The organism is Rhodococcus sp. 852002-51564_SCH6189132-a (assembly GCF_001665495.1).
Classification (GTDB): Bacteria; Actinomycetota; Actinomycetes; order Mycobacteriales; family Mycobacteriaceae; genus Rhodococcus; species Rhodococcus pyridinivorans.
This window is the reverse complement of the sequence record NZ_LZMJ01000040.1, coordinates 55731-98738: the sequence shown is the minus strand read 5'-3', so window position 1 is coordinate 98738 and position 43008 is coordinate 55731. Positions and strand designations below refer to the sequence as shown.

37 protein-coding genes, 2 pseudogenes and 1 riboswitch (1 of these 40 cut by a window edge) are annotated in these 43008 nt (G+C 69.4%); of the genes and pseudogenes, 17 read left to right on the top strand and 22 right to left on the bottom strand.

Annotated features, from left to right (window positions below; translation table 11 throughout):
- The first annotated feature begins 267 nt into the window (after positions 1-267).
- Positions 268-2352 carry a phosphate acetyltransferase gene (pta, locus tag A5767_RS10450; protein ID WP_039585489.1) on the top strand — a complete coding sequence of 695 codons (2085 nt, stop codon included), beginning with the start codon at positions 268-270 and terminating at the stop codon, positions 2350-2352.
- A complete protein-coding gene (locus A5767_RS10445) occupies positions 2349-3563 on the top strand; it encodes an acetate/propionate family kinase (protein ID WP_006553664.1) in 1215 nt (404 codons plus the stop codon). Before pta ends, A5767_RS10445 begins: the two co-directional genes overlap by 4 nt.
- Before the next feature lie 7 nt (positions 3564-3570).
- Here A5767_RS10445 and A5767_RS10440 read toward each other — a convergent pair whose 3' ends face one another.
- Genes A5767_RS10440 through A5767_RS10430 form a run of 3 tightly spaced genes read right to left on the bottom strand, consistent with a single transcriptional unit; the run spans position 3571 to position 8188 of the window.
- A complete protein-coding gene (locus tag A5767_RS10440; RefSeq protein WP_082937664.1) occupies positions 3571-5871 on the bottom strand; it encodes a serine/threonine-protein kinase in 2301 nt (766 codons plus the stop codon).
- A 5-nt stretch (positions 5872-5876) separates the two neighbouring features.
- Positions 5877-6839, bottom strand: coding sequence for a glutamate ABC transporter substrate-binding protein (locus A5767_RS10435; protein WP_082937662.1), 963 nt, complete (start codon positions 6837-6839; stop codon positions 5877-5879).
- Positions 6836-8188 carry a hypothetical protein gene (locus tag A5767_RS10430; protein WP_019291100.1) on the bottom strand — a complete coding sequence of 451 codons (1353 nt, stop codon included), beginning with the start codon at positions 8186-8188 and terminating at the stop codon, positions 6836-6838. Before A5767_RS10430 ends, A5767_RS10435 begins: the two co-directional genes overlap by 4 nt.
- 137 nt (positions 8189-8325) lie before the next feature.
- Between A5767_RS10430 and A5767_RS10425 the strand changes: the two genes are divergently transcribed.
- On the top strand, positions 8326-9180 hold the full coding sequence (locus A5767_RS10425; protein ID WP_006553659.1) for an NUDIX hydrolase: 855 nt from the start codon (positions 8326-8328) through the stop codon (positions 9178-9180).
- Positions 9181-9184: 4 nt separating this feature from the next.
- Here the strand turns inward: A5767_RS10425 and thiE are convergent, their stop codons facing one another.
- Positions 9185-9874, bottom strand: coding sequence for a thiamine phosphate synthase (gene thiE, locus A5767_RS10420; RefSeq protein WP_033096181.1), 690 nt, complete (start codon positions 9872-9874; stop codon positions 9185-9187).
- A gap of 26 nt (positions 9875-9900) precedes the next feature.
- A riboswitch (TPP riboswitch) is annotated at positions 9901-10013 on the top strand.
- Here thiE and thiO point away from each other — a divergent pair.
- The 7 genes from thiO (at position 10010) to A5767_RS10385 (ending at position 16049) form a co-directional block, all read left to right on the top strand.
- A complete protein-coding gene (gene thiO / locus A5767_RS10415; RefSeq protein WP_039585483.1) occupies positions 10010-11074 on the top strand; it encodes a glycine oxidase ThiO in 1065 nt (354 codons plus the stop codon). It overlaps the preceding riboswitch by 4 nt.
- Complete coding sequence (gene thiS / locus A5767_RS10410; RefSeq protein WP_006553656.1) at positions 11071-11283, top strand: sulfur carrier protein ThiS; 213 nt, start codon at positions 11071-11073, stop codon at positions 11281-11283. The genes thiO and thiS overlap by 4 nt, the downstream gene beginning before the upstream one ends.
- Positions 11276-12061, top strand: a complete 786-nt coding sequence (locus tag A5767_RS10405; protein WP_006553655.1) for a thiazole synthase — start codon at positions 11276-11278, stop codon at positions 12059-12061. Before thiS ends, A5767_RS10405 begins: the two co-directional genes overlap by 8 nt.
- Before the next feature lie 90 nt (positions 12062-12151).
- A complete protein-coding gene (locus A5767_RS10400) occupies positions 12152-12685 on the top strand; it encodes a hypothetical protein (protein ID WP_231913162.1) in 534 nt (177 codons plus the stop codon).
- A 68-nt stretch (positions 12686-12753) separates the two neighbouring features.
- The gene (locus A5767_RS10395; protein WP_039585666.1) at positions 12754-13683 is read left to right on the top strand and encodes an ATP-binding cassette domain-containing protein; all 930 of its coding nucleotides are present in this window, start codon (positions 12754-12756) and stop codon (positions 13681-13683) included.
- Entirely contained in the window at positions 13683-14462 is a 780-nt protein-coding gene (locus A5767_RS10390) for an ABC transporter permease (RefSeq protein WP_006553652.1), read from the top strand. The genes A5767_RS10395 and A5767_RS10390 overlap by 1 nt, the downstream gene beginning before the upstream one ends.
- A 114-nt stretch (positions 14463-14576) precedes the next feature.
- Entirely contained in the window at positions 14577-16049 is a 1473-nt protein-coding gene (locus A5767_RS10385) for a M20/M25/M40 family metallo-hydrolase (protein ID WP_231913161.1), read from the top strand.
- Between the two features lie 12 nt (positions 16050-16061).
- Here the strand turns inward: A5767_RS10385 and thiD are convergent, their stop codons facing one another.
- A complete protein-coding gene (gene thiD / locus A5767_RS10380; protein WP_006553650.1) occupies positions 16062-16907 on the bottom strand; it encodes a bifunctional hydroxymethylpyrimidine kinase/phosphomethylpyrimidine kinase in 846 nt (281 codons plus the stop codon).
- 158 nt (positions 16908-17065) lie between these two features.
- Between thiD and A5767_RS10375 the strand changes: the two genes are divergently transcribed.
- Positions 17066-17464: a GNAT family N-acetyltransferase gene (locus A5767_RS10375; protein WP_019291107.1), complete on the top strand. Its 399-nt coding sequence runs from the start codon at positions 17066-17068 to the stop codon at positions 17462-17464.
- A gap of 36 nt (positions 17465-17500) precedes the next feature.
- Here the strand turns inward: A5767_RS10375 and A5767_RS10370 are convergent, their stop codons facing one another.
- From A5767_RS10370 to A5767_RS10360, 3 genes are read right to left on the bottom strand one after another with little or no spacing between them, the layout of a single operon-like run.
- Entirely contained in the window at positions 17501-18304 is an 804-nt protein-coding gene (locus A5767_RS10370) for an exodeoxyribonuclease III (protein WP_006553648.1), read from the bottom strand.
- A gap of 18 nt (positions 18305-18322) precedes the next feature.
- Positions 18323-19288 carry an N-acetylglutamate synthase, CG3035 family gene (locus A5767_RS10365; RefSeq protein WP_064852235.1) on the bottom strand — a complete coding sequence of 322 codons (966 nt, stop codon included), beginning with the start codon at positions 19286-19288 and terminating at the stop codon, positions 18323-18325.
- Positions 19289-19310: 22 nt separating this feature from the next.
- The gene (locus tag A5767_RS10360; protein WP_024101813.1) at positions 19311-19907 is read right to left on the bottom strand and encodes a peptide deformylase; all 597 of its coding nucleotides are present in this window, start codon (positions 19905-19907) and stop codon (positions 19311-19313) included.
- Between the two features lie 132 nt (positions 19908-20039).
- On the opposite strand from A5767_RS10360, the gene A5767_RS10355 reads away from it, so the two are divergent.
- From A5767_RS10355 to A5767_RS10340, 4 genes are all read left to right on the top strand, one after another.
- Positions 20040-20390 (top strand): DUF3263 domain-containing protein, encoded by a 351-nt coding sequence (locus A5767_RS10355; RefSeq protein WP_006553645.1) that lies wholly within the window; start codon positions 20040-20042, stop codon positions 20388-20390.
- A 77-nt stretch (positions 20391-20467) separates the two neighbouring features.
- Positions 20468-21112, top strand: coding sequence for a LytR C-terminal domain-containing protein (locus A5767_RS10350; RefSeq protein WP_006553644.1), 645 nt, complete (start codon positions 20468-20470; stop codon positions 21110-21112).
- Positions 21113-21203: 91 nt separating this feature from the next.
- Positions 21204-21845: a superoxide dismutase family protein gene (locus A5767_RS10345; protein ID WP_019291110.1), complete on the top strand. Its 642-nt coding sequence runs from the start codon at positions 21204-21206 to the stop codon at positions 21843-21845.
- A gap of 99 nt (positions 21846-21944) precedes the next feature.
- The gene (locus tag A5767_RS10340; RefSeq protein ID WP_039585476.1) at positions 21945-23066 is read left to right on the top strand and encodes a glutamate--cysteine ligase; all 1122 of its coding nucleotides are present in this window, start codon (positions 21945-21947) and stop codon (positions 23064-23066) included.
- 40 nt (positions 23067-23106) lie between these two features.
- On the opposite strand, the gene mnhG is transcribed toward A5767_RS10340, so the two are convergent.
- The 13 genes and pseudogenes from mnhG to A5767_RS10275 all read right to left on the bottom strand — a co-directional run bounded on the left by mnhG (position 23107) and on the right by A5767_RS10275 (position 39464).
- Positions 23107-23436, bottom strand: coding sequence for a monovalent cation/H(+) antiporter subunit G (gene mnhG, locus A5767_RS10335; RefSeq protein ID WP_006553641.1), 330 nt, complete (start codon positions 23434-23436; stop codon positions 23107-23109).
- A complete protein-coding gene (locus A5767_RS10330; RefSeq protein WP_006553640.1) occupies positions 23433-23693 on the bottom strand; it encodes a monovalent cation/H+ antiporter complex subunit F in 261 nt (86 codons plus the stop codon). Before A5767_RS10330 ends, mnhG begins: the two co-directional genes overlap by 4 nt.
- On the bottom strand, positions 23690-24238 hold the full coding sequence (locus A5767_RS10325) for a Na+/H+ antiporter subunit E (protein ID WP_006553639.1): 549 nt from the start codon (positions 24236-24238) through the stop codon (positions 23690-23692). The genes A5767_RS10330 and A5767_RS10325 overlap by 4 nt, the downstream gene beginning before the upstream one ends.
- The gene (locus A5767_RS10320; RefSeq protein ID WP_006553638.1) at positions 24238-25827 is read right to left on the bottom strand and encodes a Na+/H+ antiporter subunit D; all 1590 of its coding nucleotides are present in this window, start codon (positions 25825-25827) and stop codon (positions 24238-24240) included. Before A5767_RS10320 ends, A5767_RS10325 begins: the two co-directional genes overlap by 1 nt.
- 191 nt (positions 25828-26018) lie before the next feature.
- Positions 26019-26561, bottom strand: a pseudogene (locus A5767_RS10315) (Na(+)/H(+) antiporter subunit C); the annotation flags it as partial.
- Entirely contained in the window at positions 26558-29395 is a 2838-nt protein-coding gene (locus A5767_RS10310; RefSeq protein ID WP_033096172.1) for a Na+/H+ antiporter subunit A, read from the bottom strand. The pseudogene A5767_RS10315 and the gene A5767_RS10310, both read right to left, overlap by 4 nt.
- Positions 29396-29596: 201 nt before the next feature.
- The gene (locus tag A5767_RS10305; protein ID WP_064852234.1) at positions 29597-30790 is read right to left on the bottom strand and encodes a hypothetical protein; all 1194 of its coding nucleotides are present in this window, start codon (positions 30788-30790) and stop codon (positions 29597-29599) included.
- A 1-nt stretch (position 30791) separates the two neighbouring features.
- Complete coding sequence (locus A5767_RS10300; RefSeq protein WP_064852233.1) at positions 30792-33008, bottom strand: AAA family ATPase; 2217 nt, start codon at positions 33006-33008, stop codon at positions 30792-30794.
- Between the two features lie 71 nt (positions 33009-33079).
- Positions 33080-33997, bottom strand: a complete 918-nt coding sequence (locus A5767_RS10295) for a CDP-alcohol phosphatidyltransferase family protein (RefSeq protein ID WP_006553633.1) — start codon at positions 33995-33997, stop codon at positions 33080-33082.
- Positions 33994-34716 (bottom strand): phosphatidylserine decarboxylase, encoded by a 723-nt coding sequence (locus tag A5767_RS10290; protein WP_064852232.1) that lies wholly within the window; start codon positions 34714-34716, stop codon positions 33994-33996. The genes A5767_RS10295 and A5767_RS10290 overlap by 4 nt, the downstream gene beginning before the upstream one ends.
- Positions 34717-34832: 116 nt before the next feature.
- Positions 34833-35297, bottom strand: a complete 465-nt coding sequence (locus A5767_RS10285; RefSeq protein WP_006553630.1) for an SRPBCC family protein — start codon at positions 35295-35297, stop codon at positions 34833-34835.
- Between the two features lie 110 nt (positions 35298-35407).
- Positions 35408-38908 (bottom strand): TM0106 family RecB-like putative nuclease, encoded by a 3501-nt coding sequence (locus tag A5767_RS10280; protein WP_064852231.1) that lies wholly within the window; start codon positions 38906-38908, stop codon positions 35408-35410.
- Between the two features lie 55 nt (positions 38909-38963).
- Positions 38964-39464, bottom strand: a complete 501-nt coding sequence (locus A5767_RS10275; protein ID WP_231913160.1) for a DUF1707 SHOCT-like domain-containing protein — start codon at positions 39462-39464, stop codon at positions 38964-38966.
- Here A5767_RS10275 and A5767_RS10270 point away from each other — a divergent pair.
- Positions 39454-39924 (top strand): annotated as a pseudogene (locus A5767_RS10270) (PadR family transcriptional regulator); the annotation flags it as partial. The gene A5767_RS10275 and the pseudogene A5767_RS10270 sit on opposite strands and share 11 nt — an antisense overlap.
- Here A5767_RS10270 and A5767_RS10265 read toward each other — a convergent pair.
- Complete coding sequence (locus tag A5767_RS10265; protein ID WP_033096167.1) at positions 39899-41149, bottom strand: NAD(P)/FAD-dependent oxidoreductase; 1251 nt, start codon at positions 41147-41149, stop codon at positions 39899-39901. The pseudogene A5767_RS10270 and the gene A5767_RS10265 overlap by 26 nt on opposite strands.
- A 122-nt stretch (positions 41150-41271) precedes the next feature.
- Here A5767_RS10265 and htpG point away from each other — a divergent pair, with 122 nt between their 5' ends.
- A protein-coding gene (gene htpG, locus A5767_RS10260; protein ID WP_033096166.1) for a molecular chaperone HtpG crosses the window boundary here: on the top strand, positions 41272-43008 show its 5' portion. Its footprint extends 189 nt past the window's final position; 1737 of the gene's 1926 nt are visible here — the first part of the coding sequence; the start codon lies at positions 41272-41274; the stop codon falls past the right edge of the window.

Sequence of the window (43008 nt, the reverse complement as noted above, 5' to 3'; positions counted from 1 at the left end):
TTCCATGCGCCGGGTCATGATCAGAAGCGGTTCCTGGAGTTGTTCGAGCGCGACCTCGCCCCGCGCCTGCGCGCACTCACCTGACGTCCGACCCGCAAGGTGCCGCTTCTCCGCTGAGTAGGAGCGGCACCGAGCAGCCCGACACCCCGCGCGTGCTGCAGACCCAGTCCTGACATCCCGCGACTCCCATGCCCGGCCGGACACCGCCGGCCGGGCGTGTGCGCGGGTACGCGGGACGGAGCAAAGTTTGCAGTTAGGGTGGAATCCATGAGTGCTGCTGCAGGGTCCGTCTCGAGCATCTACATCGCAGCTCCGGAAGGGGACACCGGGAAGTCGACGGTCGCCCTGGGCGTGCTGCAGACGCTGTGCGCGTCCACCGCCCGCGTCGGTGTCTTCCGTCCCATCGCGCGCTCCGACAGCGACATCGACTACATCCTCGAACTGTTGCTCGAACACACCACCGTCGACCTCGCCTACGAGGACTGCATCGGCGTCACCTACGACGACGTCCACGACGACCCGGACGCCGCGCTCAGCGACATCGTCGGCAAGTACCACGCGGTGGCGGACCGCTGCGACGCCGTCGTCATCGTCGGCAGCGACTACACCGAGATCGCCAACCCCAGCGAACTGTCGTACAACGCCCGCATCGCGGCGAACCTCGACGCCCCGGTACTGCTCGTCCTGCGCGGCTCCCGCCGCACGCCCTCGGAGATCGCCCAGCTCGCCGGTGTGTGTGCGAACGAGCTCGCGGGACAGCACGCGCATCTCGGCGCGGTGGTGGTGAACCGCTGCGACCCCCATGCACTCGACGAGATCGCCCGGGCTCTCGGCGACCGCACCGAACCGGTGTGGACGCTCCCGGAGGTGCCCGCACTGGTCGCGCCGACGATGGCCGAGCTGCAGACCGCGATCGGAGGCGAGCTCTACAGCGGTGACCCCGACCTGCTGCAGCGGGAAGCGCTGCGGATCATGGTCGGTGGCATGACCGCCGAACGGATTCTCGAGCGGCTCACCGACGGCGTCGTCGTCATCGCTCCCGCCGACCGCTCCGACGTCATCCTCGCGCTGGTCAATGCCAATGCCGCCGAAGGATTCCCGACGCTCGCCGGCATCATCATGAACGGGGGCCTGCTGCCGCACCCGATGATCGCGCAGCTCGTCACGGCCTTGAAGCCGTCGCTGCCGATACTCACCACCGAACTCGGCACCTTCGACACCGCCTCGGCTGCCGACCGCACCCGAGGCCGCATGGCCCTCGGCGCACAGCGCAAGATCGACACGGCACTCGCGCTCATGGAACGACACGTCGATTCCCGTTCTCTGCTCGACCGGTTGCGACTGCCGCGACCGTCCGTGACCACCCCGCAGATGTTCGAATACCAGCTCATCGACCGCGCGCGGGCCCAGCAGCGGCACATCGTGTTGCCCGAGGGCGAGGACGACCGCATCCTTCGAGCCGCCGGACGCGTGCTCCAGCGTGGCATCGCGAAGCTGACGATCCTCGGCGACGAGGCAGCCGTCCGCCAGCGGGCGTCGGAACTCGGGGTGGACCTGTCGCAGGCGCAGATCCTCGACCCGCGCACTTCCGAGCACGCCGACCGGTTCGCGGAGGAGTACGCGCGGCTGCGTGCCCACAAGGGCATGACCGTCGAACGTGCACGCGAGATCATGCGCGACATCTCATATTTCGGCACGATGATGGTGCACCTGGGACTGGCCGACGGCATGGTTTCGGGCGCGGCCCACACCACCGCCCACACGATCCGCCCCGCCCTCGAGATCATCAAGACCGAACCGGGCGTCTCCACGGTGTCGAGCATCTTCCTGATGTGCCTCGCCGACCGTGTCCTCGCGTACGGCGACTGCGCCGTCGTCCCCGACCCGACCGCCGACCAGCTCGCCGACATCGCGATTTCGTCCGCCGCGACCGCCGCCCGGTTCGGCATCGACCCGAGGGTCGCGATGCTGTCGTACTCCACCGGCGAATCCGGTTCGGGTGCCGACGTCGACAAGGTCCGCTCGGCCACGACGTTGGTGCGGGAGCGGCGACCCGACCTGCCGGTGGAAGGTCCGATCCAGTACGACGCGGCGATCGAACCGACGGTCGCGAGCGCGAAGCTGCCCGACTCCGACGTCGCCGGACGCGCCACGGTGTTCATCTTCCCGGACCTGAACACCGGCAACAACACCTACAAGGCCGTGCAGCGCAGCGCCGGTGCCGTCGCCGTCGGACCCGTCCTGCAAGGCCTGAACAAGCCGGTCAACGACCTCTCGCGGGGCGCCCTGATCCAGGACATCGTCAACACCATCGCCATCACCGCGATCCAGGCGCAGGAGGAAGACGCGTGAGCAGCCCGAACCCGGTCACCGCAGGCACCGTCCTGGTCCTCAACTCCGGATCGTCGTCGATCAAGTTCCAGCTGATCGAACCGGAGAGCGGAAAGTCGCTGGCGCACGGACTGATCGAGCGGATCGGGGAACCGGAGGGCCGGATCGTCTTCCACCACACGGCGGGGGCGGACGAACGCAACGACGCCATCGCCGACCACCGGACCGGACTGCGTGCGGTACTGGAGATGCTCGAAGGGCTGGGCCGTCCGCTGCACGAGGTGGGCATCGTCGCCGTCGGACACCGACTCGTGCACGGCGGCAAGGTCTTCTACGAACCGACCCTGATCGACGACGACGTGGTCCGCGCCGTCGACGAATTGTCGATCCTTGCGCCCCTCCACAATCCGGCGAACGTCGTGGGAATGGAGGTCGCGCGGGAGGAACTGCCCGACATCCCCCATGTGGGTGTCTTCGACACCGCCTTCTTCCACGGTCTTCCGCCGCACGCGGCGACCTATGCGATCGACCGCGACATCGCCCACAAGCACGACATCCGGCGGTACGGATTCCACGGTACTTCACACGAATACGTGTCGGGGCGTGCCGCGGAGTTCCTCGGACGCGACATCGCGGACCTGAATCTGGTTGTGCTCCATCTGGGTAACGGTGCGTCGGCGTCGGCGGTCGCAGGTGGGAGCCCGATCGACACCTCGATGGGACTGACCCCGCTCGAGGGTCTCGTCATGGGCACGCGCAGCGGCGACATCGATCCGGGTGTCGTCATGCACCTCAACCGGGCGGCCGGGTTGAAGGTCGACGCCATCGACGACCTGCTCAACCGGCATTCGGGCCTGAAGGGGCTGTCGGGTGTCAACGACTTCCGGGCTCTGCTGAAGCTCGTCGGCGAGGGCGACGAGGACGCGCGACTCGCGTACGAAGTCTACGTGCATCGCATCCGGAAGTACGTGGGCGCCTACACCTTCGAGCTCGGCGGCGTCGACGCAATCGTGTTCACCGGTGGGGTGGGGGAGAACAACGTCGACGTCCGGCGCGACAGCCTCTCCGGCCTCGACCGGCTCGGCATCGTCGTCGACGATGCGCGCAACACTGCCGACGACGACGGGGAACGCCGGATCTCGGCCGACTCGTCGCAGGTGGAGGTGCTCGTGATCCCCACGAACGAGGAACTCGCCATCGCCCGCGCGGCCGTGCAGTTCGCCCGGCGCTGACTTCTGATCAGGTCAAACTGCGCGGCCGGATCGCGTTCGCGAGGTCGACGAGGGTGTAGCGGTGTGTGCGGGAAGGGGCGTTGCGCGCCAATTGCCGCAGCGCCGCCTCGGTGCCCAGGCGGAGTCCCTTCTCGGTGAACGGTACGTCGAGGATGCGGTCGTACTCGCGACTCGATGCCCGTCCACTGCGCACCCATTCGAGCGCTGTCCCGAGGACCAGTGCGCGCATCTGCAGGGCGCGACCCTCGTCGGGAGGCAGCGACGCGATCCGGTGCGCGGCCTCGCGCAGATCCGCCTCGGAGATCTCCTCGACGCGACCGCCTCGTAACAGGATCAGCGCGGCGGTCATGGTCGCGGCACTGTGGTGCCGGGAGGTCGTGGGGACCTCGTCGAGCACGTCCACGGCGGCGCGGATCTCGTCGCGGGCGGTGAGCTGGCGTGCCAACCCGAAGGCCGCGCTGACGACGGCGTGATCGGTGCGCCACACGACCCGGTAGGACTGCTCGCAGAAGCGTCGCCACGCGTCGGGGTCGTCGCTCTCCCAATGCTGCAGCGTCAGTTCGGCGGTGGCCCCGAGTGCGATCTTCGGGGCGATCTCACCCGGAAGCGCGTGCAGCACCTTGTCGAACCGGGTGAACGCTGCCTCGTAGTCGTCCTGCAGCAGTTCGGCGATGCCGGCGTACCAGTCCATGCGCCAGTCGTCGCCGAACTCGCGCTCGAGGCGGGTGAGGATCTCCACCGCGCTGTCGACCTGCCCGAGATCGAGATGGGCGCGGACCTCGGCGAGGGTGATCTCCTTGGAGAACGACACGTCGGATGCTCCGACGACCCGCCCGACCCCGTTCTCGCGCGCGTGCCGGAGCGAGTCGAGGGTCTGCTGCGGTTCGCTGTGCACCGCGGCGGCGAGGAGCGCGGCACTCGGATCGTTGGGGTCGAGCAGGGGGACGGGCAGTGCCGCCGCGACATCCTGGCCCCGCAGTTTGGGGTCGCGCTCGATCCCGTCGGCGTACACGTCGGTGGGGACGAGTGCCTCGTCGGTGCCGAAGGTCGTGCGGGGCGGGCTGAACAGCCGGGACAGTCCGGGGTGTTCGGTGCCGAGTTTCTTCGACAGGATCTCGCGCAGCACACCGGTGAGCTGTCCGTGCAATTCGTCGGCGGACGAGAAGCGCTGCTGCGGATCGGGGTTCGTGGCCCGCAGGAGCAGGCGGTGGAAGGAGTCGAACTCGTCGAGCAGGGGAGCCTGCTCGGGGGTGGGCAGACCGTCGCGGTAACGGCCTTTGTCCGAGGGCATGTCGAGGGTGAGCACCGCGAGTGTGCGTCCGACCGTGTAGATGTCGCTCGCGACCGTCGGCCCGGTCCGGACGATCTCGGGTGCTTGATATCCCGGCGTCCCGTACAGATAGCCGTATCCCTCGATCGCGGAGACGGCGCCGAGGTCGATGAGTTCGATCTGCTCGTCGGTGACCATGATGTTCTCGGGCTTGAGGTCGTTGTAGACCAGTCCGATGTCGTGCAGATACTGCAGTGCCGGTAGCACTTCGAGCATGTATGCGATGGCCTGCTCGACGGGGATGCGGTTCGGTGGGGGATAGTTGTCGAGCACGGTACGCAGGGTGTGACCACCCAGGTACTCCATGACGATGTATCCCATCGGGGTGCCGTCGGGTGAGGGGTGCTCGACGAAGTTGTAGATCTGCACGATGCTCGGATGGCTGACCTCGGCCAGGAACTGGCGTTCGGCCACCGCGACCGCCTGGGCCTCGGCGTCGCCACTCTGCAGCAGGCCCTTCAGCACTACCCAGCGGTCGCTCACGTTGCGGTCGATCGCGAGGTAGATCCATCCCAGTCCGCCGTGGGCGAGACAACCCTGCACCTCGTACTGCCCGGCGACGAGGTCCCCGCGGTGCAGGGCCGGAGTGAACTGGAAATGTGTTCCGCACTGGGGGCAATCACCTTCTGTGGGACCCGGCCCCGACGGGGTGCTGCGTCCCACCGGTTGTCCGCACTTCGCGCAGAACCTCTTGCCTTCGGAGACGTGAGGATCGCGGAGGACAGCGTCGACCGGATCCTTCGTGGTGGGGACCGGCACGTCGACGAGGCCGGCGATGCGGCGACGCTGGGTTCCGCGCGGCCGGATGCGGCGGTTCGACGAACGTTGGGAGGACGAACGCTGGGAGGACGAGCCGGACCAGATCGACGAGCGCTGGGTGGAGTCGGGCCGCGTGGCGGGGACGGGGCCGGGGCCGCGTTCGGTGGCGGGGCCGGAATCGGCCGACGGGGTATCGGCCGGTTCGGGTTCGTCGGACATGGCCGTCACTTCCGGTAGTTCGGTGTCGGGGGTGACGGAGTGGGACCGAGCACCCGCAGGTACTTCTCGTACAGCGCCGTCCACGTCCCGTCGGAGCGGATCCGTTCGAGGGTGGCGTTGACGAAGCGTACGAGCTCGTCGCTGCCCAGCCGGATTCCGATTCCGTACGGCTCCGATCCCAGGGAGGGGCCGACGAGTTCGAGATAGGGGTCCTGTGAGGCGAGTCCGGCGAGGATCGTGTCGTCGGTGCTCACGGCGTCGACCTGCTGTTGCTGGAGGACGACGAGGCAGTCGGCCCACGACGGCACGGTGAGGATCGACGCCGACGGCTGCACTTCTCGCATCCGGAGCAGCGAGGTGGTGCCCTCGACGATGCACACGCGCCGGCCGGCGAGATCGGCGGCGGAGCGGATGCCGGATCCCCGGACGACGAGCACGCGCTGCTGGGCTCGGAAGTACTCGGTGGAGAAGTCGACCTTCTCGCGTCGGGCGCACGTGATGCTCATGGTCTTCGCGACGATGTCGACGGTGGAGTCCTGCAGCGCCTTCTCGCGCTCGGCCGACGACAGGATGCGGTAGTCGACGAGGTCGGGATCGCCCAGGAGGTCGCGGGCGAGCTCACGTGCGATGTCGACGTCGAAACCGGTGATGCGCCCGGTCGCGGTGTCGCGGTAGCTCATGAGGTTGCTGCCGGTGTCGAGGCCGACGATCAGCCGGCCGCGCGTGCGGATCCGATCGATCGCAGGTCCGGTGGCGTTCGGGTCCGGGGGAAGCGAGGCGGTGGGATCGCCGCAGTCGGGGGCGGGCGGTGTGGCCACCGACGACTCGAGCATCCGCGCGTTCTCGGGAAGCGGGAGAGAGGTCGTCGTCCCTTGGAGGCCGGGGGCGCGCGGTGGGGGGTCGGTCGCGCACCCGCCGGCGAGTGCGGAGACGACGCACAGGCCCGCGACGAGAACGCGCTCTCTCACTGGTACTCCTTCAACCGGGGCCGGAGACCGACCCACACGCCGACCAGCGCCACCGTCAGCAGCACCACCGACATCGGTGCGAGGCCGGCGAGGGTGCGGGAGGCGCGGAACTCGTTGTCGCGCAGTTCGGTGCGGGTGTCGTCGATTCCTTCCGTCAGGGCCGCATCGAGAGCGACGAACCGGGCGGTGGACTCGCCGGGACCTGCACCGACCGCGAGGACCGAGGCCGCTGCGTAGTCGCCGCGGACGAGGGCGTCGACCATGCGTGCATGCGAGTTGATCCATGCGTCGTGCGCCGACCGGGCGGTCTCCACTGCCTCGGCGCCCGCCTCGAGGGCGGAATCGCGACCGTACTCGTCGAGGATGTCGCCGAGCCGCGCCATGTTGGTCTCGAAGGTGTCGTCGTACGCGCCGGTCGTGTCGCGCCGGGCGATCAGCAGGGTCTCGGCGGTACGCGACTGCTGGGCGAGGATCCGGCCCTCGGTGAGATCGGCGAGCGGTGCCGCACCGCGCTCGATGGCGCGTTCGGTGGCACTCGACGAGGCCAGGCCCGCGACGAGCAACCAGCACAGCAGCGCGCCGGTCGCGCCGATCGCGACGAGGATTCCGGGATTGAGGGTGCGACGACTGCGGCGGCTCACGACGGCGTGTGCCACGCACAGGGCAGCGACCGTGACGAGGAGCAATCCGATCGCGAGCCAGGGCGGTCGCACCGCGTCGCGCTGGGTGTCCTCGACCGCGGCGACGCCGCGCGTGTGCAGTTCCTGCGCGGCGGGGAGCAGTTCGGTCTGCATCAGGTGCGAGGCCTCGCCGAGATATGCGGCGCCGACCGGATGCCCGGTGCGGTTGTTGGTGCGAGCCGTCTCGATGAGACCCGTGTAGACGGGCAGCAGCCGCCCGATCTCCGTCAGGTTGTGCGCGGTCTCGCGGTCGGCATCGGTCAGGCCGGTCGCCGCGATGACGAGATATTCCGCGGCCTCGTTGGTCGCCCGGATGTAGCGACTGCGCACCGCCTCCGGTTCGAGTCCGCCCGAGATGAAGCCCGTCACGGCGGCGGCGTCGGCCACCGACAGCGCGCTGTAGAGATTCTGGGCCGCGCTGGCGAGCGGCTCGATGGACGCGAGGAGACGATCGTGGGTGGCCTGCCTGCCGGACACCATCGTTGCGGAGACCGCTGCCGAGGCGACGAGCAGCACGGTGAGCACCACCCCGAGGACCACCAACCGGACCGGCGTGGACCGGAGCAGGGCACGAGCGTCGTCGAACCGGGCGTCCGGAGTGTCCGTATCGGCGTCGTCGCGGATGTGGCTCTCGACAGGAGCGAAGGGAGGGGTGATCCGTACGTCCACCGGGCACTCCCTTCCTCGTGTCGAGCGGTCTGAGGGGAGCATATAAGCAGCCCGGCGGTATTGTTGCCGTCCACGGACGGCGGGGATCCGGTACCGGGTACAGGTCCGGGCGAGGGCGGGTCGGAGAGGCGGACGCAATGCGTGGAGACGGTGACGGCTGGGCGGTCGGACCGGACGGCGAGAAGCGCTGGGGACGGCACGGCGCCGCAGGTCTGCTGCTGCGCGCTCCGCTCGCGGACGGTCGCCCCGCGGTTCTCCTGCAGCATCGGGCGGCATGGTCGCACCAGGGCGGGACGTGGGCACTTCCCGGTGGAGCGCGCGACTCGCACGAGAGCACCGTCGACGCCGCCGTGCGGGAGGCCCACGAGGAGGCCGGCATCGATCTCGCGGCCGTGACGGTACGCGCCGAGCGCGTCACCTCCGGTCTCGCGGGCGGATGGACCTACACCACCGTCGTCGCCGACGCCACCGAAACTCTCGTGACCAGTCTCAACCAGGAGAGCACCGAACTGCGCTGGGTGCCCGAACCGGAGGTCGAGGCGATGCCGCTGCACAGCGGCTTCGCCGAGGCGTGGCCGTCGCTGCGCACCTCACCGGTACGCATGCTGCTCGACACCGCGAACGTGCTCGGAGCGAGCGGCCCCACCGGATGGTGGCGCGACCGCCCCGGCGCGACGAGCGCCCTGCTCGCCGACCTCGCCGCGGTCCTGCCCCGCACCGTCGAAATTCCCGACGGGACGTTCGGCTGGGTCCCCCGCGTCGAAGCGGTCCTCGAAGGGCATGCCCGCGACGCGACGATCGACGACGTCCGGATCCCGGTGCACAGCGCGGACGGCAGCGGCGACGACGAACTGACCCGGCTGGCCTCCACCACGACGGCCGTGGTCGACCCCGGGGTGACGGTCGTGGTCACCGCGGATCGCGGCCTGCGCGCGCGGTTGCCCAGGGGCACGATCGCGATGTCGCCCTCGGCCGTGCTGGGCTGGCTGTAACGCCTCAGGTCGGGAGTGCGGCCTTCAGCGCCGCCGCGGCTGCCCGCGGATCGGATGCCTTCGTGATCGCCCGGACCACCGCGACCCGCGTGGCACCGGCGTCGAGCACCTCGGGGAGTCGCTCGAGATCGATGCCGCCGATCGCGAACCACGGCCGTGCCGGCTGCGACTGCGTGACCTCGCGCGTCACCTCCAGCCCCGCTGCGGTCCGTCCCGGCTTGGTCGGTGTGTCCCACACCGGCCCGGATGCGAAGTAGTCGACGCCCTCCTCGATGTCGGCGAGCGCAGCCTGCGCGCGGCTCGACGTCGAGCGGCCGATGACGATCTCGTCGCCGAGGATCTGCCGCGCGTGCCGCACCGGCAGGTCGCCCTGACCGAGATGCAGGATGTCGGCGCCCGACGCGAGCGCGATGTCGGCGCGGTCGTTCACGGCCAGGAGCGCACCGTGGCGTGCACACGCCTCGCCGATGATCTCGAGGGCGGCGAGTTCCTCGCGTGCCTCGAGGCGTCCGAACTTCTTCTCGCCGGCCGAGTCCTTGTCGCGCAACTGGACGATGTCGACCCCACCGGCGAGGGCCTCCTCGACGAACCGTGCGAGGTCGCCGGTGTCCCGGCGAGCGTCGGTGCACAGATACAACCGGGCGGTCGCGAGGCGGCCGCGCGGGTCGGGATGGTTGCCGCGATAGGTGGTCACGACCAAGACGGTAGCCTCTAAGCAGAAAGTGACGACACGGGAGTCCCGAGGTTCGCGGGGCTGAGAGGGGGCCTGCCGGCCCCGACCGTTATGACCTGACCCGGATCATGCCGGCGCAGGGAGTGAGGTGGACCAATGGCAACTGTGGCCGTCGTGGGTGGCGGAGTGATCGGGCTGTCGATCGCATGGCGCGCGGCCCGCTCGGGGCACATCGTGACCGTGCACGACCCGAATCCCGGCAGTGGCGCCTCGTGGGTGGCCGGCGGGATGCTGGCCCCGCTGTCCGAGGGCTGGCCCGGTGAGGACCACGTGCTGTCCCTGGGTGCGGCCTCGCTCGACCGCTGGCCCGGATTCGCGGATGCACTGCGCGCGGAGACCGGCGTCGACGTGTTCACCGCCGAGGAGTCGCTGACCGTCGCGCTCGACGCGGCGGACGCGGCCGACTTGCGGACCGTCGCCGAATGGGTCGGGGAGCGGGGGCACGAGATGCGTCTGCTCTCCCGTGCGGAGATCCGGGAGTTCGAACCGTCGCTCGGGCCGAAGGTGCGTCTCGGACTGCTCGCGCCCACCGAGTCGTCGGTCGACAACCGTACGCTCGTCGACGCCCTGCGCGTCGCGGCCACCGCGGCCGGGGTGCGTTTCTCCGACGCCGCCGTCCACGATCTCGCCGACCTTCCCGACGATCAGGTGGTGCTCGCCGCCGGCTCGGCGTCGGCGCGACTGTGGCCGGGCCTTCCGGTCCGTCCGGTCAAGGGCGAGATCCTGCGCCTGCGGGTGCGGCCGGGCGCGACCCCGCCGCCGCAGCGCACCGTGCGCGCGAGTGTCCACGGACGCCCCGCCTATCTGGTGCCCCGCCACGACGGCCTCGTCGTGGGCGCCACACAGTACGAGGCGTCCGACACACAGGTCACGGTGGCCGGGGTGCGCGATCTGATCGCCGACGCCGAGAAGATCTTTCCTGCGCTCGGCGAGTACGAACTGTTCGAGGCGAGCGCGGGCCTGCGCCCGATGACCCCCGACAACCTGCCGCTGATCGGCCGGCTCTCCGATCGTGTCGTCGCCGCGACCGGCCACGGCCGCAACGGTGTGCTGCTCACGCCGCTCACCGTCGACGCGGTGCTCGCCGAACTCGGTGGGCGGTCGCTGGCCGACGCGCAGTACGCCTGTCCTGGACGAATTACGGAAGCGAGTGTGGGATGACGAACGTGTCCGTGGGCATCACCGTCAACGGTGAGGACAAGTACTACGACGCGGCCCCGACCGTGTCACAACTGCTGAACGAGCTCGGTCTGCCCGAGAAGGGCATCGCGGTCGCCGTCGACGGTGTCGTGTGCCCGCGCGGCCGCTGGTCGGAGCCGGTCACACGCGGAGCGAGCATCGAGATCCTCACGGCGGTCCAGGGTGGCTGACACACACGATCCCGGCGCCGACCTGCCGCAGCTGACCATCGCCGGCCGCACCTTCGGGTCGCGGCTGATCACCGGCACCGGTGGCGCGGCGAACCTGGCCGTGCTCGAGGAGGCACTCGTCGCGTCGGGCACCGAACTGACCACCGTCGCGATGCGCCGTGTCGACGCGGCCTCCGGAACCGGTGTCCTCGACCTGCTGCGCCGCCTCGGCATCGAACCGCTGCCGAACACTGCCGGGTGCCGCGGCGCGAAGGAAGCCGTGCTGACCGCGCAGCTCGGGCGGGAGGCGCTGGAGACCGACTGGGTGAAACTCGAGGTCATCGCCGACGAACGGACGCTGCTGCCCGATGCCATCGAACTCGTCTCCGCGGCCGAACAACTCGTCGACGACGGCTTCGTCGTCCTGCCGTACACGACGGACGATCCCGTCCTCGCGCGGCGCCTCGAGGACGTCGGTTGTGCCGCGGTGATGCCGCTCGGCTCGCCGATCGGGACCGGCCTCGGTATCTCGAACCCGCACCACATCGAGATGATCGTCGAGGCTGCGGGTGTGCCGGTGATCCTCGACGCGGGAATCGGAACCGCCTCCGACGCGGCGCTCGCGATGGAACTCGGTTGCGACGCCGTGCTGCTCGCGACCGCCGTCACCCGCGCGAAGGATCCGGCGCTGATGGCGTCGGCGATGCGTCACGCCGTCGAAGCGGGATTCCGTGCCCGGCACGCCGGCCGGATCCCGAAACGCTTCTGGGCCCAGGCATCTTCGCCGATGGAGCCGTGACCGGTACGGGAAGCCCCTGAGCACCTTGGTGTTCAGGGGTTTCCGATTGTCGCGCGACGGGTTACCGATCGGTCTGTACGATCCCCGGGCATGACAGTTGCACACAGAATTCTCGCTGCCGCCGCTGCCGGGCTCATGGGCACTGTCGTCGCCGTCGCGGCGCCGGGTGTCGCGGGCGCCCAGGAACCGTGTCAGATGGGCTGGTCGAACACCGGACCGAGGTCGTGCGCGACGACGGAGTTGTCCACGCCACCCGTGCTGACATTGGTCGACGGCATCTGCGCCGGCATCGTGCGCGCCGGTGGAACCGCCTTCGACGGCCCGCTCTACGAGTACTCCTCGGCGCCGGGTGCCACCCACGGGATCGAACTGCGGATCACGCAGGGCTACTCGCTTCTCGGCGAGTGGACGCCGAGCATCCTGAACTGCGACGTCACCGTCGCTTTCGACTGGCACAACCTCGACACCGGTGCCCGCGGTACGGAGACCCGCTTCGTGCCGGCCTTCCACACGAGCACCCGGCCGTTGTTCATGCACGTGTTCCCCGGGCCCGGCCGCGTCGCCCTGACGATGCGTACCGAGCGACCGAGCATCCCGGTCACCACCGAGGTCTTCGTCCCCTGACGCACCGCGTGCGGCTCCGGGGAGTGTGATCGGATGCGCTCGCCGGAGCCGCACGTAGGGTGGTGCGCATGATCGAAGTGACCGGCTTGACCAAGACCTTCGGGTCCACGACCGCGGTCGACGACCTGACGTTCACGGTCCGTCCCGGCATCGTCACCGGCTTCCTCGGCCCCAACGGCGCGGGGAAGTCCACCACGATGCGCATGATCCTGGGGCTGGACCGGCCGACCTCGGGAACCGCACTGATCGAAGGGAAGCCGTACAGCGAGCTGACACGGCCGCTCACCACCGTCGGGGCGTTGCTCGATGCGAAGTGGGTGCATCCCAACCGGTCGGCGCGGTCGCATCTCGCCTGGCTGGCCGCGTCGAACGGTCTGCCTGCCTCGCGTGTCGACGAGGTTCTGCGCCAGGTGGGACTGACGGAGGTCGCGGGCAAGCGCGCCGGCGGCTTCTCGCTCGGCATGTCGCAGCGACTCGGTCTCGCCGCCGCACTGCTCGGCAACCCGCGCGTGCTGCTGTTCGACGAACCGGTCAACGGCCTCGACCCCGAGGGCATCGTGTGGATCCGGAGGTTCATGCAGGCGCTCGCCACGGAAGGCCGCACGGTGCTCGTGTCCAGCCACCTGCTCTCGGAGATGGCGCAGACCGCCGAACATCTCATCGTCATCGGCCGTGGACGGCTCATCGCCGACACCTCGGTGAAGGCGTTCGTCGACCGCGCGTCCGACTCGTTCGTCGTCGTGCGCAGCCCGCAACTCGACGAGCTGCGCACCGCGCTCACCGAACGCGGGCACACTGTGCGGGAGAACGACGGTGCCCTGCACGTCTCGGGCGCTCCGGCGGCGGAGATCGGCGAACTCGCTGCGACCCGGTCGATCGTGCTGCACGAACTCGCGGGCCGCAACGCGTCGCTCGAGGAAGCGTTCATGAAACTCACCGGTGGCGAGGTCGAATACCACGGATCCGGAGTCGACGACGTCATGAAGGGTGGACTGTGATGAGTACGGCGCTCGACACACTGCGGGCCGAACGGATCAAGCTCACGTCGGTGCAGTCACCGCTGTGGTGCACCCTCGTCATCGTCGCCCTCGGTCTGGGTCTGGCCGCGATCCTCGGGTCGGTCTCCCGCGCGTCGGCCGGGATGGACGACGAACTGGGACGGTTCTATCCGACCGTGGACGTCGCGGTCAGCGGCGTCACCGGCTTCGGTGTGCTGGTGCTCATGATCCTCGCGGCACTGTCGGTCACCAGCGAATACCGTTTCGGGGTCATCCGCACGACCTTCCAGGCCACCCCGAACCGCACCCTGCTCCTGACGATGAAGGCCCTGCTCATCGGTGTGCTGGGCGCGGTGCTGACACTCGCGGTCTCGTTCGGTGCCTTCTACCTCGCGAAGGCACTGGCCGGGCCCGACGCAGGTCGCGAGCTCGTCCTCAGCGGCGACACGGCGTGGCGCGCGGTCTACGGCACCGCGATCTACGCGTTCCTGTGCGTCTTCCTCGCGGTCGGTGTGGGCACGCTGCTGCGGCAGTCGGCCGGCACGATCGCGCTGCTGATGCTGTGGCCGCTGCTGCTCGAGTCGTTGTTCGCGCTGTTCGGTTCGGTGGGCCGCGAGATCCAGCCGTTCCTGCCGTTCGCGAACGCGAACAACTTCCTGGGTATCGGGCAGGGAATCGAATTCCACTGGGGTCCATGGGGATCGCTCCTGTACTTCGCGGCCTTCTCGTTCCTGGTGTTCGCGGCCTCACTCGTGGTGGTCAACCGCCGCGACGCCTGAGGTACTGTCTCGACACGCCTGAGGTACTACCTCGACACGCCGCAGGTTCTGCCTCCGCACACTGCGCCGCACGCTTTCCCCGTGCGGCGCAGTGCTTTTGTGTACGCTCGGTCGATGGCGTGGGCGCAGACGAGATACGGCATGCGGGGAGCGGCCCTGATCGCCGCCGGTGTACTGCTGACGGCGGGATGCTCGGAGGCGGAGGTGGAGGCGCCGCCCGTCGACCCGACGGCGCTCGCCGACGCCGTGCAACTCGATGCCGTCATGACGCACCTGACGGAACTCGAACGGATCGCCGGCGAGAACGACGGAAACCGTTCGCTCGGAACCCCCGGCTACGACGCGAGCGTCGACTACGTCGCCGGAGCCCTGCGCGACGCCGGATTCGACGTGCAGACACCGGAGTTCGACACGACCCTGTTCGCCGTCGAGAACGAGCAGCTCACCGTCGACGGGGAGCCGATGGGCGTGAGCGCACTCGGCATGTCGCCGTCGACGGGACCGGAGGGGCTCACCGCGCGCGTCGTGCGCATCGCCCCCGACGACACCCCCGGCTGCGAGGCCACCGACTACGACGGCATCGACGCGACCGGCGCGGTGGTGATCGTCGATCGCGGCGTGTGCACCTTCGCCGTCAAGGAGCAGGTCGCCGCCGAACGGGGAGCGGCCGCGCTGCTCGTCGCCAACAACGAGGACGGCCCGCTCGCCGCCGCCGGTCTCGGGGCGGAATCGACCCCCCGCATCCCGGTCGGAGGCGTGGCCGGGGCCGACGCCGAGCGCCTGTCCGCCGCGACCACCGTGACGGTGACACTCCAGACCCGCACCGAGGACAGGAAGTCGCGCAACGTGATCGCGCAGACGCGCACCGGCTCGACCGACGACGTGGTCGTCGTCGGCGCGCACCTCGACAGCGTCCCCGAAGGACCGGGGATCAACGACAACGGAACCGGCGTCGCCGCCGTCCTCGAGACCGCGCTGCAACTCGGCAGCGAGCCGGGCGTGACCAACGCCGTGCGGTTCGCGTTCTGGGGCGCCGAGGAGGTCGGACTGGTCGGCTCCACGAGGTACGTCGAGTCGCTGTCCGACGAGGAACGACTCGACATCGCCCTGTACCTGAACTTCGACATGCTCGGCTCGCCCAACGCCGGATATCTGGTGTTCGACGGCGACGACTCCGACGCCGTCGGTGAAGGACCCGGACCGGAGGGCTCGGCGGGTATCGAACGGACCTTCGCGCAGTTCTTCGACGAACGCGGAATCGAGGTCGGCGGAACGGATTTCGACGGCCGTTCCGATTACGGTCCGTTCGTCGCCTTCGGCATCCCCGCGGGCGGGGTGTTCACCGGCGCCGACGACGTCAAGACCCCCGAACAGGCCGACCGGTGGGGTGGCACCGCCGACCAGCCCTTCGACCCGAACTACCACACCCCCGAGGACACCCTGGCCGGCATCGACCGCGACGCGTTCGCCGCGGCGGCCGCCGCCGTCGCCTACGGCACGGCTGTCTACGCGAATTCGATCGACGGACCCGACGGGGTGCCCGCAAGTGACCAGCGGGCCGAGGTGCGCGCCGAGTTCACCGAGTGAAGACGGGCGCGATCAGCGCTCGTGCAGTCTCCACAACGGGTTGACCGGGCCGTGGCCGTGACCGAGGTCGTAGGACCACTCGAGGCACTTCGTGATCCATTCCTTCGCGAACTCGACTGCCTCGGGCACCGACCGGCCATGCGCGAGGGCGGACGCGATCGCGGCTGCGAGCGTGTCGCCGCCGCCGTGGTCGTTGCCGGTCTCGATGCGCGGCGTGCTGAACTCGAGGAAACGGTCGCCGTCGAACAGCAGGTCGGTGCTCTTCTCCGAGCTGCGCAGATGACCGCCCTTGACGATCACCCACTGGGCGCCGAGCGCATGGAGCGCTTCGGCGGCGCGCCGGGCCGACGCGTCGTCGACGACCTCGATGCTCGTGATCAGCCGTACCTCGTCGAGATTCGGGGTGACGACGGTGGCGAGGGGGATGAGCACCCCGCGGATCGCGTCGAGCGCGTCGGAGTGCAGCAGCGGGTCGCCGTGCATCGATGCGCAGACCGGGTCGACGACGAGCGGTACCTCCATGTCGCGGCCGATGCCCACCTCGGAGCACACCTGTGCGACGGCCTCGATGATCTGCGTGGAGGCGAGCATGCCCGTCTTCGCTGCGGACACCCCGATGTCCTCGACCACGCACCGCACCTGGTCGGCCACGGTCTCGGCGGGGATCTCGTGGAACCCGCGGACGCCGACGGAGTTCTGGACGGTGACGGCGGCCACCGCGACGCATGCGTGCACACCGCACATCGCCATCGTGCGGGAATCGGCCTGGATGCCGGCTCCGCCTCCGGAGTCGGTGCCGGCGATGGTGAGGGCTCGAACCGGGGTCTCGCCTCGAGGCGACAGGGGCAGAAGGTCCACGCGGACACCCTACCGAGGGTGTGTTCGAACACGGCCGGGAGGCGCTGAGGCGGGTGCACTTTGCGAAACACGACAGCGTTGCTGCCGGTGGTCGCCTCGTTGCTCTATAGTGGCACAGGTCACAGTTCGATCACGCAACACCCCTATTGGAGGCGCTCATGAACACGAGTTCGCCGGACCTCGCCGTGTCGGACAACGCCGACCAGAACCGGTTCGAACTGCGCCTCAACGGCGATCTCGTCGGCATCCTGGCGTACTACGACTTCGAACGCGTTCCGGCGCCGAACCCGCCGGTCGTCGACTTCATGCACACCGTGATCGTCGAGGATTTCGGTCATCGGGGTCTCGCGGCCGTCCTCGTCGGTGGTTCGCTCGATCTCGCTCGCAGCAGAGGCTGGCGGGTGCGGCCGGTGTGCACCTATGTGCAGCGATTCGTGTCGTCGCACGAGAACTACCGCGACGTCGTCGTGGCTCTCGAGCTGCCGCGCACGGACCCCCACCGCAAAGAGACCCGGCGCAAGCAGCCGCAGCGCAAGGTGCCTGCCCGCAAGGCCTGATGCCTGTGCGGGCGGTCCACCCGACGCGGGACCTGCTCAGAGGTCGAGGTCGACGACGACCGGTGCGTGGTCGCTCGCGCCCTTGCCCTTGCGTTCGTTGCGGTCGATCTCGGCGCCCGTCACCCGTGCCGCGAAGGCCGGTGATCCGAGGACGAAGTCGATCCGCATCCCCTGCTTCTTGGGGAAGCGCAGCTGGGTGTAGTCCCAGTAGGTGTAGACCCCGGGGCCGGGCGCGTACGGACGGACGACGTCGGTGTAGCCGACGTCGGCGAACGCGTGGAAGGCGTCGCGCTCGGGCTGCGAAGTGTGCGTCTTGCCCTCGAAGAAGGCCGGATCCCACACGTCGTCGTCGGTGGGGGCGACGTTCCAGTCGCCGACCAGCGCGATGGGCTGCCCGGGCGCTGCGGTGGCCCAGGCGTGCGCGTCGGCGCGCAGCTTGGCGAGCCAGTCGAGCTTGTAGGTGTAATGCGGGTCGTTGAGGTCGCGGCCGTTGGGGACGTACAGGCTCCACACGCGCACACCCGCGCACGTCGCCCCGATCGCCCGCGCCTCGAGCGCCGGATCGACCTCCGGGTCCTTGGAGAAACCGGGCTGGTCCTCGAAGCCGATCTGCACGTCGTCGAGGCCCACGCGCGACGCGATGGCCACACCGTTCCACTGGCTCAGTCCGACGTGCGCGACGCGGTAGCCGAGTTCCTCGAAGCGTTCGTACGGGAACTGCTCGTCCTTGCACTTGGTTTCCTGCATCGCGAGCACATCCGTGTCGGTTCGCTGCAACCAGTCGAGGATGCGGTCGGTACGGGCACGGACGGAGTTCACATTCCAGGTAGCAAGGCGCACACGCCCACTGTAGGCGACCTATCCGACGGGTTCGGAGGCGTATCGGTAGCGGTGGTGGTCGACGAAGCCGAGTTCGCGATACAGGGCGCGCGCCGCGGTGTTCGACTCCTCGACCTGCAGATATGCGTGGGTCGTGCCGTGCTCGCGTGCCCAGCGCAGCAGGGCACCGCACACGAGTGTGCCGAGTCCGCGACGCCGGTGTTCGGGAGCGACCTCGACGGTCGACAGACCCACCCAGCGGCGTCCGTCCGGCGCATCGGTGATCGCCGCGCGGCAGATCGCCAGGGGCGGCTGCCCGGGTGCACCGATGCGGCCGAACCCGAGGATCCCCGCGGCCACCGAGCCGAGCACGTCCTGCGCGAGCAGCGGGTCGGCGTCGGCGCGGTGGAGCGACATCCAGTCGGCGTCCGGCCGCTCGGTGATCGTGACCGGGGTGGGCTCCGGCGGCAAGGGGATGTTCGCGAGGTCGGCGCCCATCACGAGCACCGGCTCCGAGGTCGGCCACCCCTCGGGGATGCGGGCGAGTCGATCGGGCACCAGCAGCCGCAGCGGCAATCCGCGTGCCGCGAACCATTCACGGAGCCGGGCGCGCACCGCCGGATCGGCGGGGTCCGCCACGGTGCCGCGTTCACCCAGCGGCGTTGCCGAATTGGCGCGCCGGGTGAAACCGTGTCCGGCGCGCACGAGCCAGCCGTCCACCCAGGCCGATTCGAGACCGGGCCACCCCGCGGCGGCGGCGTGCTCGAGCGCGCGGATCTCCGAGACGCGGATCGGCCGCGCCGCGATCGGCTTGAGCGCGACGACCGAGGTGGGGGACACCTGGACGACACGGCCGTCGGCGGTGCGCACCGCGACCACCGGTTCGACGGAGACGAGTTCACCGATGACATCGGTCATCGGGTGGCTGTAGCCGGCGGGCAGGCGGTACCGCAGCACCACCCGGGTACCGAGGGGTACGGACGGGGCCGGACGGTCGGTCGTCATCGACGGTTCGCCGGTCGCCTCGTCAGTCGTCCTCGTCGTGGCCGAACGGGTCCTCCACCGAACCCGGGAGCCAGGTCAGGCCCGGGACGCCCCATCCGGCGCGCTTGATGGTCTTCTTCGCGGCGCGGGCGTTGCGCCCGATCAGAACGTCGACGTACAGGAAGCCGTCGAGGTGCCCGACCTCGTGCTGCAGCATGCGAGCGAAGAATCCGTGGCCCTCGATCTCGACGGGCTCACCGTTCTCGTCGGTACCGGTGACCTTCGCCCAGTCGGCGCGACCGGTGGGGAAGTTCTCGCCCGGCACGGACAGGCAGCCCTCGAGATCGTCCTCGGGGTCGGGCATCGTCTCGGGGATCTCCGAGGTCTCGAGGATCGGGTTGACGACGACGCCACGCCGGCGCGCGACCTTGCCGGACTCGTCGCGGTCGGGGCAGTCGTAGACGAACAGTCGCTTGTCCACACCGACCTGGTTGGCGGCGAGGCCGACGCCGTTGGCCGCGTCCATCGTCTCGAACATGTCGGCGATCAGCTGAGCGAGTTCGGCGGGTGACTCGGTCACCGGCCGGGTCGGGTTGTGCAGGACGGGGTCGCCGACGATGACGATGGGAAGAATGGCCATGGTGACACAGGATAATGGGATCGACTCGCGGCGTTCTCGAACCGGTATGTGTCCCCACCCCGTGATTGAATGACTTCCGCCGAGACGCAAGGACTCTTCGTCACGGTGTGATCCAGTCAGTCGAGGAGGGAAATGGACGGCGCAGCAGCGCACGGCAACGACCGGTCCGATCTCGTGTCCCAGCAGGGCGACGGCGCATCCGCGCAGGAACCCACCGGCGACGAGGCGAACGGCCTGAGCCGTCGCGATCTCGACATCCTGGCGTTCGAACGGCAGTGGTGGAAGTACGCCGGTGCCAAGGAGGACGCCATCAAGGAACTCTTCGGTCTCTCCGCCACTCGCTACTACCAGGTGCTCAATGCTCTGGTGGATCGTCCCGAGGCGCTCGCCGCCGATCCGATGCTGGTCAAGCGGCTGCGGCGGTTGCGTGCGAGCCGTCAGAAGGCCCGCGCGGCCCGCCGGCTCGGTTTCGACACCCGTTAGACGGGCGGCCGTCGGGCCGGATAATGCGATATCGACACGCGCGGCCGGTCGGCAGCGCTGCGTGTGCTCGGGCAACTATGGTCGAGGTCGTGAGCAGAACCCCCGAGATCCCCAGCCGCGCGCCCGCACCCTCGGGACCGCCTCTGCGTGCGTTCGCGATGGTCCTGATCTCCTTGGGCATCCTGTTCGCCGGTCTCGGTTTCGCCTCGCTCGGTGATTCCGACGACGAACCCGCTCCCGCGGCGGCACCCACGACGACGACCGCTGCTGCGCCGGCCGCACCGTCCACGCGCTCGGCCGCGGTGCCCACCGCGCCCGCGCCCGCTGCCGCGAACGGGGGCACGTCCGACGCCGGGGACGGTGCGACCACCACCACGGCCGTGTCTTCGGCTCCTTCCATGCCCGTGGGGAGCGGAACCGCGTTCGCGTCCGACACCTCGGCCTCCGCGACGGCACCGGTGCGCGTGTTCAACAACTCGGAGGTCGCGGGCCTCGCCGCGCAGACCGCGGCCTACCTCGAGGACGAGGGGTACACCATCAGTGAAACGGGCAACTACAGCGAGGGCTTGCTCCAGCAGACCTCGGTGTTCTACGGGTCGTCTCCCGGAGAGCAGCAGACCGCGACAGCCGTCGCCGAGTCGCTCGGTGTCACCGCGCAACCGCGCTTCGAGGGCATCCGCGACGCCGCCCCCGGAGTGATCGTCATCGTCACTTCGCGTTAGCGCCGGAACCGTGTCGGTCCGCCACCGGGTGGTCGCCGGAGACGCCCGGTTATGATCGGGTGACTTTTCGGCACTTCGAAGGAGCGGTTTGATGGTCTCCAGTTCCACCCGTCGCATGTCCTGGCGTGCTCTGGCCCCGATCGTCGCGATCGCCGCGGTGGGCCTGACTGCGTGCTCGAACAGCGAGGAGGCGAGCACCGAGCCGGGGACGACTCCGCCGGTGTGGACGGGATCCGCCGCGCCCGCTTCCGAGGCCCACGGCGACGACCACGGCACCGAGGGTGGGAGCGAGTCGCACGCCGGTGGCTCCGCCTCCGCTGCTGCGCTCACCGCGGAGCTCACCACGGTCGACGGCGAGTCGGCCGGCACCGTGTCGTTCGCCGAGAACGGCGGCGACGTCGAGGTGACCATCGAGGTCGAGGGTCTCGAGCCCGGCTACCACGGTGTCCACATCCACGAGTTCGGCCGTTGCGAGCCCCAGTCCACCGCGCCGAACGGCGGCGAGCCCGGCGCCTTCCTGTCGGCCGGTGCCCACCTGCAGGCCGGTGGCAACACCTCCGTCCCGGAGAGCGGCGACCTGGTCTCGCTCGTCGTCCACGAGGACGGCACCGCCACCGCCACCGTCACCACCTCGGCCTTCGGCCTCGAGGACCTCGAAGGTGAGGACGGCGCCTCTGTGGTCGTGCACCAGGACAACCTTGGCGCACGCCTCGCCTGCGGCGTCATCGGGTGAGCAGGGTTCGAATCCCCTGAAGCTCGGTACCCGGGTAATTCCTGACACGGGGCCCCGCGACGGACATCCGTCGGCGGGGCCCTGTGGTTGGATCGAGACGTGGCAGTCGCGTTTCCGGGATCACCTCGTCCCACGATCGGCGTGGAATGGGAGATCGCTCTGGTGGACAAGACCACCCGCGATCTCTCGAACAGCGCGGCGGTCGTCTTCGACAGGGTGGAGGAGATCGCCGGGGAGACCCCGCGGCTGACCAAAGAGTTCCTGCGCAACACCGTCGAACTCGTCACCGGTGTACACGACACCGTCGCCGAGGCCGTCGACGATCTGTCCGAGTCGCTGTCGTTGCTTCGCCGCGCCGCCGATCCGCTCGGAGTGGACCTGATGTGTGCCGGCACCCATCCGTTCGCGCAGTGGACCGACCAGACCGTCACACCCTCCCCGGACTACGAGGAGATGATCAACCGCACCCGCTGGTGGGGACGGCAGATGCTCATCTGGGGAGTGCACGTCCACGTGGGAGTCTCCTCCGCGGAGAAGATCATCCCGATCCTCAACGCCATGCTCGTGAAATATCCCCACATGCTCGCGTTGTCGGCCTCGTCGCCGATCTGGGCGGGCTACGACACCGGCTACGCGAGCAACCGCGCGCTGATGTTCCAGCAGCTGCCGACCGCCGGCCTGCCCTACCACTTCGCCGACTGGCCGCAGTACGCGAAATTCATCGCCGACCAGCTCGAGTCCGGCGTCATCAGCCACCCCGGAGGCATGCACTGGGACATCAGGCCCGCGCCGAAATGGGGCACCCTCGAAGTCCGGGTCTTCGACGGCATCACCAACCGCGCCGAACTGGCCGCCCTCGTCGCGTTCGTGCATTCACTCGTCGTCTACTTCGACGAACGTCTCGAGCGCGGTGAGGAACTTCCTGTGCTGCAACCGTGGCACGTCAAGGAGAACAAGTGGCGTGCGGCGCGGTACGGACTCGATGCCGAGGTCATCCTCGACCCGGTGTGTACCGAACGGCTCGTCACCGACGACCTGAACGATCTGCTCGAGCAGATCATGCCCACCGCGGTACGGCTCGGCTGCGCCGACGAACTCGCGCGAGTTGCGGACATCCCGGTGAGGGGAGCGTCCTATCAGCGTCAGCGCCGGCTCGCGGAACGGACGGACGGCGATCTCGTCGCGGTGGTGGACTCGCTCGTGCAGGAACTGAAGGAGTGATCGTCCGAGGACGTCCCGGCCGTCAGCTCCTCGTCACCTGTCACGCACCGCCGGGAGCGTCCTCGTCGAGCAGGCCGTCGCGACCGAGCTGCTCCCGGTAGGCGACGCGACCGACGCGGTGCGCGATCACCGGTGCCGTGAGGACCATGAACATGCCCGCCAGCGCCATCATCCAGATGTCGACGGAACTGCGCAGGATGATCATCGCGCCACCCAGCACGAACAACAGACCCACCACCTGCGGCTTGGTGGCCGGATGCATGCGCGACAGGGTGTCGCGGAAACGCACCACGCCGATCGCAGCGGTCAACGAGATGACCGCTCCGATGAGGATCAGGAGGTGGGCGAAGGTGTCGATGATCGTCGTCATCCTTCGTCACGCACCCGGAATCGAGCCACGGACACCGACCCGATGAAGCCGACCAGGGCGAGGGCCACGGTGGCGGGCAGCACCGACGTGTCGCGTGTGTACACCGCCCAGATCGCGATGCCGCAGATGCCGAGCGCGAGCAGGGCGTCGACGCCGACGAGCCGGTCGAGGGAGTTGGGGCCCGCGATCACGCGGTAGGTGATCAGGATTGCGGAGACGAACAGCAGTGCCCCCGCGATCGCCAGTGTCACGGTCACGTCAGTTCCTCCGTTCCGCTGCGCCAGGGGCTGGCCTGCCATTCCGACTCGCGTTCGAACGTCCGGATGAGAAGACGCTCGATGAGGCGGGCGGAACGGTAGAAGTCGGCCACGGCCTTGTCGGTACCCACGTCGAGGACGTGCACGTACATGATCCGCCGCACCTGGTCGATCTCGAGCACCATGGTGCCCGGGATGTTGTTCATGATGTCCGTCCACAGTGTCAGCACCAGGTCGGACTTGATGGTGAGCCTGCAGCGCAGCACGCCGGTGACCGGCGGCGGGGACGGCCGGATCGCGAGCCATGCCACGTTGATCGTCGAGCGGATGGTCTCGCCGAAGATCACCGCGCCGAGCCGCATCGCGGACCAGACGTGCACGCGACCCTCGACGGGTACACGCGGCAGCGGCAGCACGAACATGACGACGAGCGAGACGACCACACCGCCGAGGATGTTGGCGATGCTGAAGGTGCCCCACAGCAGGACCCAGACCAGCGTCGTCCATCCCACGACGAACATGCGCAGGACGTTGGCGCGTTTCATCATTCCTGCTCACCCCCCAGCACGGCCTCGATGTACACCGTGCGGTCGCGCAGGTTCTCCGCGGCACGGTTGCTGATGTCGAGCAGGGGACCGGCGAAGACCGTCAACGACACACCGATCGCGACGAGCCAGACCGTGGGGACGAGCATCGCGGCCGGCATCCGGCCGACGTCCGGGCGTTCCTCGAAGGAGATGTCGGTGGCGGATTCGTCGATCAGCGCCGAGGGGCCGATGTCCGCGAGATCGCCCTCGGGAGCGTCGGCGCGTGCCCGCCAGAACGCCTTCGTCCAGATACGCGCGACGACGTACAGCGTCAGGAGGCTGGTCACGACACCACCGCCGACGAGGACCCAGGCCAGGACCGAACCGTCCTCCGCGCCGGCCTGCAGCAGGGCGACCTTGCCGATGAACCCGGAGAACGGCGGGATACCGCCCAGGTTGAGCGCCGGGATGAGGAACAGGACCGCCAGCAGCGGAGACATGAGCGCGAGGCTGCCGAGGCGTCGCAGCGACGCCGACCCGGCCTGGCGTTCGATGAGACCCACCACGAGGAACAGGGTGGTCTGCACGAGGATGTGGTGGCCGACGTAGTAGACGGCGCCCGCGAGACCGGTCTGCGACGACAGAGCGACACCGAAAATCATGTAGCCGATATGGCTGACGAGCGTGAACGACAGCAGACGCTTGATGTCGTTCTGCGCGATCGCGCCGAGGATGCCGACGATCATCGTGAGCAGACCCGCGACGAGCAGGACGTCGTCGAGTTCGCCGCCCGGGAACAGCAGGGTGTGCGCCCGGATGATCGCGTACACACCGACCTTGGTCAGCAGGCCGGCGAAGACGGCCGTGACCGGTGCGGGCGCGGTGGGGTAGGAGTCGGGCAGCCACGACGACAGCGGGAAGACCGCGGCCTTGATACCGAAAGCCACGAGCAACACACCGAAGATCGCGGCCCGGGTGCCCGGTGAGATCTCGTCCATCCGCAGTGCCATCTGGGCGAGGTTCAAAGTGCCCGTGGCTGCGTAGGCGAAGGCGATGCCCACGAGGAAGACCAGCGAGGACACCATCGAGACCATGACGTACGAGACGCCCGCGCGGACGCGGTCGGCGCTCGCACCCAGGGTCAGCAGGACGAACGAGGCGGCGAGGAGCACCTCGAAGCCGACGAAGAGGTTGAACAGGTCGCCCGCGAGGAAGGCGATGTTGACACCCGCGGTGAGCGCGAGATAGGTCGGCAGGAAGATCGAGACGGGCTGCTGCTCGTTGCCGTCGTGGATACCCTGGCCGACTGCGTACAGCATCACCGACAGCAGCACGATCGCCGAGACGACCAGCATCAACGCCGACAATCGGTCGACGACCAGCGAGATGCCGATCGGCGCCTCCCACCCACCGATCTGCAGTACCGCGATGCCGTCGGCGTCCGCGTAGTACAGCAGCGCCACGCACACGACGAGCGAGGCGACCAGCGCGAAGACGGTGATCCACCGTTGGACGCGCGGACGGCGGCCGACGATCAGGGTTGCGGCTGCGGCGAGCAAGGGGATGAGGACGGGGAGGGGAACGAGGTTCGCGACGCTCGGGTTCATCGGCGATCCTCCTTCCCGTTCTTCTCGTCGTCTCCGGTCCGCTCGTCCTCGGCAGGGTCGGGGGCCTCGGGGTCGGGATCGTCCGCGCGGACGTCCTCGTCGGCGTCCTCGGCATCCTCGATAGAGCCGGCCCCGCCCGAATCTTCGGCAGAGCCGGACTCGTCCGTCCCCCCCTGGTTCTGCGTGTAGGCCGAGTCGGTGGGGTCGTCGAAGTCGCCGTCGTGCAGATCCTCGTACGCCTCGATGTCCTCGATGTTCTTGAGCTGATCGAGCGGGATCGGGTTGCCCGCGGCGTCGAAGGCGTCGCCGCTCTTGCTCGGGATACCGGTGAGCGGGTCGTCGGAGCGGTCTCGCGACGGTAGATCGGCGAGACTGCGCCGCTGCGACACGAGGGTGTCCTCGGGGTCGTTCTCGATCTCGTCCCGTGCGCGGTAGGTGTAGGAGCGGTAGGTCAGTGCCAGCACGAACGCCGCCACACCCATCGTGATGACGATCGCGGTGAGGATCATCGCCTGCGCGAGGGGATCGGCCATGTCCGGCTCGACGTCGCTCTCCACACCGACGATGGGTGCATGACCTGCGGGGCCGCCGAGGGTGAGCAGCAGCAGGTTGATTCCGTTGCCGGCCAGCAGCAGGCCCAGCAGCATCTTGATGATGCTGCGTTCGAGCAGCAGGTACACACCGGCCGCGACGAGCACACCGACGACGGCGAGGAGCGTGATGTTCGCGGTCATCGGCGCTCACCCACGGTCTCGGCGTCGAGGCGAGCACCGAGGCTGCGCAGCACGTCCAGGACCAGTCCGACGACGATGAGGTACACACCGAGGTCGAAGAACAGTGCGGTCACGAGCTTGATGTCGCCGAGCAGAGGCAGCGTGAGCTCGAGGGTCGCCGACGACAGCGCCGGGGCGCCGAGGAACATCGACACCAGTGCGGTGCCCGCGGCGAAGGTGAGTCCGATGCCGAGGATCTTGCCGGCGTCGATGGGAACCGCCTCTCCGAGCTCGTAGCGTCCGCCGGCCAGGTACCTCAACACCAGCGCGAGACCGGCGACGAGACCGCCCGCGAAACCGCCACCGGGCGCGTTGTGCCCGGAGAAGAAGAAGTACACCGACAGGATCATCATGGTGGGGAAGACCAGTCGCGTGGTGACCTCGAGGACCAGCGATCGGTAGCGCGGATCGATGAGATCGCCGCCGAGCAGCCAGGTCGTCTCGTTGCTGGCGGAGACCGCGTCGAGCTGCGCCGCGGGTGCGTCCGCCACACGCGGGGCGGTGCCGAAGCGGCGGGTGCGGAAGACCAGGCTGGCCACGCCGGTCGCGGCGACCAGCAGCACCGAGATCTCGCCCAGCGTGTCCCAGGCGCGGATGTCGACGAGCAGGACGTTGACGATGTTCTTGCCGTCACCGCCGTAGTAGGCGGCGTCGGGCAGCAGCAGCGAGATCGGATCGGTAGTGCGTGCCGCGACGGCGTAGGCGCCGATCCCGGCGACCACCGCGCCCACGGCGATGCCGAGCATCGCGCGGGCGAACTTGCTGCCCATCACCGCGGCCGGGTCGGTCTCGGCGGGCAGCTTGCGCAGGACCAGCACGAACATCACGAGGGTGACGGTCTCGACGAGGAACTGGGTGAGCGCGAGGTCGGGAGCTCCCTGGAGGGCGAACAGCACCCCGAGCCCGTAACCGGTCACGCCCACGACCAACACTGCGCCGAGACGGTTGCGCAGGGCCGTCGCGGTGATCGCGGCGGCCATCATGATCAACCCCACCCCGAGCTGCCAGATCGAGTCCCACGCGCGCGTCGACGGCATCGTGCTCAGCCCGAAGAAGAACATCAGCACCGTCGGGAGCGCCACCAGGGTGATGAGGATGGTCGCCTGGGTCAGGGGGAGCGAACCGCGCTGCAGGAAGGCGGTCAGGCGCAGGGACAGGGTGTCCATGCCCTGGAGTGTCGCGTCGTACATCCGGTCGGCATTTCCGAGCGGCGGGTGCTCGAAGCGCAGACGCGCGATGGTGCGGTGCGCGAGGAACAGGACCGTGCCGCCCACGATCACCACGCCGGTCAGACCCAGCGGCAAGGAGAATCCGTGCCACAACGCCAGGTGGTAGGGCTTGTCGAGTTCGGTGGGCAGCTCGTCGGCGTAGGGGGTGATCAGATGGTCGATCCACGAGCTCGCGAAGCCCGCGGCGAGACCGGCGAACGCGAGGACGCTCGGGGCGGTGAGCAGCAGCGGGCCGGGCGCGTGCAGGTTCTGCACCGCGGGGCTCGGACGTTTGAGCTGCTTACGACCGAAGGCCCCCCAGATGAACCGGATGCTGTAGGCGAGGGTGAGGATCGAGCCCACCACGATGCCCGCAGTCATGGCGATCCGCGCCCATTCGGGGAGCACCTCGGCCACCAGCGACGACTCGAGCGCGGCTTCCTTCGCGACGAAACCGATGAACGGCGGCAGACCGGCCATGCTCGCCGCCGCAAGTATCGCGATCACCATCAGGTAGGGGGCGGCAGAGCCGAGATGCGCGAGTTTGCGGATGTCGCGGGTGCCGGTGGAGTGGTCGATGATGCCGACCACCATGAACAGGCATGCCTTGAACAGGGCGTGGGCGATCACCATCGCCAGGCCCGCCAGGGCCGCTTCCCGGCTGCCCGTACCCACCAGCGCAGTGAGAAAACCGAGCTGGCTGACGGTGCCGAAGGCCAGGATGAGCTTGAGGTCGAAGGCGCGGAACGCTCGCCAGCCGGCGAGGATCATCGACGCGAGACCGAGACCGATGACGATCGGCCGCCACGCGGCGCTGTCCGCGAAGCCGGGTGCGAGCCGGGCCACGAGGTAGATGCCGGCTTTGACCATCGCCGCGGCGTGAAGATATCCGGACACCGGGGTGGGGGCGGCCATCGCGCCGGGCAGCCAGAAGTGCAGCGGGACCACGGCGGACTTCGACAGTGCGCCGACGAGCACGAGCACCACGGCGACGCCGGCGAGCCATCCGTGAGGTGCCGCCGCGACGACGTCGGACAGGTTGTAGCTGCCGACCATCTCGCCGAGGATGATGATGCCGACCAGCATCGCCAGACCACCGGCCGTGGTGACGAGCAGGGCCTGGGTGGCGGCACGGCGACTCGAGGCGCGTTCGGCGTAATGCCCGACGAGCAGGAACGACAGGACGGTCGTCAGTTCCCAGAAGGTGTAGAGCAGCAACATGTTGTCGCTGACCACCAGACCGAACATGGCGCCGGCGAAGGCGACCATCTCGGCGGCGAACAAGCCCAGGCGGGGCTCGTCGTCCTCGAAATAGCGCGAGCAGTAGAGCAGGATCAACGAGCCGATGCCCAAAACGAGCACGCACATGATCGCCGCGAGCGTGTCGAAGCGCAGATCGAAATTCATCGACAGCGTCGAGGCCCACGCGATCTGCAGTTTCTGATCGGTTCCCCAGTTGGTGACGACCCAGCCGAGACTCGCGAGGGGCACCACCGCGAGCGGCAGGAATGCATTTCTCCCCATGACTCGGACCAGAAGCGGCGCCAGAAGGGCAGCGACCGCATGGGCAACGAGTATGGCGATCAAAAGGCACTCCGTCGGGGTCGGGCCTGTCGGCGGGGTGAAACTGACTGCGGGCCGTGGGACTCGCTGTCGTCACAGCGGACGGCACACCGCCGAAACGGGGATCGCCCCGACATGCACGCCGGTCGCCGTCATCGGGCAAAACGGATTGTGCACATCCTAACGGTTGTCTTCGCACGCTTGCGAATCGGGGAGGTGAGAGCGCTAGCGCACCTGCCACGCACAGATCACGGCCGCGGCAAACAGTGCGAGCGCCGACCACTGCGCATCCGCCGGAAGCATCCACACCGCCCCGACGACGGCCGTCGCCGGCACCGGCAGCGCCAGGCCGAGAGCCGCGACGGACGCCGAGCCCGGCAACGATGCCCCGAGTGCGAGACCGGTGCCCAGCGCGACGAGCGCCACCCGCACCGCAAGAGGGATTCCCTCGCCGATCTCCGCCGGCCACCACACCGTCGCCGCCGAGATCGACGCGGCGAGCATCAGCCCGGGAAGCGCGTACGGCATGGAGGGGGAGAGCCGCACCCCGGCGACCACGGCGGCCACCGCGACGAGCAGCACCCACCACGGCACGGTCGCCGACTGCATACCCGACCACAACTCGACGAGGACGGGGTACGCCGCGGCCACGGCCCCGGTGACCGCGAGGACGAACCGGTCGTCTCCGGGCGGGACGAGGCGCGCGACGATCTCGGCACCGACGACCGCCACCGCGAGCGCCCCACCGGCGACCAGCCACAGGAGCACACCCGTGTCGCTCGCGCGGGAACCCACGAATTCACCCAGCAGTCGGTAGCCCACCGAGAGCACCACCGCGGCGGTCACCATGATCGCGAGCAACCGCGGATCGGCCCGCTGCACGCGCATCCCGGCAGGCACCGTCAGCGCGGCGGCGACCGTTGCCACGAGTGCGAAGGCCAGCGCCCACTGGGGAACCGTCCAGCGCATGGCCTCCACGGGGACCTCGGAACCGACGGCTGCGGCGGTGAGGAAGGCCGCCCACCCACCGGCGATCAGGGCCCACTGACCGGTCGCCGAACCCCACGAGCCCGCGGTCGCCGCTCCGAGCAGCACACCGGTGATCGCGGCGATCACCCATCCGACGACCGTCAGGCTGTCGGCCGAGATGCCGGCGGGAACGAGATAGCGGATCGACCCGAGGACCACGATCGAGGCGGCGGCCAGCATCCAGGCGGTACGTCGGGAGCCGGTCCGCTGCAGCCCGGCCGCCGAGAGAACGGCGAGCGCGGCGGTGACCACGGGTGCCCATTCGCTGCGCGCACCCTCAGGGAGGACCGATTCGCCCGCGGCCGGGACGAGGATCGCGACCCCGGCGGCGAGGAAGGCCGCGAGGACGGCTGCCGGTCCGGCGACGCGGACCGCGGTGGTCACGGCCATCTCAACGGCCCTCCGCGTAGGCCTGCAGATGAGCGACCTGCACGGGATCGAGCGAGGGGCGCACCTTCTCCCGGGCCACCGCGACGTCCTCGGCGGTGACCACGGCGGCGTCGACGTTGCGCCGCATCGCCGCGAGCGCGGCCTCGCGCAGCAGCGCCGAGCAGTCCGCGGCCGAGTAGCCGTCGAGTCCGGCGGCCAGGTCGTCGAGGTCGACGTCGTCGTCGAGCGGTACCGATCGGCCCGCGGTCTTCAGGATCGCGGCCCGGGCCTCGGCGTCCGGCGGCGGCACGAACACGAGACGTTCGAGCCGGCCGGGACGCAGCAGAGCCGGGTCGATGAGGTCGGGCCGGTTGGTCGCTCCCACCACCACGACGTCGCGCAGCGGCTCGACACCGTCGAGTTCGGTGAGCAGCGACGCGACGACCCGGTCGGACACCCCGGAATCGGAGCTCTGCCCGCGGCGCGGTGCGAGAGCATCGATCTCGTCGAGGAACACCAACGCCGGTGCCGAGTTGCGGGCACGCTCGAACAACTCGCGCACCGCCTTCTCCGACGCACCGACCCACTTGTCCATCAGTTCGGCGCCCTTGACGGCGTGGACGCTCAGACGTCCCGTGCCGGCGAGAGCGCGGACGAGATAGGTCTTGCCGCAACCGGGCGGGCCGTACAGCAGCACACCGCGCGGCGGATCGACACCGAGACGCTCGAACGAATCGGGATGCTGCAGCGGCCACAGGACGGCTTCGGTCAGGGCCTGCTTCGTCTCGACCATGTCGCCGACGTCGTCGAGGCTCACGCTGCCGATCGCCAGCTCCTCGGAACCCGATCGCGACAGCGGACGGATCACCTCGAGCGCGCCGAGCAGGTCGTCCTGGACGAGCGAGGGTTCGTCGTCGTCGCGGTTCGCCCGCGACGCCGCGCGCAGTGCCGCCTCGCGACACAGCGCCGCGAGGTCGGCGACGACGAAACCGGGGGTGCGACCCGCGACGGCGGCGAGGTCGAGACCGGTGGACGGCACCGAGCGCAGCAGCACGTCGAGCAGGGCGCGGCGGGTCGCGCCGTCGGGCAGCGGCAGGGACAGTTCGCGGTCGCAGATCTCCGGGGCACGCAGCCGGGAGTCGACGTCGTCGGGATGCGCGGTGGTCGCGATCAGCACCGCGCCCTCGGTGTCGACCACCCGCCGCAGCTCGTCGAGGATCAACGTCGCGACGGGTTCGGTGTCGGCGGGGAGCACGGCATCGACGTCGGTGAGCAGCAGGACGCCCCCACCGCGCACCGCTTCGGCCGCCGCGGAGATCCGGCGCAGCCGCTCGTCGGCGGCGAGTGCACCCACACCCGGCCCGTCGACCTCGACCAGACGCCGGTCGGCGACCACCGAGCGCACGAAGGTCGCCTTACCGACCCCGGCGGGACCGGTGACGAGCACCCCGAGATGCGGCGACGCGCCGAGGGTGCGCAGCAGTTCGGGTTCGTCGAGCGAGAGGGTGAGCCACTCGGAGAGCTTCGCGACCTGGACCTGCACACCCACGAGATCCTCGACCGGCGGTGGCGGAGGCGTGGCGGGGGCCGATTCGGGACGGTCGGTCGCGGGGGAGGAGGCGACGAACCCCGACGAGACGAATCCGGAAGCGGACGGCACGGAGGACGGCAGGGCACCCGGGCCACCGCCCCACACGACGGCCGTGTTCGGCTGCACGCTCACCGGTCCGGCCGGATCGACCGAGGAGACGGTGAGCAGTTCGGTGGTCCACGCGATCGCGAACGTCCGCGACAGTGCCCGCGTCGTCTCGGCGTTGCTCGTGCCCGGTCCGAGATCGCGGGGGAGCAGCGACACCGCGTCGCCGACGGTGAGGACCTTCCCGAGCAGCGCCTGACGCAGGGTGGTCTCCGGGATCGACTGCCGCGCGAGGGTGGACCCGGTGACCGTCACCGTGCGCGCGCCGTAGACCGTCACGGGCGCGACGACGACCGTCGCGTCCTCCTTCAGGCCTGTGTTCGACAGCACCACGTCATCGAGCAGGATCGTGCCGGTCGGGGTGCCGGCCGGGGCGAGACCCGCCACGACCGCCGTGCGACGCGCTCCCACCAGCGCGATCGCGTCCCATTCCCGCAGGCCCAGCGCGGCCAGCGCCTCGGGGTGCAGACGCACGACACCGCGCCGCGAGTCGGCGGCGGAGGTGTTGAGCCGGACGGTGAGTGAGAGTTGTGGGGTCGTCACCCCGCCGAGCCTAGAACGTCACTAGCGTCCTCGCGGGTCGTGCATGTCATCGTCCTCGCGGGTCGTGCATGTCATCGTCCTCGCGGACGGCGCAGCCCGAGTCGCGCCTGAGATCTCGCCGACGTGGCGACACGGCGGGCGGCGACACGACGCGGACGCTGCGCGCGGTTGCGGGCACGCAGTGCGCGTCGCTCCGAGGGCTTGATGTCCCAGGTCTCGGGCCGGGCCGCGACCCAGCGCCGCGATCGCACCGCGAAGGGGATGTGCGCGAGGTAGACCGCGACCAGCACGAGCATGAGGATGAACGGATAGGTGACCAGCGCGGCCGCCGCCATCGCGACCAGCACGAGCAGCACCACGGCGAGTCGCGCGGGCACGGACGCCGACTTCATCGCGAAGGTCGGGATGCGGCTGATCGCGAGCCCGGCCGTCCCGAGGATCCACACCGCGACCAGCCCGTAGGCGGTCCACCAGCCGTCGCCCCACTGGATGTGGGCGGCGACGGGTGCGAGCGCGATGAGGGCGGCCGCCGGTGCGGGCACGCCGACGAAGTACTCGCGTGCGTAGGCGGGGACGCTGTCGTCCTCGAGCAGGGTGTTGAAGCGCGCGAGTCGCAGCACGAGGCTCACTGCGTAGAGCAGGGCGACGATCCAGCCGAAGGGGCTGCCGTCGAGCAACGTCACGTAGAGCACGAGCGCCGGGGCGACACCGAACGCGACGGCGTCCGACAGCGAGTCGAGTTCGGCGCCGATCTTGCTGGTCGCGTCGAGCATGCGGGCGATGCGACCGTCGAGCGAGTCGAGGACGGCCGCGGCGCCGATCATGCCGAGCGCGGTGCCGAGTTGTCCGTCGAGCGCGAACTTCACCGCCGACAGTCCGGCGGAGAACGCCAGGACCGTGATGACGCTCGGCAGCAGGCGGACGACGTTGGGCCGATTGCGGGACCGCCCGGTCGCGACCGCACGCGAACCCTGCGTGTGCGGACTCACGACACCGTGGGCAGCTGAGCGAGGACGGTCTCGGCACCGATGGTGCGCTGCCCGCGTTCGACCAGCAGGGTGCTCCCGACCGGCAGGTAGGTGTCGACCCGGGATCCGAAGCGGATCAGGCCGTAGGTGCCGCCGATCGGCAGGGTGTCGCCGATCTGCGCGTCGTTGACGATGCGCCGTGCCAGCAGCCCGGCGATCTGGACGACGGCGACCTCGGCGCCGTCGCGCGTCTCGATCAGCATGCTGGTGCGCTCGTTGACCTCGCTCGCGTCGGCGAGATCGGCGGAGAGGAACTTGCCCGGGGTGTGGACCACCGAGCGGACGGTGCCGCCGACGGGGCTGCGTTGCACGTGCACGTCGAGGACGGACAGGAAGATGCTGACCCGGGGGCGCTCCTCGCTGCCGAGCCCGAGTTCGGCGGGCGGCACGGCATGGTCGACGAGAGCGATCTCACCGTCGGCGGGAGCGACGACCACTCCGGCGCGGTTCGGCGGCACGCGGTGCGGGTGCCGGAAGAAGGTGGCGCACGCCAGTGCCGATGCGAGACCGGCGCGGCGCAGCCAGGGATTGCGGCGGCCGAGGGTCGCCACGGCCAGCGGAGCTGCGACGAAGGGGATACCGCCCGGATGCATGGGCGGTACGACATGCCTGACCAGGTCGACCATGTGGGCTACCCCGCTGGTGGGGGGTGTTCCGGCGGGCGTCGGCTTACGTGCCACGGGCTCCTCTTATCGCTGGCGATCGGTGATCCGGGACCGCAGGGGACCCGCCCGTCTCGCGGGCGGGTCCTGTCGGTCCACAGGCACTCCAGCGTACGTGAGCCGAGGAGGGAAGGTCAGACCCGCGCGGCCGCCTCGATCTCGTTCTTGAGACGGGCGAGAGTCGCGTTCATCCCCATCGTCAGTTCGTCGTCGAACGCCTCGGTGCCGCCGAGAACATACTTGACCAGGGTCTGCGAGACCTTGCTGGTCCCGGTAGGCGCCTCGCGCCGCTGGGTGACCCGCGTGCCGGTGGCGGTGGGTTCGAGGGTGAACGACCAGATGGAGCGGTTCTCGTTGATCCGGAAGCTCAGGCGACGGCCGGGTTCGAAGTCGATCACCTTCGACGTCGTGGGCCACACCAGCAGCCCCTTCTTGTTGATGTTGATCGTGGTGGTGCCGGCCGACACCGGCCCACCGCGCACGATCATCCGACGGCACTGCGGGCTCCACTCGCCCATCCGCTTCAGATCGGACACCACGCGCCACACCTGCTCGGGGGAGGCGGTGATCTCGATCGTGGCCTCGAGGGTCTTCGACACGTGTACTCCTGTGCTCGGGGGACCGGGTCTTCTCGGGGGACCGGGTCCCGTGTATCTGCTACCGGAGGTAACAGGATTGTCATCGATCCTAACGGACGATGTGAGTGCGGTCACGCCCCGGTCGGGTCGGCTCCGGTCAGCCGCATGAACGCCCCGAGTTCGATCAGGCCGTCCGGTGTCGACGGGAGGTGATCGGTCAGGGCGCCGGACCGGACGATCACCGCCGACCACTTGCCGCGTGAGAGGGCTACGTTCGACCGGTTGCGGGACAACAGGAACGACATGCCCCGCGGCACGTCCTCGACGGCGGAGGCCGTCATCGACACGAACACCATCGCCGCCTGGCGGCCCTGGAACTTGTCGACGGTGCCCACCTGGACCCGGTGCAGACCCGCGGCGGCGAGATCCTGCCGTAGGCGGGTGACCTGAGCGTTGTACGGTGCGACCACCAGGACGTCCTCCTCGCCGAGAGGTCGCGGCGGGGAGCCGGCGTCGTCCGTCCACGCCGAGCCGAGCACGGCCGCGATGGCGCGCACGATCTCGGCGCTCTCCTCGGGCGAGCAGGTCGCATTGCCCTCGTGCGCGACCTCCACGAGCCGGACGCCGGGCGGGACGCCGTCGAGCGCGCGGCGCGTGGTGATCTCGGACTTCGACTGCAGTCGTCCCTCGTAGGACAGCTCGGACACCCGCGCGCACAGATCCGGGTGCATCCGCCAGGTCACCGGAAGGAAGTAGCCGCGATCGGTGGGCAACGCACCGTGCCCTTCGGCGAGCCATCCGAGGGCGGACTCGTCGACCGGCTCGGGGTGGGTGCCCTGCGAGACCTGCGGCAGTTGGCGGGGATCGCCGAGCAGCAGCAGATTCGACGCCGCCGTGGCCACGGCGATGGTGTTGGCGAGACAGAACTGACCGGCCTCGTCGACCACCAGCAGGTCGAGGCTGCCGGGCTCGATGCAGTTCGGATTCGTGAAGTCCCAGGCCGTTCCGCCCACCACATAGCCGGTGGCGGATGTACCGATATGCGCCGCAAGGGACTTCGCGTCAGGGAAGGCGGTCCACGTCGGATCGGGGCTCTGGCATTTCGCCTTGGCGACCCGTTCCGGCGACACTCCCGCGGCGACGATGCCGGCCAGCATGTTCTCGACCACCGAATGCGACTGCGCGACCACGCCGACGCGCCGGCCGTGCTCGTTCACGAGCGCCGCCACCACCCGGGCCCCGGTGTACGTCTTGCCGGTGCCGGGTGGGCCCTGCACCGCCAGGTACGAATTCTCCAGGTTGAGAACGGTCGTGACGATCGTGCCGGCCGCGTCGTCGCCGAGCGGCGGCAGCGCGGCACCGGAGCGCAGGCGGGGAGGGATGCGGCGCAGTACGTCCACCGCCGCGGTCGACGGCAGAGCCGGCAACTCGCTGCACATCGCCTCGGCGGCGGAGGCGATCGCCGCTTCGATGTTCTTCGACGAGATCGGCGCGCCGGGAGTGACGGCCACCGGTAGCACGGAGTACTCCTCGTCCGTCCGTAGCGACTCGTCCACGACGAGCACGTCGGGATGGTCCGTCCCCGTGGTGCGTTCGACGACCACGCCGCGCGACCACGCGCGCGTCCCGGTGCCGCCGTCGGGCAGTCCGTCCGGTCCCGGAGCGTCGTACAACAGGAAGACGTCCTGCCCGGCGCGCAATGTGCTGCCCGGCTCGAACTCGCCCGCGAGGCACAGCCGACGCCGGAGCAGTCGCCGGCGGGACGTGGCCTTGTGCCAGTCGGTCTCGAGTGTGCACGTCGCCGCGACCAGCGTGTCGCGGGCGTCCGCCCACTCGTCGGGAGCCGTCGCCAGACGATCGAAGTGTCCCCACCAGAAAGGTTTCCGCTCGCGCCGGTGGTAGCCCATGGCCGCGGCGACGAGTGCGGCCGCCTGCTGTTCCGGGGTGCGGTCGCCCGCCAGTGCACCGCCGACGTATTCGAGGAGTTTCGTCTCGACGGGGTGCGCCTGCGCGTCGGGAGCGGCCTCGTCGTGGGTCGTCTCGGTGGGGGAGATGCCGTGGTCGCGGGCGTGGGTGAGCAGCCAGTCGCGCAGACGCAGGGTGGAGATGCAGTCGGCCTCGTTGTAGGAGGCGATCGACGCGAGTTCGCGTTCCGCCTCCTCGAGGTGCCCGGCGTCGCGCAGTGCGCAGTAGTCGGCGTACGCGACGATCGAGGCGCCCGCGTCGGCGACATCGCCGTCGCGTGCCTCGCTCTCCTCGGTGTAGAGCGGTTCGAGTTTCTTCAGTCCGTACGTCCGGGCACCCACCCGGATCGAGTTGCGCACCACGGGGTACAGGTCGACGAGCACACCTTCGCGCAGCAGGTCGTCGACGATCTCCTCGCCGACGCCGTAGCGCCCGGCCAGCCGCAGCAACGCCGTCTTCTCGTACGGGGCGTAGTGGTAGACGTGCATCCTCGGGTGGCGACGCCGGCGGTCGGTGACGTAGTCGAGGAAGTCCAGCAGTGCCTGCCGCTCCTGCTCGCGGTCGTGTGCCCAGAAGGGCCGGAAGATCGGTGCGTCGGCCGGTCCCTCCACGACGCCGAACAGGTACTCGAGTCCCCACTCGGAACTGCCGCCCTCGGACCACAGTGGGTCGCCTTCGAAGTCGAAGAAGATGTCGCCCTCGTCGGGCGCGGGCAGGATGCCGAGCGGGGTGGCGTCGTAGACCTCCGCATAGGGACTGTCCCGCCTCTCCTCCTCGAGCTGCGCCCGTGCCTGGGCGCGCAGGGCGTCGAAGGTGCGGCGCGCCATCCCGTCGACGGGTGCCGCGCATGCGGCGAGGTCGTCGATGGTCGACACGCCCGCCTCGATCAGCCGCAGCCGCTGGGTACTGCGCATCCCCGCGACCAGCAGCAGGTCGCGGTGACGTTCGAGTTCCGGGGTGCAGTCGTCGCAGCGACCGCAGGCGGTGTGCCCACCCGCTCCCCACCGCACCGGCCCGGGGGCAGCGCGGTGCGACGTGAGAAGGGTTTCGAGGCAGGCGCGTCGGTGCCGATAGACCGGCATGATCTCCGCGAGCGGGTAGGAGGCGATCGAGCCGTCGCCGAGGACGAGATGCGCGTGCGAGGACACCGGCGTCCCGGTGCGCGCGAGTGCGTCCGCGTCCGCGTAGGCGGCGAGCTGGAGCAGGGCCTCGACCTTCGCGTGCCGGGAGAGTTTGCTGTCGTAGACGGCGTAGCCGTCGTCCTCGAGGACGAGGAAGTCGGAGAAGCCGATCATGCCGAGCGGATCGGGGGCAGTGTCGGAGGAGCCGGTGTCGAAGAACGCGCCCTGATAGACGACGGGCGCGCCGGCCCGGACGGCGTCGAGGGTGGCCTGCGCCGCCTCGGTGAGCGCCTGCGCGGTGTACTCGGGCCGGGCGATCTCGACGACCTTCTCCGCACCCACCTGCGCGCGGAAGCGGTCGAGGACGCGCTGCTCGTGGCGGCCGCCGAGTGCGGCGACACGGTCGAGCATTGCGTCGGGTTCGGTGTCGGGGCGCGGGAGCCGACCGAGCGTCGAGTCGAGGTTGCGGAGCAGTGCGAACTCGCACGAGGCGGCGCGGGTGAGATCTCCGGCGCCGAAGACCAGCCTGTCGTCGAGAAGAAACATCGGCAGCTCCGTCTCCGGCGTGCGGGATGCCCGGGATGGGCACGGCTGGTCCCGACTATCGCAGACAGGTCGGACCCGCCGGACCATTGTTCTCGCGCCCACCGGGCACACTGCGGCGGCCGGGCCCGCCCTCGACCCCGAGCGCGGTGCGCACCGCCAGCACGATGCCCCACGGAACGACGACCCAGATCGGCCAGAAGTAGATCGACGAGGCCGTTCCGAGCGAGACCAGTGCCCACACCACGAGATTGATCGATCCCACGGTGGCCCATGCTCCCCATTCGATGCGCTGGTGGAGCGGCAGGCGCAGACGTGGGAACGGTTTGCCGGCCGGCGGGGACGGGGTGGGAACGAGTGTCGACGGCAGGTCGGCGAGAACGGCGCCGGCGTCGTCCTGCGTCACGGCGCGGTAGACCCGGGCCACACGCTCGTCGAACTCGCCGATCGTCAACCGTCCGGCGGTGAGATGGCGCCCGAGCTCCTCCACGATCGTTTCGCGCTCGGCATCGGAGACGCGCAGCGGCGATGTCGCGATACCGGCGCCGGTGGTGTCCACCGCACAGGCGCGCATCGGCAAGTTCTGGTCGCTGACGACGAGCCAGGTCTACCGGGAACTGGCCGCGATGGAACGGCAGGGACTGATCGAGGCAGGGGAGAAGGGCCCGCGCGACCGCAAGCCCTACCTGCTGACCGAGGCCGGACGCACGGCCTTCGCCGAATGGATCGACCGCGAACCGGGCGATGAGAACATCCGCCATCCGCTGCTGCTGACCGTCGCCTTCGGCGATCACCTCTCGCCCGAGCGCCTCGCCTCGATGCTCGCCGAGCATCGCCGCAGACACGAGGAGGAGCTCGCCGCCTACGAACAGCAGGCGGCGGCCGACATCCTCCCGCCGCACGCCGCGGCGACCCTCGACTTCGGCATCCTCTACGAACGGGCCGTCCTCGAATGGTTCGACCGCGTGCGCGACCGTCTCGAACCCGGACCGGTCAGCGCAGCGGATCGAACGACCTGAGCAACGGATCCGGCTCGCCGGTCATCGACCCGGCGAGCAGCCGTCCGGTGAGGGGACCGAGCGCCACACCCCACATCCCGTGCCCGCCGGCGACGTACACCCGATCCGAACGGGTGCGGCCGATCAACGGGAGCCCGTCCGCCGTGCACGGCCGTGAGCCCACCCACTCCTCGCTGCGCCCGTCCCAGTCGACCTCACGCAACAGCGGACGGGTCGCGTCGACGATCGCCCGGATGCGTCGCGGGTCGAGCGGGGCGTCGGGACTGCGGAACTCCATCATTCCCGCGACCCGGAAACGGTCCTGGAGGGGTGTGCACGCCACCCGCTGGGCCGGGAAGTAGACCGGGTTCTTCGGCAGGCTCGGCGGCCGCACGCTGAAGCTGTAGCCGCGACCGGCCTGGACCTGCGTGCGCACGCCGAACGGCCGGGCGAGCGACCCGAGCCACGCTCCGTTCGCGAGTACCACCGCATCCGCCGACCGCGAGTGCCCACCGGCCACGACGACATCCACCCCGCGACCGGTGTCGCGCACCTCCTCGACGTCGACGTCGGTGACGATCTCCGCACCCCGTGCGCGGACCGCGTGCGCCAGCGAGGCGACGAACCGCGGCGGATCGATGAACCGCTGCCCCCGGATCCGGAGACCCACCCGCACCGAGTCCCCGAGCAGCGGTTCGAGCGAATGCAGCGTGTCGGTGTCGAGGAGGTCGAAGTCGATCTCGCTGCCGGCGGCACGCGCGTGCTCGAACTCCTCGACCAGCAGCCGACGGTCGTCGTCCGAGGTGAACGCCGCGAGGAACGGATCGGCGACCCGCGTCGGTTCGGTGACGATCGTGTCGCCCGACCCGCGGGCGAGATCGTCGTAGGCATCGAGGGCGAGGCGGTTGGCGCGCGCGAAGACCTTCATCGACGACGTCCACTGCCGTCTCGTGCAGTGCCGGGCGAAGTCGGCGAGGAAGCGCAGCAACCGCACATCCGTCGTGGGCGGCACGTAGACGGGCGACGACGGCCGGAACATCGAGCGCAAGCCGTAACGCAGCACCCCCGGCTCGGGTAGCGGCAGGGTCAGTGCCGGCGCGAGCCACCCGGCGTTGCCCCACGAGGCGTCACCCGCCACGCCGACTCGATCGAGCACCGTGACCTCGATGCCTCGATCCTGCAGAAACCACGCGGTGGACAGACCCACGATGCCCGCACCGACGACCACTGTCCGACGAACCGTCATCGCAACCTCCTGTGATGGACGAAGCCTGCACCTCCATCATGGACCCGGAAGCGCGAACGGGCCGGACTCGCGGACGGCTTACTATTTCCGGGGAAGTTCTGCTTGTGGAAAGGGAACCCGGAATGAGTACGAACGTCGAACAGCGTGAATTCCAGGCCGAGACGCGGCAGTTGCTGGATCTGATGATCCACTCGATCTACTCGAACAAGGACACCTTCCTGCGCGAGTTGATCTCCAACGCGTCGGACGCCCTGGACAAGCTCCGGCTGGAGTCTTTCCGAAACAAGGATCTCGACGTCGACACCTCCGACCTGCACGTCGAGCTCGAGGTGGACAAGGATGCGCGCACCCTGACCGTGCGCGACAACGGCATCGGCATGAACCGCGACGAGGTCGTCGATCTCATCGGCACCCTCGCGAAGTCCGGCACGGGCGAACTCCGGCAGAAGCTGCGCGAGGCCAAGGACGCCGCCGCTTCCGAGGAGTTGATCGGCCAGTTCGGTATCGGCTTCTACTCGTCGTTCATGGTCGCCGACAAGGTCACGCTCGTCACCCGCAAGGCCGGGGAGAAGACCGGTACGCGCTGGGAGTCCAGCGGCGAATCCACCTACACGATCGCCGAGGTCGACGACGCGCCCCAGGGCACCTCGGTGGTCCTGCATCTCAAGCCCGAGGATGCCGAGGACCACCTGTTCGACTACACCTCGCAGTGGAAGCTCGAGGAGATCGTCAAGAAGTACTCGGATTTCATCGCGTGGCCGATCCGCATGGAGGTCTCGCGCACCACGAAGTCGGAGGACGGCACCGACGAGGTGACCTTCGAGACCAAGACCCTCAACTCGCAGAAGGCGTTGTGGGCGCGCTCGAAGGACGAGGTCTCCGAGGAGGAGTACACGGACTTCTACAAGCACATCGCCCATGCCTGGGACGAGCCGCTCGAGGTCATCCCGCTCAAGGCCGAGGGCACCTTCGAGTACCAGGCGCTGCTGTTCATCCCGGAGCACGCGCCCTTCGACCTGTTCGCCCGCGAACGGCGCACCGGCGTGCAGCTGTACGTCAAGCGCGTGTTCATCATGGACGACTGCGAGGATCTCGTCCCCGAGTACCTGCGTTTCGTCAAGGGTGTGGTCGACGCGCAGGACCTGTCGCTCAACGTCTCTCGTGAGATCCTGCAGCAGGACCGGCAGATCCGGGCCATCCGCCGCCGCCTGACGAAGAAGGTCCTCGCGACCGTCAAGGACATGGCCGCGAAGGAACCCGAGAAGTACACGAAGTTCTGGCGCGAGTTCGGCCGGGTCGTCAAGGAAGGTTTGATCTCCGACACCGACAACCGCGACACGCTGCTGGCGATCTCGTCGTTCGACTCGACGGCGAGCGAGGAGGAGCAGACCACGCTCGCCGGCTACGTCGAGCGCATGAAGGACGGCCAAGACGCGATCTACTACCTCACCGGCGAGTCGCGGCAGCTGCTCGAGAGCTCCCCGCACATGGAGGCGTTCCGCGACAAGGGCATCGAGGTGCTGCTCCTGACCGACCCCGTCGACGAGATGTGGGTGACCTCCGTTCCGGAATTCGAGGGCAAGCGCTTCCAGTCGATCGCCAAGGGCGACGTCGACCTCGGTACCGAGGACGAGAAGAAGGCCGCCGAAGCCGAACGCGAGGAGAAGGAGAAGGAGTTCGGCGACCTGCTGTCGTGGATGAAGGAGACCCTCGACGAGCAGGTCAAGGACGTGCGGCTCTCGTCGCGCCTGACGTCCTCCCCGGCGTGCATCGTCGGCGACACCTTCAGCATGTCGCCCGCCCTCGAGCGGATGTACAAGGCGTCCGGTCAGCCGGTGCCGCGGGTCAAGCGGATCCTG

Excerpts from the sequence above, each read along its gene's own strand:
- pta (WP_039585489.1), top strand. The coding sequence starts at position 268 with ATGAGTGCTGCTGCAGGGTCCGTCTCGAGCATCTACATCGCAGCTCCG.
- A5767_RS10440 (WP_082937664.1), bottom strand. The coding sequence starts at position 5,871 with ATGTCCGACGAACCCGAACCGGCCGATACCCCGTCGGCCGATTCCGGC.
- A5767_RS10425 (WP_006553659.1), top strand. The coding sequence starts at position 8,326 with ATGCGTGGAGACGGTGACGGCTGGGCGGTCGGACCGGACGGCGAGAAG.
- thiO (WP_039585483.1), top strand. The coding sequence starts at position 10,010 with ATGGCAACTGTGGCCGTCGTGGGTGGCGGAGTGATCGGGCTGTCGATC.
- thiS (WP_006553656.1), top strand. The coding sequence starts at position 11,071 with ATGACGAACGTGTCCGTGGGCATCACCGTCAACGGTGAGGACAAGTAC.
- A5767_RS10400 (WP_231913162.1), top strand. The coding sequence starts at position 12,152 with ATGACAGTTGCACACAGAATTCTCGCTGCCGCCGCTGCCGGGCTCATG.
- A5767_RS10395 (WP_039585666.1), top strand. The coding sequence starts at position 12,754 with ATGATCGAAGTGACCGGCTTGACCAAGACCTTCGGGTCCACGACCGCG.
- A5767_RS10390 (WP_006553652.1), top strand. The coding sequence starts at position 13,683 with ATGAGTACGGCGCTCGACACACTGCGGGCCGAACGGATCAAGCTCACG.
- A5767_RS10385 (WP_231913161.1), top strand. The coding sequence starts at position 14,577 with ATGGCGTGGGCGCAGACGAGATACGGCATGCGGGGAGCGGCCCTGATC.
- A5767_RS10375 (WP_019291107.1), top strand. The coding sequence starts at position 17,066 with ATGAACACGAGTTCGCCGGACCTCGCCGTGTCGGACAACGCCGACCAG.
- A5767_RS10365 (WP_064852235.1), bottom strand. The coding sequence starts at position 19,288 with ATGACGACCGACCGTCCGGCCCCGTCCGTACCCCTCGGTACCCGGGTG.
- A5767_RS10360 (WP_024101813.1), bottom strand. The coding sequence starts at position 19,907 with ATGGCCATTCTTCCCATCGTCATCGTCGGCGACCCCGTCCTGCACAAC.
- A5767_RS10355 (WP_006553645.1), top strand. The coding sequence starts at position 20,040 with ATGGACGGCGCAGCAGCGCACGGCAACGACCGGTCCGATCTCGTGTCC.
- A5767_RS10350 (WP_006553644.1), top strand. The coding sequence starts at position 20,468 with ATGGTCGAGGTCGTGAGCAGAACCCCCGAGATCCCCAGCCGCGCGCCC.
- A5767_RS10345 (WP_019291110.1), top strand. The coding sequence starts at position 21,204 with ATGGTCTCCAGTTCCACCCGTCGCATGTCCTGGCGTGCTCTGGCCCCG.
- mnhG (WP_006553641.1), bottom strand. The coding sequence starts at position 23,436 with ATGACGACGATCATCGACACCTTCGCCCACCTCCTGATCCTCATCGGA.
- A5767_RS10325 (WP_006553639.1), bottom strand. The coding sequence starts at position 24,238 with ATGAAACGCGCCAACGTCCTGCGCATGTTCGTCGTGGGATGGACGACG.
- A5767_RS10320 (WP_006553638.1), bottom strand. The coding sequence starts at position 25,827 with ATGAACCCGAGCGTCGCGAACCTCGTTCCCCTCCCCGTCCTCATCCCC.
- A5767_RS10305 (WP_064852234.1), bottom strand. The coding sequence starts at position 30,790 with ATGGCCGTGACCACCGCGGTCCGCGTCGCCGGACCGGCAGCCGTCCTC.
- A5767_RS10280 (WP_064852231.1), bottom strand. The coding sequence starts at position 38,908 with ATGTTTCTTCTCGACGACAGGCTGGTCTTCGGCGCCGGAGATCTCACC.
- A5767_RS10265 (WP_033096167.1), bottom strand. The coding sequence starts at position 41,149 with ATGACGGTTCGTCGGACAGTGGTCGTCGGTGCGGGCATCGTGGGTCTG.